The organism is Aquitalea sp. FG25 (assembly GCF_057809375.1).
Window position 1 is genome coordinate 1 of record NZ_JBMDJV010000028.1, and the last position, 57,251, is coordinate 57,251.

A 57,251-nucleotide genomic window follows, 5' to 3' on the forward strand; every position below is an offset into this window, starting at 1 on the left:
GCGCTACGTTCGGGACGTAGAGGCCGGAGGTTCGAATCCTCTCACTCCGACCAGAATTTCTGCAAAAAGTATTGCAAAAAACCGGAATTAAGGTTAAATTGCACCTCTCGCGATTTAAGACTGCGAGAAACAAATCGGAGTGTAGCTTAGCCTGGTAGAGCGCTACGTTCGGGACGTAGAGGCCGGAGGTTCGAATCCTCTCACTCCGACCAGATTCAAAAAAGCCTTGAATTTCTTCACAGAGACTCAAGGCTTTTTTACCAAGTTGGTTTGCCGGTATAGCTCAGTTGGTAGAGCAGCGCATTCGTAATGCGAAGGTCGGGGGTTCGACTCCTCTTACCGGCACCATTCAAATTAAGGGGTTAGCGCAAAGCTAGCCCCTTTTTTTTGCTGTGGCAGGATTTTTCTGCCACATTCTTACGCCTCCTGCCACAATCGTCACGTCCTCTAAGCAGGGCGAGCAGTATGGCGACTACGCAATCTTTCTCAGCCTGATCGCCAAGAGTAAGTCTGCGGACAGAAAAAAGCCCTCCCGGTCGGGGAGGGCTTTGTGGCATCTGGCGGGCAGTTGCCTTTAGTCAGTGCTGGTGTCCGTGTTCGCCATGCACATGCTGGTGGGCAATTTCTTCGGCTGTCGCCTCACGCACGTCCACGACTTTGAGTGCAAAACGTAGGGTTTTGCCGCATAGCGGATGATTGCCGTCCAGCAGGACGGTAGGGCCCTTGATCTTGGTGACAAAGAAATAACGCGGCTCGCCATCCGGGCCGGTGCGGCGGATCTGGCCACCTACCTTGATGCCGGGTGGGAATTCGGCCTTGGGCATGGTGGTGACCAGGGCTTCATCGCGTTCGCCAAAGGTGTCTTCCGTTGCGAGTTCCAGCGTGGTTTGAAAGCCGGCTTCCTGGCCTTCCAGTGCGGCTTCCAGCTTGGCAAACAGATTGTCGTAATCGCCGTGCAGGTAGGAGACCGGGTGCTTGCCGTCGTCGTAAACCTGGCCCTGGCTATCAGTCACTTTCATCAGCAGGGTAACTGCAGCGTTTTGGGTGATTTTCATGGTGGGGAAGGGCAAATAAATGGGAGCCGGAAGGTTGGCAGTTCGGCGGAAGAGTGTCAACTGGCGTACTGATTTTGTGCGTGATGCATCCTGGCCGCTGGTGTTTGCTGGCTATCCGGGGAACGACCGTCAGTTTGTGGCGTTGCTGCGCATGATTTCTGCTGTCCGCACCATCTTGTCAAATCGTACCCGCAAGGAAGTGAAGTCCAGCCCACGGTTGCCACTGCTGCGCTGAGCGCTGTCGAAATGGCTTGGGCTTAGTCGGGTATTGCTTTTGCCTGCGCGATCTGGGGTTGATCGGCATCCGTTTTATTGCGTATTGAAGCGGCCAGATCTAGCGTCAATGCGGCTTATTTTTACGTTGGCATTACATCATCTTATGCGAGCGGCGGATTGTGCAAGGTAAACACAGACCCGGAGTCGCAATGCATACAGCGTGCGCTGGCAGGCACGCGCTGTGTAGGAGGGAAAGCCAGCAGGCTCATGCTGCCTGGTTCTGGAATTTCTTGCTGGTGCTGCGCTTGATGCGCATTTCGGTTGGTGTCAGGCCGAATTCCAGTTTGAAGCGCCTGGAAAAATGGGAGCAATCGACAAAGCCACATTCAAACACGATGAAGGAGATGCGGTGGTCGGTATTCAGGATCAGGTGCCGGGCGTGATCGAGCCGTAGCTTGGCGGAGTAACTGCGTGGTGTCATGCCCAGTTCGGCATGAAACAGTCGTTCTAGATGGCGGATGCTGACATTCACTTTCTGGGCGATGTCGTCCACGGTTAGCGGGTTGCTGATATTGCGTTCAATCAGCTGCACGGCCTTGCGCACGCTGCGGTTGTTTACTTTGTCAGTAATCACCGCGTGCGGCTGGGGTGTGGAGGCGGGCAGTGGCATTTCCTCCAGCATGATGCGCAGTGCCTGCGCCGCTTCAAATTTGCCGCAGTGCTTTTCAATCAGGTGTGCGGCCAGATGCATCACCCCGGCACCACCGGCACAGGTCATGCGTTTGCCATCGATATTGAACAGCTCGTCCGAGCTGACCGGATGCTTGGGGAATTCCTGTTCAAAATGGTGGTAATGAAACCAGCTTACGCAGCTGTGGTAGCCATGCATCAACCCGGCGCGCGCCAGAATGAAGCTGCCGGTGCAGACACCAATCAGGGTGACACCCGCCTCGTCGGCCTGTTTCAGATAGGCAGCAAGCTGTGGAGAGATTTTTCTGCCGGCATGCAGCAAGCCGCCTACCACCACGATGTAGTCGAAATGTTGCGGGTCTTCCAGGCCTGCGGTCGGGATGACTTCCAGCCCGCTGCTGGACAGGATGGGCCGGCTGTCATGACTGAGTATTTTCCATTTGCAGCGGATTTGCCGGCTGAAATCGCCTTCATCGGCCGCCAGGCGCAACACGTCAACAAAATTGGAAAAGGCACTCAGGGTAAATTCCGGTGCCAGAATAAACCCGACTGACAAAGGACGTTGCACGGGCTGAAGATCGCGGTGGGCAGGCTGGTTCATTTTAATGTCCGTTTATAAGCGGGATCGCAGTTGAATGCCGGGTCAATTGCAAGGGCATTCAATTTATCATCACGTGAAAGTAATCATATTGCAGCGCCTTGTCTGTAGCTGCTTTTCAATTTATTACGGCATGGTTTTTATTTTGAATATGCAATAAATCCAGCACTGCGCAGCGCAGAGGATTCAGGCAGATCATTGCAATGCCGCCTTTGCCAGTCAAGTTGTGTGCAAGCGCCTTTCTGGTGCTTTTTCTTTTCCGCTAACGACATTGAACTAGGGCTTACACGACAGTTTATACGCCATGTGTTTTATTAACATGTTGTTTTTGAATGATTATTTATTTTGTCGTGTTGAAATGGTGCGCTGCGGCGGAATCTGCACATTACCGATGCATTACCAAAAGTAGGTGAAAGGGTACAGAAAATGTAACTGGAGGTGATGGACAGAATTGGTAGGCTTGTTGGCAAGCGTTACACACAGATGACGACGACCCGCTAGGTAAATCGGATGTGGTGCTAATGCGGCTGCGGATGTCGAATTATTTTGCCCTGCGATATTTGTTGCATTGCACGATAAACCGGCCTGCTAGCCGATGCTGAATGAAGCCCCGGATATACATGTTGTTGGCAGTGGGTAAGGCCTGGGGGCTTCGATTTCTTGAACTTGCAAGTTGGGATAAAGAATGACCCCAAATATGGCATACACACTGAAAGAAGCCGTTGCTCCTGGTGCGGTGACACAGCTGGCTCCACCGCAAAGCACCTATGGTAGCGATATCCTGACGGTTAAAAACCTGTCCAAGATTTTCGGCCCCAAGCCCGAGCGTGCTGCCGCATTGCTCAAGCAGGGCATGGGTCGCAACGAGGTGCTGGAACAAACCGGCAATATGGTGGCGGTCAACAACGTCAGTCTCAGTGTCCGGGCGGGTGAAATCTTCGTCATCATGGGGCTGTCCGGTTCTGGCAAGTCCACCCTGGTGCGCTTGCTCAACCGCCTGATCGAACCCACTTCGGGGCAGGTGATTCTGGAAGGGCGTGATATCGCGCCGATGTCCACGCTGGAACTGCGTGAAGTGCGCCGCAAGAAAATGGCCATGGTGTTCCAGTCCTTTGCCCTGCTGCCCAACCGCACGGTGCTGGACAACATCGCCTACGGTCTGGAAGTGGCCGGCATCCCCAAGGCCGAGCGTTATGAAGTAGCGCGCAAGGTGCTGGTGCGGGTGGGCTTGGGTTCCTACGAGAAGTTTCTGCCCAGCGAACTGTCCGGTGGCATGCAGCAGCGGGTGGGCCTGGCGCGCGCCCTGGCGGTGAACCCGTCGGTATTGCTGATGGATGAGGCTTTTTCCGCACTGGACCCGCTGATCCGCTCTGAAATGCAGAACGAGCTGCTGCGCCTGCAAAAAGAAGAGCAGCGCACCATCGTGTTTATCTCTCACGATATTGAAGAGGCCATCAAGATTGGTGGCCGTATCGGCATCATGAAAGATGGCAGCCTGATCCAGGTGGGCACACCTGCCGAGCTGATCCAGTCCCCTGCTGACGACTATGTGCGCGATTTCTTCCGCAATGTCGACATCTCCCGCTTCCTAAAGGCCTCCAGCATGCTCAGCCCGGCAGGCCCGGCCCAGACCCACTGTAGCTTGGCCAGTCCGGCCGCCAAGCAGCTTAACCGCCTGATCGACAGCGGTGCCGAGTGTGGCTATGTCTGCGATGAGGCGGGCCGTTATCTGGGCTGTGTCACCCCGGCCTCGCTGCATCAGGCTGGCGACGCAGCCGTAGCGGATGCCTTGCTGGGCAATGTGCGCACGGTGACGCTGGACGCCAACTTGAACCAGCTGGCCGCCATTGCGCTGGAGCAGGAACACGATGTGCCGGTGCTGGACGGCATGGGCAAGCTGGCGGGCGTGGTGTCCTGCCGCAACATTCTGAAACAAGTGATGGAGCGCAGACAGTCATGAACTCTTCCGGAATCGGCAAGTTTGCCGAAGATTTCGTCAATTATCTCTTCCTGCACTTTCGCGGTGTGTTCGATGCCTTTTCCGCCAGCCTGGGGGCGGTAGTCAAGTTGCTGGAAGACACGATGCTGGCGCTGCCCTTCATGCTGGTGCTGGTGGCACTGGTGGCGGTGGCCCTGTGGCGGCGTGGCGTGGTGTTTGCCATTTTCGTTGGCTGTGCCATGCAGGCCATCCACTTTATGGGCTTGTGGACGCAAACCGCCGCCACGCTGGCGCTGGTGATTGCCGCCACCTGTTTCAGTCTGGCACTGGGGGTACCGCTGGGCATCTGGGGCGCGCGCAACAACCGGGTGGAAATGGTGCTGCGCTCCTTGCTGGACTTCATGCAGACCATGCCGGCCTTCGTTTACCTGATCCCCGCAGTCATCCTGTTTGGCCTGGGGCGGGTGCCCGCCGTGATGGCCACCATCGTGTTCTCCATGCCGCCGGTGGTACGGCTGACCACGCTGGGCATCCGCCAGGTGCGTGAGGAGCTGATGGAAGCCGGGCGTGCCTTTGGCAGCACCGAGCTGCAACTGCTGTGGAAGATCCAGCTGCCCAATGCCCTGCCGTCCATCATGGCCGGGGTGAACCAAACCATCATGATGGCGCTGTCCATGGTGGTGGTGGCCTCGATGATTGGTGCCGGTGGGCTGGGCGAATACGTACTCAGCGGCATCCAGCGGCTGGATATCGGCATCGGCTTTGAAGGTGGCCTGGGTGTGGTGCTGCTGGCCATCGTGCTGGACCGTCTGACCGAGAGCTTTGGCATGAAAGCCAAAAAGAAACCCAAAACCGTGCGTGCCAGTAAACCGGCAAGCAGCAAGGCAGTACAGGGCTGATGAAGCGCGGCTCCAAGTGGTGCAAGCAGGATGTGGCCATCTGGCTGGCCTGCGGGGTGGTAAACGCGCGGTATAGAGGCCAGCGCGATTCAAAAAACCAAAGCGGTGACAAAGGAGAAACACGATGAAAAAGCATTTTTCCCAATCGATGGCAGGCAAGTTGCTGGTATCCATGGTGGTGGCCGTTGGTGTCAGTGCTGCGCCTGTGGCATCTGCTGCCGAGCCGGTCAAGATTGCCGTAACCAACTGGGCCGACGTGCTGGCAGTGGCCAATGTGGCCAAGTACGTGATGGAAGCCAAGCTCAAGCAGCCGGTGGAGTTTGTCCAGGCGGCCATCGGCATCCAGTACCAGGGCGTGGCGCGTGGCGACCTTGACCTGATGGTGGGCGGCTGGCTGCCGGTAACCCACGGCACTTACTACGCCAAGTACAAGGACAATCTGGACGACGTGGGCATCATCTACACCGGCGGCAAGAATGGCTGGGTAGTGCCTGCCTATGTGCCGGAATCCGAAGTATCCAGCATTGCCGACCTCAACAAGCCTGCGGTCAAGAGCAAGCTTAACGGCATCATCCAGGGCATTGAGCCGGGTGGTGGCCTGATGCAGGCATCGGAAAAAACTATCAAGGACTACAACCTGGCCGGTTACAACCTGCAGTCTTCCAGCGAGGCCGGCATGCTGGCCGGGGTATCGCGTGCCTATCAGAGCAAGCAGTGGATTGTGGCTACGGTATGGAGCCCGCACTGGTTGTTCCAGAAATGGAAAGTCCGCTACCTGAAAGACCCGAAAGGCACGTTGGGTGGCGAGGAGCAGATTCACGCCTTTGCTTCCAAAGCCTTCGCTGGCAAGTTCCCGCGTGCCAATGTGTTCATGAAGCACTTCAAGCTGACGCTGGCTGACGTGGAAGCCATTGAGCTGGAAGGCAACAGCACCAATGACTACGCCACCGCTGCGATGAAATTTGTCGACAGCCATCCGGAAAAACTGAAAGTCTGGCTGCAACAGTAAGCCAGGACGGGCAACGCCTGCTGTCAGCGGCAGGCCGCCACGTGATGTGAGGACGGGCGCGGTTGGCGTCACCCTGTGGAGTGTGTCCATGAATGAAATTTCGCGCTTCTTTGCCGAACCGCTGCTGAGTCGAGACCCGGTCATCGCCTCGGAAGTGGCGCTGGAACTGCGCCGCCAGCAAATGCAGGTGGAAATGCTGGCATCGGAAAACCTGGTCTCCGCCGCCGTGCTGGAAGTGCAGGGCACAGTGTTGGCCAGCCGGGGCAGCGAAAGCCATGCCATGCCGCGTGACTATCCGGGGTGCGAACATCTGGACCGGGTGGTGTCGCTGGCCGAGGACCGGGTAAAAGCCCTGTTTGATGCCAACTACGCCAATGTGCTGCCGCATTCTGGCTCGCATGCCAGTCATGCCGCCATGCTGGCGCATGTACAGCCTGGCCAGACCGTGCTGCGCATGCTGCCAGACAAGGGCGAGGCGGCCATTCTGCCGGGCAAGTGGCATGACACCGTGCATTACGGCTGTGCACCTGGCACTGGCCTGCTCAATTACGCCGCCATCCGCACACTGGCCTTGCAGCACCAGCCTGCGGTGCTGGTGGCGGGTGGGTCGGCCTATCCCCGTCAGTTGGACTTGCCGCGCTTTCGCGAGATTGCCGATGAAGCTGGTGCCATGCTGGTGGTGGACATGACCCATATCGCCGGTCTAGCCGCTGCGGGTGTGCATCCCAATCCGCTGCCGCAGGCTGATCTGGTCATTCTGCCCACCCACCGTACCCTGCGCGGGCCGCGTGGCGGCGTCATCCTGAGCAACCGGGCCGAGCTGGCGGCCAAGACCGATGCCGCCGTGTTTCCTAGCCGCCAAAGCAGCCCGTTGATGCACGTGATTGCGGGCAAGGCGGTGGCATTTGGCGAGGCGCTGCGGCCAGAGTTTTCCCGTTACATCCAGCAAATGCTGCGCAATGCCCAGGCGCTGGCGCGGGTATTGCAGGCGGGCGGTGCCACCCTGCTCAGCGGCGGCAGCGACAATCATCTGCTGCTGTTGTTGCTGTCTGGCAAGGACAGCCGTGTGCTGGCCGCCGAGCGTTCGCTGGTGCGTGCCGGAATTTCCTGCAGCTTGTTCGGCATGGATGCCAGTGGGCAGCCGGCGGCAGAGGCCGGTATTTGCCTGTCTACGGCGGCCGGTACCAGCCGTGGTTTTGGCACAGCCCAGTTTGAGCTGTTGGGCGAGTTGATTCTGGAGGTTCTGCACAGCCTGCCAGCGTGTCCGGATGGGGACGAGCAGGTCGAGCGGCTGGTGCGCAGCAAGCTGCGCGCGCTGTGTTGCCAGTTTCCCATCTACCCCATGAGTGAAATCCATATCTGACTGATGCGCCGGGCCTGCCGGTCCGGACGCAGCTACCTCCCTTCATCTGCATGGCGGGCAGGGCTGCTGTTGTCTTTTGCATGCCTCCACCGTACTGCCGGCCTTGCTGTAAGGCCCGGCTCAGGTGGAATCACAAGGAGAAATGAAATGCGTTTTGAAGGCGTACACACCCCCCTGGTTACCCCTTTTCTGCCGGATGGCGAAATCAACCACGGCCTGCTGGCCGAGCACGCAACTGACCTGGCCTCCAAGGTGGACGGTCTGGGCGTGGGCGGTACCACCGGCGAATACTATGCACTGCGCTTTGACGAGCGGGTGCGCACCTTCAACACCGTGGCCGAGGCAGTTGGCGGCAAGAGCTGGCTGACGGCGGGCATCAATGCCACCACCACCAGCGAAGTCATCCGTCTGGGGCAGGCCGCCAAGGCCGCTGGCATGTCGGCCCTGCTGGTGGCGGCACCGTACTATGCCCAACCCACGCAGGAAGAACTGCTGCAGCACCTGTTGCGGGTGGATGATGCGCTGGACCTGCCCATCATGCTGTACAACTTCCCGGCCCGTACCGGCACCGCCATTGGCGATGAAATCCTGGAAACCCTGCTGCAACGGCCAAATTTCCAGGCCATGAAAGAAAGCACTGGCGATATCGGCCATCTGCATCACCTGTCCACCCATTTCAAGGACACGCTGGTACTGAGCTGCGGCATGGACGATCAGGCGCTGGAATTCTTTGCCTGGGGTTGCCGCAGCTGGGTGTGCGGTGCCTCCAACTTCCTGCCTGAAGCCCACGTGGCATTGCTGGACGCCTGCGTCAAACAGGGCGATTTCCAGCGTGGCCGCCAGCTGATGGCGCAATTGCTGCCGGTGCTGGAACTGTTGGAGCGTAGTGGCAAGTTCATCCAGTACGTGCGCTATGGCTGCGAACTGGCTGGCAAGGCAGTCGGCGTAGCACGTGCGCCGCTGGGCACGCTCAACCAGGCCGAGCGCGAGGCCTTTGCCGCCCTGGTTACCCCGATGATTCAGCAGAGATAAGCATCATGGCGGAAAAACTGGAATTCGCCCGTTTCCCCACGCCGGATGGTGAGAATGGCTGGTGGGAAAGCCTGCCACCTGCCGCCCCAGTGCGGCAGGTGGTCAGCGGCACGCAGTACGATTGGGTGGTGATTGGTGGTGGCATTACCGGGCTGTGTGCGGCGCGCCGTCTGGCCGAACTGGCACCGGATGCTGCGATCGCCTTGCTGGAGGCCGACCGGATCGGACGTTCCACTGCCGGGCGCAACTCCGGTTTCTTTGTCGACCTGCCACATGACATCAGCAGTGAAAGCTATTCGCGCAGCGTGGAGGCAGACCAGGCGGACGTCCGCTTCCAGCGCCACGGCATCGATTATGTACGCAGCGTGGTGCAGCAACATGGCATCGCCTGCGACTGGCGTGATGACGGCAAGTTTCATGCCGCCGTCAGCCGCAAGGGCGAGGCCGCGCTCAAGCATTTTGCCGATGGGCTGGCACGCATCAGCGAGCGTTTTGAATGGCTGGATGCGGCAGCCATTGGCCGGGTAACTGGCTCCGGTTTTTACCTGCAGGCCATTTTTACCCCCGGTTGCAGCACCGTACAGCCGGCCGCATTGATGCGCGGGCTGGCGGCCAGCATGCCAGCCAATGTGCAGGTGTACGAACTCAGCCCGGTACGCGATATCAGCAGCCAGGCCGATGGCCATGTGCTGCGGCTGGATGGCGGGCAGATTCGTGCCCGTCGCATCATCCTGTGTACCAATGCCTACGCTGCCAGCTTCGGCCTGCAGCATAACGGCCTGCTGCCGGTGTACACCTTTGCCTCGCTGTCGCGGGTGATGACGCCACAGGAAGTACAGCAACTGGGTGGGCAAGCCTCCTGGGCGCTGATTCCGGCCGACCCGATGGGCACGACGGTACGCAGGCTGAGCACCAACCGCATCTGCGTGCGCAATCATTTTGCCTTCCGGCCCGGCGTCAGTGTCAGTGCGGCCGACCTGGCGCGGGCCAAGCGGCTGCACCAGCGCTCTTTTGCCCGGCGCTTTCCCATGCTGCCGGAGGTGGAGCTGCAATACACCTGGGGCGGGGCGCTGTGTTTGTCGGCCAATAACGGCGTGTTGTTTGGTCTGCGGGAAAAGGGCATTTACCAGGCCATCGGCTGCAACGGGCTGGGGCTAAGCCGGGGTTCCACCTCTGGCAAGCTGATTGCCGAATTTGCCCTGGGCCAGGACAGCAGCCTGCTGCGCCAGGTGCAGGCCATACCGCTGCCGCGCCCCTTGCCGCCACGCCCATTGATGGACATTGCTGTTTCCAGCGCGATCTGGGCCAAGGAACTGGCCGCCGGCACCGAACTTTGACACACCCAATAAAAGGATAAACAGAGATGAAGAGCTATCAGGAATGGCAACAACAGGCTGCGGCACTGACGCTGGACGGCCGCGCCTTTATCGACGGTCAGCGCAGCGCGGCGGAATCCGGCGCAACCTTTAATACCTTGAATCCGGCTACCGGTCAGCTGCTGACCCGTGTGGCCTGCTGCGATGCCGCCGATGTGGACCGGGCGGTCAAGGCGGCACGCGCGGCGTTTTACAGCGGTGTGTGGGCCAAGGCCGCACCCGCCCAGCGCAAGGCGGTGCTGCTGCGGCTGGCGCAGCTGATTGATGAGCATGCCGAAGAACTGGCGCTGCTGGAGGCGCTGGAAGCAGGCAAGCCGATTGCCGAGTGCATGGGACTGGATATCCCGGAATCCGCCGCCTGCATCCGCTGGCATGCCGAAGTGACCGACAAGCGCTACGACGCGCTGTCGCCATCCGGCTCCGGCGTGGTGTCGATGATTACCCGCGAGGCTATTGGCGTGGTGGGCGCGGTACTGCCGTGGAACTTCCCGGCGCTGATGCTGGCGTGGAAAATCGGCCCGGCACTGTCGGTGGGCAATAGCGTGGTGGTCAAACCGGCTGAGCAAACCTCCTTGTCCACGCTGCGCATGGCCGAACTGGCGCTGGAAGCTGGTGTGCCTGCCGGGGTGCTCAGCGTGGTGACGGGCTTTGGCAGCGGTGCTGGCCAGGCGCTGGGCTGCCACCCGGATGTGGACCTGATTGCCTTTACCGGCTCCACCGAAACCGGAAAGCGCTTTTTGCGCTACTCCGCCGATACCAATCTCAAGCGCGTGGTGCTGGAGTGCGGTGGCAAGAACCCGCAACTGGTGCTGCCGGATGTCAGCAATCTGGATGCGGTGGCCGAGAGCTCCGTGGCTGCGGCGTTCTGGAATATGGGTGAAAACTGTAGTGCCGGGTCGCGGCTGCTGGTGCCATCTGGCCTCAAGCAAGCGCTGCTGGACAAGATCCAGTCAGTACTGGCCACCTGGAAAACCGGCAATCCGCTGGACCCCGAAGTCAAGCTGGGCGCGCTGATCGAACAGAAGCATTACCAGAAAGTGCTGGATCATATCGCCGTGGCCCAGGCCGAAGGCGCGCATCTGGTGTGCGGCGGCCATGCCATCCTGACCGAAAGCGGTGGCTGGTTTGTCGAACCCACCATTTTTGATGGGGTCAGTCCGGCCATGCGCATTGCCCGCGAAGAAGTATTCGGCCCGGTGCTCTGCGTGATCGAATATCAGGACGTGGAAGAAGCCATCCGCATTGCCAACGATACCTGCTACGGCCTGGCGGCATCGCTGTGGACTGACAATGTCAACAGCACACATAAAGTGGCCGCACGCATCCGCGCCGGTACGGTGACGGTTAACTGCTTTGGCGAGGGTGATCTGAGTACTCCGTTTGGCGGTTTCGGCCAAAGCGGATTTGGTGGCCGCGACAAATCCGTCTATGCTCACGACCAGTATTGTGAACTGAAAACAACCTGGCTCAAGCTGGATTGATTCCGCGCACTCGCAGACAGGGTCGGGCATGTTTGCCCGGCCTTGCCTGCTGTGTACCTGCGGCCTTCCGCTTGTCGGCAGCGGTCACCGACGGGTGATGCTGCTGCAAGAACGAGCCGGGCCGGGTATGAAAAGCAGGCAGAGGTTGCATCCATGCAGAAAAGGCAGTTGTTTACCGACCGTTTACTGGCGCAGATGCCCTCCTTGCGAGCCTTGCGTTGTTTTGTCACTGCTGCACGCTATGAAAGCTTCACCCAGGCAGCTGAAGTGCTGTGCGTCACTCAGGCGGCCATCAGCAAGCAGATCAAGGAACTGGAAGACTCGCTGGACGTGGCACTGTTCCAGCGCACCGGTCGGCATATCGCCCTGACCGATGCCGGACGCATTCTCTACAATGCCTCCTACCTGTCCATCATGAATATCGCCGAGGCGGCTGAAGCGGTACGGCGTACAGAAAAGCATGCCTTGACCCTCTGCGTATCGCACACCTTCTCGGCGCTGTGGTTATCACCACGGCTGGCAGCGTTTCGCCGCCTGCATCCGGGCATCCGGCTGCACGTGACGGTGACCGACCAGTTTATGGAGCTGGACGACCTGATGGAGCCGGATGTCATCATCACCAAGAACCCGCCGCGCGAACCGGAATACGAAGTGGAGCCGCTGTTCCACGATGTGGTGTACCCGGTATGCAGCCCGGCGTTTTTCGAGCAGCACTTTCATGGCAAGAAAATCAAGCCGCTGGATTTGCTGGCTCATCCTTCGCTGCATCTGTCGCCGCTGGGGCGTACGCAGGTATGCGAGCATGTGGACTGGCGCGTGTGGCGCAACTGGTTCCAGAAGGGCGACGATTCAGACCGGGTCAGCGAAGACAATTATCTGGAAAGCAATGACTACCGCCTGCTGGTGGCCCTGGCGGAAGCCGGGGAGGGGACCTTGCTGGGCTGGCACCATCTGGTGCACCGTCAGGTCAGCCAGGGGCAGCTGTTGCGCCCGGTAAATGAATCCATCGTGTTCAATGACCGGCATCATTACCTGATTACCCACCGCAATGCCCACCATCGTCAGGAATATCAGCAGCTGCGAGAGTGGCTGCTGGCCGAAGTGGGCCAGATGATGCAGGTTTTGGGCGGCCAGCCAGCCTGATACCCAGGGGGCAGCCATGAACAAAGGGTTACAGCCATCTGCGCTGTAACCCTTTTGTGTTGCTGGCTGTGTTGGTCCGGCACAAGCCGGCAGCGTCGGCTCAACCGATATCCAGGCGGCGGATCACCGTTTCCAGCAGCTGCGATTTGTCTGCACCCCATTGCGGGTGCAGCAGCTTTTCGGCACGTTCAATGGCCTGGCAGGCCGGGCAATCCTGCTGGCGGTCATCAGAGCCGTTTTCCGGGCAGTTGGCACGGCGGATATGCGGGGTTTCGCCGGTGGCGACACGCAGCAGGCCTTCCATGGCAGCCTTGATTGTCTTGTCCATAAGGTTATCTCCTGTTGGGGGATGTCTTGCAAAGATGGAATGACAGCATGCAGAACCAGATGCCCGGTGGGGCATCGCAGCTCAAAGCGGCAGATATTCGCTTGAGGCCATGTGCAGCATGGCCGGTTCTGCAGCTGCTGATGTCTGGATAATAGTGCATGGTTCCGGACATTCATTTTGCCTAGGTCAATAAAGCATCACTTTTCCTGATATCGGTATAAAAAAAGCCCGCACATGGCGGGCTTTCTGTCTGCAGCGATAGGCTATCAGGCGCTATCCGGCGTAGACGCTGCCGTTTTCTCTTGGCTGCGGTGTTCTGACGCCAGCGCCATATACATGGCAGGCACCACGAACAGGGTAAACAGCGTACCGATGGACAGACCGGTGAAAATTACCAGGCCCATGGCGTGACGACCGGCGGCACCGGCACCAGAGGCAATCACCAGCGGAATCACACCAAACACCATGGCAGCGGTGGTCATCAGGATGGGGCGCAGCCGGATTTCAGCCGCACCCACGATGGCATCCAGCTTGCTGGCACCTTTGTTGCGCAGGTCGTTGGCCACTTCCACAATCAGGATGCCGTGTTTGCTGATCAGCCCCATCAGGGTTACCAGTCCCACCTCGGTATAGATATTGATGGAGGAGAAGCCAAGGAAGATGAAGATCATCGCCCCAAACAACGCCAGCGGCACCGATACCAGAATCACCACCGGGTCGCGGAAGCTTTCAAACAGCGCGGCCAGCGTCAGGAACACGATGATGACGGCAAACAGCATGGTCAGCCCAAAGCCACCGGACTCCTGGCTGAACTGACGTGAAGGGCCGGCGTAATCCACGGTGTAACCGCTGGGTGCAATTTCCTTCAGGGTGTCTTCCAGGTACTGCAGCACCTCGCCCTGGGCCTGGCCGGACACGCCGGACAGGGTGGCCGAGTTTTGTTGCTGGAAGCGGGTAATCGATTCCGGCACCACTTCGGTTTTCAGTTTGGCGATGGTGGACAGGGCAATCACACCGGAATTCGGCGTGCGTACCTGGTAATCCAGCAGCTGCTCGGGGTTTTGTCTGTCCTTTTGCAGCAATTGCGGGATGACCTTGTAGGAGCGGCCATCAATCGAGAAGTAGTTGACATAACCGCCCCCCATCGCCGCACTCATGGCATTGGCCACGTCCTGTTGGGTCATGCCCATGGCGGTGGCTTTGTCCCGGTCGATCACCACGGTGGTTTGCGGTGCGTCGATTTTCAGGTCCACGTCGGCAAAGTAGAACTTACCGGCGCTGCGTGCCTTGTCCAGCAGCTGCTGGGCCACTTCATTCAGGTTTTCAAACGGCTCGGTGGTCTTGATGACAAACTGCACCGGCAAACCGGATGAGCCTGGCAGCGGTGGAAACTGGAAGGCCGCAACCCGTGCACCGGCAATCTTGTTCCAGCGCTCTTGCAGATCCTGCTGGATTTGCTTGGCACTGCGGGTCCGCTCTTCCCACGGTTTGAGCAGAATGCCGCCAATACCGGCATTGACGGTAGGCGTGCCGGTAATCTGGAACATCTGCGCGTATTCCGGTGTGGCCTTGCTGATGGCAAACATCTGCTGGGCATAGGTTTGCATCTGGTCGGCGGTGGCGGTGGGCGAACCGACGATCTGCCCCAGCACGATGCCCTGGTCTTCTTCCGGCGCCAGTTCGGACTGCGACATCTTGGTCATCACGCCCAGCAGCGCCAGCATGATGACGGCCATTACCACCAGTACCGGCCAGGTTTCCAGCAGGCTGTGCAGCAGGCGACGGTAGCCGTTTTGCACTCTGTCAAAGGTGTGGTCGATGGCTTTTACCAGTCGGCCTTCATCCTGTTCCGGACGGAAAAAGCGCGAGCACATCATGGGCGACAGGGTAAGCGCCACCACGCCGGACACCGTAACGGCAGAGGCCAGGGTAAAGGCAAACTCGGTGAACAGCGCGCCAGTTAACCCGCCCTGAAAACCGATGGGCACGTACACCGCCACCAGCACCACGGTCATGGCCAGGATGGGGCTGCCCAGCTCGCGTGCCGCGATGATGGACGCCTCAAAAGGCGTCTTGCCTTCCTTCATGTGGCGGTCGACGTTTTCCACCACAATGATGGCGTCGTCCACTACCAGGCCGATGGCCAGTACCAGCGCCAGCAGGGTAAGCAGATTGATGGAATAACCCAGCACCAGCATCATGAAGAAGGTGCCAATCAGCGACAGCGGCATGGCAATGACCGGTACCAGCACAGCGCGGAAGCTGCCCAGGAACAGGAAAATCACCACGGTGACGATGACCAGGGCTTCGAGCAGCGTCTTCACCACTTCGTGAATCGAGGTGTTGATGAAGTCGGTGGAGTCGTAGACGATCTGCCCGGTCAGGCCGGACGGCAGCTGTTTCTGGATGCCGGGGAAGGTTTCGCGCACGGCCTTGGCCACATCCAGGATGTTGGCCTCCGGTGCTACCTTGATACCGATGAATACCGAGCGCTCGCCACTGAAGGCAACGTTGAATTCGTAGTTTTCCGAACCCAGGGTGACATTGGCAATGTCTTCCAGTCGCACAATGGCGTCGCCGCTTTGTTTGACTGCCAGTTTCTTGAACTCTTCCACACTATGTAAATCGGTGGCTGCCGTCAGCGGAATGCTAACCATCTGCCCCTTGCTCTTGCCCACGGCCGCCAGTACGTTGTTGGCCGCCAGCGCATTGCTGACGTCGGTGGCGGTAACGCCGTGGGCGGCCATCTTGTCGGCATCCAGCCAGGCGCGCAGGGCAAACTGGCGCGCACCCAGCAATTCGGCAGTCTGCACGCCGGGAATGGCGTCCAGCTTGGGTTTGACCACCCGGTTCAGGAAGTCGGTGACCGAGTTGTTTGCCAGGGTCTTGCTGTAAAAGCCAAGATACATGGCGTCCGTAGTCTGGCCGGTTTGCACCGTCAGCACCGGCTGCTGCGCCTGGGCGGGCAGCTGGTTTTTCACCGAGTTGACCTGGGTGTTGATTTCGGTCAGCGCCCGGTTGGCATCGTAGTTCAGCCGCAGGTTGGCCGTAATGGTGGACACCCCGCTATTGCTGGAAGATGACATGTAGTCAATACCCTGTGCCTGGGCGATGGCACCTTCCAGTGGCTGGGTGATGAAGCCGGCAATGGTCTTGGCATCCGCCCCGTAATAGGTGGTGGAAATGGTGACCACGGCATTCTGGGTTTGCGGGTACTGGTTGACCGGCAAGCCAAACAGCGAGCGCAGGCCCAGCACCACCAGCAGCAGGCTGATGGTGGTAGCCAGCACCGGCCGCCGGATGAAGATATCGGTAAAGTTCATGGCGGGCCTTTACTGTTCCTGCGGAGTCGGATTGGGGTTGTTGGCCGGCTGTACGCTGTTGTTGATGGCAACTGCGGTTCCGTTTTTCAGCTTGACCTGACCCGAGCTGACAACCTGATCACCTTCTTTCACGCCACTGAGAATCGCCACCTGGTCGCCACGGGTGGCACCGGTCTGCACAAAGACTTGCTTGGCCACCTGGCTGCCTGCGGCTGCCGATGCATCCTTGCCTGCCGGAACCACCACAAACACGGTAGAGCCGTAAGCGTTATAGGTAATCGCAGTCTGCGGCAGGGTGAGGTAGGGCTGTTGCTTGCCGGTGTCCAGGCTGGCATTGGCAAACATGCCGGGCAGCAGTTTGCGGCCTGGATTGGCAATCAGGGCCTGCACCTGCACGTTACGGGTGCTGGTGTCTACCTTGGGGTTGATGGCGTTCACGCTGCCGACAAACTGCGTGTTGGCAGTGCCGTCGGTCTGGACCACCACTTTCTGGCCGGTACGAATGGCAGAGAGCTGGCTTTGCGGCAAGTTGAAGTCGATATGGATGGGGTCGATCTGCTGCAGGGTGACAATCTTGTCGCCGGCATTCAGGTACTGGCCCGGATTGACACTGGTGATGCCGACTCGTCCGGCAAACGGAGCGCGGATGGTTTTCTTGGCCACCAGCGCAGCCTGTTGAGCCACTTGTGCCTTCTTGCTTTTCAGGTCGGCAGCGTCGTTGTCCACCTGGGCCTGGGATACCCCTTGCACCGCCAGTTGAGCCTGATCGCGCTTCAGGGTGATGGCGGCCAGTTCTGCTGCCGCTTCCAGTGCATGCAGCTGGGCGATGTCGGAGTCGGCATTCAACTGGATCAGCAGATCACCGGATTTCACGTCCTGGCCAGACTGAAAATGCACGCTGCGTACCTGTCCTGCCACTTCGCTGCTGATATCGACCCCATGCTGGGCGCTGAGGGTGCCAACAGATTTGAGCTGTGGCTGCCATTGGCTGATGCGGGCTGTTACGGTGCTGACTATCTGCGGGGCAGGTTTGGGCGCGGCGGCCATCAGGCTGCGGATGTGCATGAAAAAGCCCAGCCCCAATACCACCACCAGCAACACTATGCCTCCCAGCATGATGAACATTCGCTTGGTCATATTGCCTTCCTTTTTATCTCTAGATTGCGTGTTGTTAGCGGGCCGTGCTCAGGGACGGGCCTGGGCAGACTGATCGGCGTTGCCGGGCGTGGTGTTGCGGTTCCACCAGCCACCGCCCAGTGCCAGGAATAGTGCGGCGGAGTCGGCATGGCGGCTGGCGCTGGCGCTGATCAGATTGATCCGAGCCTGCTGCCAGGTGCGCTGGGCATCCAGCAGGGCCAACTGGCTGACCGCACCCAGGCGGAAGCGCTTTTCCGTCAGCTGCAGGGTTTCACGCGCCTGGGCTTCCGCTTCGGTCTGTGCCTGCAGCGTGCTGGCATCGGCACTGACTGCCCGCAGGCTGTCGGCCACGTTCTGGAAGCCCTTGAGTACGGTTTCCCGGTACTGGGCCTGGGCTTGTTCGAATGCCGCCTCTGCGCCACGCTTCTTGGCGCGCAGAGAGCCGCCGTCAAACAGCGACTGGCTGACACTGGCACCCAGACTCCACAGGCTTAATCCGGTGGTGGCTGGTCCCAAAAACAGTCGCTCGCGGGTAAAGCTGCCGGTGAGGTTGATTTGCGGATACTGGTTGGCCGTTGCCACGCCCACGGCGGCACCGGCCTGTTGCAACAGTGCCTCGCTGGCGCGGATGTCCGGCCGCTGGCGTACCAGTTCGGAGGGCAGGGAAACCGGCAGTTCGGCAGGCAGTTGCAGGCTGTCCAGGGTGAATTCCGGCAGGCCGCCATCGGATGGCAACTTGCCAACATAGACCGCCAGCTGATGCCGGGTGAGATCCAGTGCCTTTTCCAGTGGCGACAGCTGGGCACGGGTTTGTGCCACCAGCGTGGCTTGTGACAGCACGCTGCTGCGGGATACTGCCCCCAGCTTGGCCTGCTGTTCCACGATGCGCAGCTGCTGCTCGCTGGCGGCCAGCATGTCCTGGGTCGCTTGCAACTGGGCGCGTTGCGATGCTTCCTGAATGGCCGTGGTGACCACATTGAAAATCAGGGTCTGGTAAGTGGCTTCCAGCTGATAGCGCTGATAGTCGGTAGCGGCGATCAGTCCCAGTAGCTGCTGACGGTTGGCACCAAACAGGTCCAGCGTGTAGGACACGTTCAGGCCGGCGCTCAACACGTTATAGCTGTCCGGCGTACTGCCCGATAACAGCTGGTGTTGTCGGCTGGCCCCCAGCTGGCCGCTGACCGATGGGTATTGCAGCGAGCCGGATGCGGCATTGTAGTTTTCCTCTGCCTGCTTCAGGGCGGCACGGGCTGCCCCCAGGGTGGGATTGTTCTGCAAGGCTTCGCGTACCAGCTTGTCCAGTGCATCCGAGCGGAACAACTGCCACCATTCGGCGGGTAATTGCTGCCCATAGGCCAAGTGTTGGGAAATGCCACTATTGCCAATGCCGGTGGCGCTGGCCACGGTGTGCTGCTCGGCCTGTTTGCTGTCGTAGCCGTGAACCTGCGTATCGACGATTTGCGGTGTACGGGTGGGCGGTGTCAGCGTGCAGCCAGCCAGGCCAAGGCTCAGCAGCAGGGGCAGCAAGGCCCGTTGCGCGGTCAGAACCCGCTGATGCGGTTGCCGGCCGGGGGAGTACGTGGGATGCATCATGATGCTCCTGTTTCATTTCATGCCATGCCCGGATGAAGGGTCTCGGCATTGTCCTGCCTTATAGGCGAGTTGATTCTTGAGATTCTTCTGATCTTTGTACCGGATGTGACGCAAGGATCAGTCGGTCAAAGGCGAGTAAAAAGCGATGGCGCGCTTCGGCGTGATCTTCCGGGGTGCAGCTGTTCAGATTGCGCAGCGCAATACCGGCAATGGTGCTGTGAAACAGTGCCAGTTCATCCGTACTGCAGGTGATGCCGTACTGCAGGAATGCTTCTTTCTTGTTGTTCAGCATGCGGCGGTCAAAATCGCTGATCCATTGTTTGAGCCGCGGGTCGGTTTCTGCTGCCACGGTAACCGCCACCATCAGGCGGGCAATGCGGCTGTCGCAGACGTTGTTGCACATCTGCAGGCGAAAGTTGCCAAGACTGAGTTCCGCTGCCTGCCCGGTACACCCCTGCGCATTGATGACCAACTGGCAGCCATGTTCCACCACCACGGTTAACAGATCGTTGCGGGTGGGAAAGTAATAGGTCAGATGGCTTTGCCGCAGGCCTGCCTGCCGGGCAACCTTGCTTTGGCTGAATCCCATGATGCCGTCACGCAGCAGCACTTCCAGTGCCGCCTCAATCAAGCGGCTGCGACTGTCTTTGTCAGCCGGGACCGGGCTGGCATCATCGAATGGTAGGGTTGCTGACATGGTATTTGGTTGGTTTACCAAAACCAGTAAAAGCTAACAATGTTTGATCATGAAAGCCAGCATCCGTGGTCGAAATTTCTGCTGTGACGGCAAAATATTGCTGCTTGATGCAAATTTGATACAAAACAAGAGGGAAGGATTGCTGCTGATGGCATTGCCGTAGCAGTTGGCGCTGGCGGAAGGCTGCGAGATGACGTATATGACAATGAATTTAATTTTACAGGCAAATAAATTCAAATGACATTTTTATGAGGCGAAAAACTAAGGGCTACCCTATATCACGCTGCGTCAAACAGGTTTTGATCTGGATCATGTTTTGTCTGATTTGTTTTCCGGTGCAGGGCGGAAACTGCTTTAGTAGCAGGCTTGGTCTGCTGACGTGAACGTAAATACAAAGTCGGCAACTACAGACAAGCCGGCCGAGCAAGACCGGCGCAACGCTCAATAAAACAACCGGCAAGCAAGCCGGCCATTGCAAGGGAACAACAAGTGGAACAACGCATTCACCATGCCGGACTGGCAGGGAAAATCATGTCAGCCGAGCAGGCTGCAACACACATCCAGCCGGGCATGACCGTGGGCATGAGCGGATTTACCGGCTCGGGCTACCCCAAGGCAGTACCGTTGGCGCTGGCAAGCCGCATGGAAGCGGCCCAAGGCCGGGGCGAAAAATTTGCCCTGCGCGTGCTGACCGGTGCTTCCACCGCGCCGGAACTGGATGGTGCCTTGGCCAAGGCTGGCGGTATCGACTTCCGCCTGCCGTATCAGTCCGACCCGGAGCTGCGCGCCCGTATCAACCATGGCGAAATCGACTATATGGATGTGCATCTGGGCCAGGTGGCGCAGTACACCTGGTTTGGCTTTCTGGGCAAGATCGACCTGGCGGTGGTGGAAGTAGCCGGTATTCTGCCGGATGGTCGGCTGATTCCGTCCACCTCCATCGGCAATAACAAAACCTGGCTGGACCTGGCCGACAAGGTGATTCTGGAAGTCAACAGCACCCAGCCCTTGGGGCTGGATGGCATGCATGACATCTATTACGGTACCGCGCTGCCGCCCAATCGCCAGCCTATTCCGTTGACCCAGGCAGGCGATCGCATTGGCGAGCCGTATTTGCGCGTGGACCCGGCCAAGGTGGTGGCGGTGGTGGAAACCCATGCGCCGGATCGGCTGGGGCGTTTTAGCGCGCCAGATGAAACCAGCCAGCGCATTGCCGGCCATCTGGTTGAATTTCTCAAGCACGAAATCAAGATGGGCCGTCTGCCGGAAAACCTGCTGCCCTTGCAGTCTGGCGTGGGCAATATTGCCAATGCGGTGCTGGGCGGCCTGCGTGATGGCGGCTTTACCAATCTGACCGCGTTTACCGAAGTGATTCAGGACGGCATGCTGGATTTGATCCGTACCGACACCATCTGCATGGCCTCGGCCACCGCCTTGTCGCTCAGCCCGGAAGGGGTAGAAGAGTTCGCGCGCAATATCGACCACTACCGTGAACGCATCGTGCTGCGGCCGCAGGAAATCTCCAATCATGCCGAACTGGTACGCCGCCTGGGCTGTATCGGCATCAACGGCATGGTGGAGGCCGACCTGTACGGCAACGTCAACTCCACTCATGTGGCAGGCACGTCCATCATCAACGGCATTGGCGGCTCCGGCGACTTTGCCCGTAACGGCTTCCTGTCCTGCTTTGTCACCCCCAGCACCGCCAAGAACGGCGCGATTTCCTGCATCGTGCCCATGGTCAGCCATGTCGACCACACCGAGCACGATGTCTGCATCGTCGTTACCGAGCAGGGCCTGGCCGACTTGCGCGGCCTGTCGCCCAAGCAGCGTGCGCGCAGCGTGATTGCCAATTGCGCCCACCCAGACTACCGCCCGCTGTTGCAGGATTACTTCGACCGCGCCTGCCGCGACAGCAAGGGCAAGCACACGCCGCATTTGCTGGGCGAGGCATTGTCCTGGCATCAGCGCCTGCTGGAACAGGGCAGCATGCAGCCCTGAGTTGGCCGGTACTTGCTATCTTCCGTACTTACTATCCGATGAAAGCAAAAAGCCCTTGCCATATGGCAAGGGCTTTTTATTGGCAGCGGAGTGTACGTTACAGTTCCACCACCTGTTTGCTACGCAAGGCCTGGGTGATGGCAAGCCCAATGCGGGTGGCCTCGGTGGCATCGGCCAGACTCAGTGCCAGCGGCTGATCGTGCAACACGGCATCGACAAAATGCTGGGCTTCGCTGACAAAGGCTTCGGCAAAGCGCTGGTAGAAATCCTGTACACATTCATTGCGCACGCCGTGGGCATCGCTGATGTCCACCCGGTTGGCGCGCGGGTTGGCACCCACCGTCAGCCGACCGGCGGTGGCAAAGATTTCGGTCAGGGTTTCATGGCCATGCGCCTGGGTGCGCGAGGCATAAAAGCAGGCCAGCTTGCCATCAGCAAACTCCAGCATGGCCACGCCATTGTCCACGTCACCGCAATCGGCCAGGGCCGGATGCAAGGCATTGGTGCCGGTGGCCCAGACACGCACCGGCTTGGGCGAACCCAATAGCCAGCGCGCCAGGTCAATATCGTGAATGCTGCAGTCCATGAAAATGCCGCCGCTGGTAGGGGCAAACTTCACAAAAAAGCCGTTTTCATCGTTAAGATCGCAGGTTTGCGAACGCAGCAGATAGGGCTGGCCCACCGCACCTTGCTGCAGCTTGTCCGCTGCGTCCTGGTAGCTGGCATCAAAGCGGCGCACAAAACCCACCATGGCCTTGAGCTGTGGATAGTCAGCGGCCACGGCTTCCACTTTCTGACAATCCTCCACATTCAAAGCCAGCGGCTTTTCGCAGAACACATGCTTGCCCGCGCGCAGGCAGGCGATGATCTGCTCGGCATGCAGTGCAGTGGGGGTGACCAAAAACACCGCTTGTACATCAGGCTCGGCCAGCATGGCATCCAGCGTGTGGTGGCGGTGTACGCCGGGCAGGTGTTCTGCCGCCCAGCCCAGTTCATCATCCAGCGGGGAGCAGGCCGCCACCAGTTTGGCACCACGAATGCGATCACGCAGATTGAGCGCATGACGACGGCCCAGCCTACCCAGGCCGACAATGCCGATATTCAGTACGGACATGACTTCTCCCTGCCCACCGGCAGCTTTGGCGGCGGGCATGTAATAGAGGGCGGGGCGGTTTACAGGCTGATCAGGCGGTTTTCCTGCCAGGAACGGGTGGCGGCATCGGCCAGTTCCAGCGCCTTGACGCCATCTTCCACCGTGGTGCGCGGGGTAGCGCCGCGCTGCACCACGTCAAAGAAATGGGCCATTTCCAGTGCGTAAGCGGCACGGTAGCGTTCCAGGAAAAAGTGTTCCGGCAGATCGGTGCTGACCTGCTGGCTACCATAGGCAGTGACTTCGGTAGGGCGGTGGTTGCCTGCCTGCAACATGCCCAGGCTGCCCAGCACTTCAAAGCGCTGGTCATAACCATAGGCAGCGCGGCGGCTGGTGTTGATCTGGCACAGGCGACCGGAGCGGGTGCGGATGGTGACGGCGGTGGTATCGGCGTCACCGGCCTCGCCAATGGCCGGGTCGGTAAGCACGCTGGCGGCGGCCTGCACACTGACGGCTTCGTCGGCCAGTATCCAGCGGCAAATGTCGAAGTCGTGAATCAGCATGTCCTTGAAAATGCCGCCGGAACGCTTGATGTAGTCCACCGGCGGCGCACCCGGGTCGCGGCTGGTCACCACCAGCACTTCCGGCTGGCCGATCTCTCCGGCCTCGATACGGGCTTTTACCGCAGCAAATGTCGGGTCGTAACGGCGCTGGAAACCGATCAGGCAGGCCACACCGGCTTCTTTTACCGCAGCGGCGCACTGGCGCGCACGTTCCAGCGTCAGGTCAACGGGTTTCTCGCAGAAGATGGCCTTGCCACGTGCAGCTGCGCGCAGGATGAGGTCGGCATGGGTATCGGTACTGGAGGCAATGACAACTGCGCCCACTTCCGGGTCGGCCAGCGCACTGTCGATGTCGCTGACGCTGGCACCGTACTGCGCGGCCAGTTCCTGCGCCGAAGGCTGGTGAGTATCGACGACATACTTCAGGCGTGCGCCGGGCTGAGCGGCCAGATTGGCGGCGTGAATCTTGCCGATACGGCCGGCACCGAACAGGGCTACTGCGGTCATTGCTGTCTCCTTATGCGTGTTGTTGGCCAACCGTACAGCAGGTTGGTGTGCTTGCAGAGCAGTATATGTTGGAAAATAATTTCTGAAAAATATTTATTTGGAAAATTTGTTTTCTGTGGTGTGCAATGAAAAAAACCACAGCAGCTGCTAAGCCGCTGTGGCAAGTCCGAGGAAGTGTGCTGCTGAGAACGCGGGGAAAATCAGTAGAAATCAGGACGGTCCGGCATGTTGATGTCCACCACTGCGCCATTTTGTTGTGCCAGCACGCAGGCATCTGCAGCCACGGCGGCGGCATAGCCATCCCAGGCTGAGGGGCCGGTGAGGACTCCGGCCTGCACACCGTCGATGAAGGCTTGCAGCTCCACGTCGTAGGCGGCGATAAAGCGTTGCTTCCAGTCGGTGAGGATGGCGGTGGAATAGTTGGCCGCGCTGCGCAGCGGTACGCTGGATGGCTCTGGCAGGCTGGCAATGCCGGTTTCGCCGACAATCTGACATTGGATGTCATAGCCGTACTGGCAGTTGACGAAGATTTCCACGTCGATGCGCACGCCGCTGCGGGTTTCCAGCAGCACGATCTGCGGGTCGGCCAGATGGGGCTGGGCGTGGCTGCTTTTGCGCGGGAATACCACCTGGGCCGACACATAGTCTTCCTCCAACAGCCAGCGCAGTACGTCCAGCTCGTGTATCAGCGTGTCGGTAATGGCCATCGGCGTGGTGTAGCTTTCTCCTACGGATGGGTTGCGGTGAGCGCAGTGCAGCATCAGCGGCGCACCGATACGGCCTTCCTGCAGTACTTGCTTGAGCGCGCGGTAACCGGCGTCGTAAGGACGCATGAAGCCCACTTGTACCAGCCGTTTGCCATGGGCGCGTTCGGCTTCGACGATGCGCATGCAGCCTGCGGCGCTGACCGCCAGTGGCTTTTCGCAGAATACCGGCTTGCCAGCGGCAATGGCCACCAGTACGAATTCTTCATGGCTGGGGCCCCAGGAGGTGACCAGCACGGCCTCCACCGCCGGGTCGTGGATCAGCGCCAGGGCGCTGTCGTGCACAGTGGCGGCCAGCAGGTATTGATCCACCGTGGCCTTGGCCTGCAGCGGGTTGATGTCGTTAACGGCTACCACGCGGGCGCCGGACAGGGTCTGGCTGATGCGGCGGATGTGGTCCTGCCCGATGGCTCCGGTGCCGATGACGCCAATGGCTAAACTCATGTTTGTCTCCTTGCTCTTGCTTGTTGTGTGATGTGCGGGTTTAGCTGGCGAGTTGCTGGCGGATGTAATCCATGCTGTTACGCAGCAGGGTTTCGCTGTCCGGCGCTTGCATGATGTCGTTGGCAAAGGGCTCAAACGACACCAGACCCTGATAGCCGCGTGCCAGCAGTTCTTTCAGTTGCGGGATATTGCCCAGCCGGTCGGCACTGCCCACCAGCACGCGGTGGCCGTCGCGCATGTCTGTGCTGGCCAGGGTGGTGGATTCCACCCCCGAGATATGCACCAGTCCGGTCAGCTCCGGAAAGAAAATGTCCTCGCCTGCCAAATGGTGGTGGAAGGTGTCGTGTACCAGGCGGAAATGGCGCTCACCAGCGGCGGCGTAAATGGCGGTGACCGCTTCGGACTTGCGGCGCAGTGCGCATTCCTCGAAACCCAGCGGTTCCACCAGGCCGGTAATGCCGTGGTCGTCCAGAATCGGCTTCAGCTGTTTGAGGGCATGAGTCAGATCCTGCTGGCGCTGGCTGGCGCTACGGGCATCGTCCCGGCTGTTGAGTGGACACATCACCAGCGCCTGAGCACCACAGTCGCGGGCATAGGCGGCCAGTTGCAGCGCGCGCTGTTGCAGGTCGGCATCGAACACATCAAACGGGTAGAGCGCATTGATGCTGCGGATGGTGATACCGGCTTCTGTCACGGCATTGCGCAGCTGGGTGGCCGGGGTGCCATTGCTGATTTCCACGCCATTCAGATCGTTGCGGATTTCGATATCGGTCACACCCAGTCGGCGGCACATGGCCAGATAGTCGGGAAAGGACAGGCGCGGTGCGCTGATGCGGTTGATGGCAAAACGGATGGGGTGGTTCATGACGGGCTTTCGGTGGGGGATAGGGGCTTACTTCGGTTGCCAGTGGCGGTAGTGCTGATCCAGATAGCGCTGCATCTTGCTCAGCATGAAGCGCGACGACTCATCGGCGCGTTCCTCCCAGGCAAACACACAGGAGGACAGCACACCGTCGAAACCGATGTCGGCCAGGGTGGCAAAAAACACATCCCAGTCGATTTCACCCTGGCCGATGTCCAGATGCTGATGCACCCGTACATTGGAGCCCGGCGGGTTAACGATATAGCGCAGGCCGGATGAGGCCTTGTGGTTGAAGGTGTCGGCCACGCGCACATGGGCCAGCACCGGCGCGGCGGCGCGCAGCATGGCGGCCATGTCGTCGCCGTAATAGAAGGTGTGCGGCGCGATATAGGACAGCTTGATATTGGGCGAGCCAATCACCTGCACAATGTCCAGTGCGGGCTGGAAGGTTTCCACCCAGTCTTCCGGATGCGGCTCGATGGACAGTTGCAGACCTTCACGCTCGATAATCGGCAGCAGTTCTTCCATGGAACGCCAGAATGCAGCTTCGCATTGCTCTGGCGTATTGATGCCAGCCCCCACTCCCACCGAGCGCTCTGGTGAGGCGCCACGGCCAAACTCGGAAATTAGGGTGTCGCATTCCAGCTCTACCGCAATCTCGATGGCGCGCTTCCAGTATTTCATCGCCGCCTGACGTTCATCTTCAAACGGGCTGGACCAGCGGTACATCGGTTGCAGCGTGGCCAGGCTGACGCCGTGTTGGCGCATGGCCTGCTTGAAACCGGCCAGCCGTTCTCCATTGGCCCGTGGCATGGCCCACCATTGCAGCAGGTCGGCGCGCGGGGAAAGTTCGAGGTGGCGGTAACCCAGCTCCGCCGTCTTGCGGCATAGCTCCGGCAGGCTGAGGTGCCGGTGCATGTACGGGTCCAGCGCAAGCTTCATATCGTCCTCCATTGTTTGTGGTGTTGGCTGCTACTCATGTTGCAGCGCACACCATGTCAAGTGACTAGGGCCCTGTGGTAAAAGGGCTGCAGCATGGTGGTGCTGGAGGCAATCTAGGGTAAGCAAGGCAGGGTTTCAGTTGCTGAATTGACGATAAATCGTCAATGTGGGCCGATTGCCACGGTGATGGAAGCCAGAGGAAATGCGCATGAGCCAGCCGCCACGCCGCAAGAAAACGGCCCGCTTTGTTGAAATTGCCGCTCAGGCCGGGGTCAGCGTGGCCACGGTGGATCGGGTACTAAACGAGCGTGGCAGCGTATCAGCCCAGTCGCGCGCCAAGGTGGTGGCCGCCGCGCGCGAGCTGGCGGTGCCACGGCTGTTGCCGGATACCCGCCACGGGCTGATCCATCTCGATATCCTGTTGCCAGATAACCCCTCGCCCTTTTTCCGCCGACTGCGCCAAGCTTTGCAACAGGCGCTGCCGCTGCTGGACCGCCGGGTGGTGGTGCATCAACAAACGCTGGGTGAAAAAGATGAAGCCGCCATGGTGCGCGCCTTGCGTCCCCGGCCATACCCACGGCAAGGCCTGATTGTGGCGGCACCGGATACCCCGGCTGTACGGGAGGCATTACAGCAAGCCATGCAGCGCGGCGAGCAGGTGGCCTTGGTGGTCAGCAATGTGGCTGGGCTGCCGCAGGCGCGCTATGTCGGCATCGACAATCATGCCGCCGGGCGCACGGCAGGCTGGCTGCTGGGCCGCCTGTGTCGTCAGCCGGGCAGGGTGCTGCTGCTGTCCAGCCGTCCGGACTACCGTGGCCATCTGGAGCGGGCCAGTGGTTGTGCCGAGGTGCTGGCACAGGGCTTTCCCCATTTGCAATGTGATCAGGTGGCCACCGCCACCCATGACGATGCCGACCGCTGCTATGCCGCTGTCAGCCATGCTTTCAAACAAGGCCAGCCGATTGCCGGTATCTACAACAGCGGGGCGGGCTCACCCGGCATTGAAGCCGCGCTGCGCCGCTATGCCATTCACGACAAGGTGTGCTGGGTAACGCACGAGCTGTCGGACGACCATCGCCATTATCTGCAGCAAGGGCTGCTGGACGTGGTAATCGACCAGGACCCGGATGGCCAGGCCATCAAGGCCCTGCAACATGTACTGGCGGCGTTGGAAGTGTTGCCGCAGGGCAGGGAAGTCGGACCGGCAGAATTCCGCCTGTATCTGGCAGAGAACATGTCAGCTTCGCCCTATCTGTCCCCCTAAGCAGGCGTGGCTTGTTTTGCGGAAATTGTTTTTCAAAATAAAATTAAAATGAAAAATAATTTGCAATAGTTCGGAAATCTTATATCGTAGTGGCAAGCTGTTCCTTATTCTCGATCACGCCCTGCTGGCACCGCCCGGTCAGCTGGCGTCATCGCCCCCTGGAGAATGGATGTGAAAACCGTACGTCTCACCGTGGCCCAGGCGCTGGTGCGCTATCTGGCTGCGCAGTTTGTCACCCTGCCGGACGGCAGCCGCGAGCGGCTGTTCGGTGGGGTATGGGCCATCTTCGGCCATGGCAATGTGGCCGGTCTGGGCGAAGCCTTACAGGCCGCGCAAGATGTGCTGCCCACCTTGCGCGCCCACAACGAGCAAGGCATGGCGCTGGCCGCCACGGCTTACGCCAAGGCGCATTTTCGCCGCCGCATGATGGCGGTCAGTACCTCCATCGGCCCCGGTTGTACCAATCTGGTGACAGCGGCGGCGGTGGCCCATGTCAATCGCCTGCCCATGCTGTTGCTGCCGGGTGATGTATTCATCTCGCGTGCGCCGGACCCGGTATTGCAGCAAGTGGAAGATTTTCAGGATGGCGGTGTGTCGGCGGTGGATTGCCTGCGGCCGGTATCGCGCTATTTCGACCGCATCGTGGTGCCGTCCCAGCTGCTGACCGCCTTGCCGCGCGCCATTGCCACCCTCACCGACCTGGCGCAGTGCGGCCCGGTGACGCTGGCCTTGCCGCAAGACGTGCAGGCGCAAGCCTTTGACTGGCCGGAAGCCTTTTTTGCCGAACGCGACATCCATTTCCGCCAGCCTCAGCCCGAACCTGTCGAACTGGCGGCGCTGGCCAGTCTGTTGCGCCAGGCCAAGCGCCCGCTCATCGTCTGCGGTGGCGGGGTGCTGTATAGCGCGGGCGGGGCAGCCGCATTGCAGCAGTTTGTCGAACGGCACGGCATTCCGGTGGGCGAAAGCCAGGCGGGCAAGGGCGCGCTGAGCTGGAATCACCCGCTGCAGGCCGGTTCCATCGGCGTCACCGGCTCTCCGGCCGCCAATGAACTGGCCGAGCAGGCAGATTTGGTGCTGGCCGTGGGCAGCCGCTTGCAGGACTTCACCACTGGCTCGCACACGCTGTATGCCCAAGCCACGCTGTTGTCCATCAATGTAAATGGTTTTGATGCCATCAAATGGGGTGGCCACAGCCTGCAATGCGATGCCGCCGTCGGGCTGACCGCGCTGAGTGCAGTGCTGGAAGGCTGGCAGGCGGATGCCGACTGGACTGCCCACAGCCAGCGCCTGTGCAATGGCTGGCGTCGGCAGGTGGACGAGATTGTGCGCAGCCCGCGTGCCAGCCTTCCCACCTATGCCGAGGCTATCGGTGCGGTGCAGGCCTCCGCAGCGGACTCCGCCGAACGCGACATCGTGGTGTGCGCTGCCGGTACGCTGCCAGCCGAGCTGCACAAGTTGTGGCGCACCAGTACGCCCGGTGGTTATCACATGGAGTACGGCTTTTCCTGCATGGGTTATGAAGTGGCCGGTGGCCTGGGCGTGAAAATGGCCCGGCCAGAGCGCGAAGTTATCGTGATGGTGGGCGATGGCAGCTATTTGATGCTGAACAATGAGCTGGCCACTTCGGTGATGCTGGGTCACAAGCTCATCGTGGTGCTGCTGGACAATGCTGGCTACGCCTGTATCAACCGCTTGCAGCAAGCCTGCGGCGGTGCGCCTTTCAACAATATGCTGGCCGACTGCCTGCACGGCGAACACGGCATCCCGCAAATCGACTTCGCCCAGAATGCCCGCTCGCTGGGGGCTGAGGCCGAAACCGTCGGTTCGGTGGCCGAGCTGCTGGCGGCCATGGTCCGTGCCCGCGCCGCCAGCCGCAGCTATCTGATCCAGCTGCGGATTGATGGCCCGCAATGCACCCCGGAAGGCGGCAGCTGGTGGGAAGTGGGCATTCCGGAGGTGTCCGAGCGTGAGGCCGTACGCAGCGCCCGTGCCGATTATGAGCAAGCCCGCTTGCGTCAGCGGCTGTAGCACAGCAATTACACATATATAAGGAGTGAGACAGTGCAGCAATTTGACGTGCGTATCGGCATCAACCCCATTTCCTGGAGCAACGACGACTTGCCGCAGCTGGGCGGGCATATTCCGCTGGAAACCTGCCTGCAAGAAGGCGCAGAAATCGGCTATGCCGGTTTCGAGCTGGGCAACAAGTTTCCCAAGGACCCGCAGGCGCTGCGGGACAAGATGGCTGAATACGATGTGGCAGTTGTATCCGGCTGGCACTCCGGCCATCTGGCCGAGGGCTCGGTGGAGGATGAAATCGCGGCAGCTACTGCCCATGTGGACAAGCTGGTGTTCAACGGTTGCCAGGTGCTGGTGTATGGCGAGGTGGCCGGTTCGGTGCAGGTCCAGCAGCAAACGCCCTTGTCAGCGCGCCCGCGCTTTACCAGTCAACAGCAATGGCAGGATTACGCCGCGCGGCTGGACGCGTTTGGCGCCTGGCTGAAGGGCAAGGGCATCACTCTCGCTTATCACCACCACATGGGGGCGTATTGCGAAACCAGTGCCGACCTGGACTTGCTGATGTCCCTCACCGGGCCGGATGTGGGCCTGCTGTTTGATACCGGCCACATCACCTTTGCCGGGGGCGATGCCTATGTCGAGCTGCTCAAGCATGTGGACCGGGTGGTGCATGTGCATTGCAAGGATGTGCGACGGGCGGTAATGCAACAGGCGAAGGCGGAAAACTGGAGTTTTCTGGATGCAGTGCTCAAGGGCGTGTTTACCGTACCGGGCGACGGCATGATCGACTTTGCCCCCATCCTGGCCACCTTGCAGCGCCATGGTTACCGTGGCTGGCTGGTGGTGGAAGCCGAACAGGACCCGGCGCTGGCGCCCAGCTATGAATATGCCAAGAAAGGTTACGACTACCTGGCGGCCCTGTGTACGGCCCTGCGCCAGCCGGTGCTGGCCTGAGCCGGATTGACATCACCACCACAGTTACTACTGCCAGCAGCCATGCCTTTGCGCATGGCTGTTTTCATTTCTCTGTGCTGTTTTTGCCAGAAATGCCTTTTTTATCATGATCTTGTTGCATGTTTTATCCGGTATGGCATGGTGGATTGGCAGTAGGTATCAAATCAAAATATAGAAATAAATTTCTACATGCATTGCAGCATGAAATTTTATTTGCAATATTGAACACGCTCACTTATCTTAGCTGCACGACAACACGATATGCGCTTCGCATTGCACTGCAACATAAGCGGGCGGCGGCATGTCGGGATCGAACCCACACCATAAGGACAGGAGACGCACCAATGAAACGCATCACCAAGCTTGCCGGTTCCGCAGTGTTCTTTTCCCTCACCATGCTGGCCATGCCGGCATCCGCCGCCAAACTGGGCGTGACCATGTCCGCCTTTGACGACAATTTCCTTACCGTGCTGCGCAATAACATGAAAACCTATGCCGGCAGCCAGAAGGGCGTGGACATCCAGTTTGAAGATGCGCAAAACGATGTAGGCCGTCAGCTTAGCCAGGTACAAAACTTCATTGCCCAGAAAGTGGACGCCATCATCGTCAACGTGGTGGATACCGATGCCACCCCGAAAATCACCAAGCTGGCCCAGAGCGCTGGCATCCCGCTGGTGTATGTAAACCGTATGCCGGCTGACAAGACCCTGCCCGCCAAGGTGGCCTTTGTCGGCTCCAACGAGGCCGAATCCGGCACCGTGCAGATGAAAGAGGTGTGCCGCCTGATGAAGGGCAAGGGCAATATCGTGGTGATGATGGGTGATCTGGCCAACCAGGCCGCACGCCAGCGCACCAAGGATGTGGAAGACGTGATTGCCAAGGCCCCGTGTAACGGCATCAAGATTGTGGAAAAACAAACCGCCAAATGGTCCCGCACCGATGGCCGCGACCTGATGATGAACTGGCTGAGCGCCGGCGTACAGTTTGATGCCGTGGTATCCAATAACGACGAAATGGCCCTGGGTGCCATTCAGGCACTCAAATCCGCCAAGCGTCTGGACAAAACCATTGTATCCGGCGTGGATGCCACCCAGGATGCCCTCACCGCAATGAAGAACGGTGAGCTGAAAGTGACCGTGTTCCAGAATGCCGCCGGTCAGGGCAAGGGTGCGGTGGATACCGCCCTCAAGCTGGCACGCGGTGAAAAGCTGCCGTCGATGATCTGGGTGCCGTTCGAACTGGTGACCCCGGCCAATCTGAAGAACTACCAGACACGCAACTGAAGCTGATGCTGACGGAGCAGGCCAGCCCTGCTCCGCACAAGACCAGGAGGAGAGCAAGCCATGTTGAGTCTGGCCCCGGAAAAACCGCTAGCCGTTCGCCCGCAGCCTGTGGAGGCGGAACAGCTGCTGATCGAAGTGGAAGGTGTACGCAAGGCCTTTCCCGGTGTGGTGGCGCTGGATGATGTGTCCTTTCGCCTGCGTGCCGGTACCGTGCATGCGCTGATGGGTGAAAACGGCGCGGGCAAGTCCACGCTGATGAAGATTCTGGCTGGGGTGTATACCCCGGACCAGGGCAGCTACCAGCTGCATGGCCGCGAAATCGCGCTGACTTCGCCGCTGGACGCGCTGGAAAACGGCATTGCCATGATTCATCAGGAACTCAACCTGATGCCCTTCATGAGCATTGCGGAAAACATCTGGATCCGCCGCGAACCGCTAAACCGCTTTGGCCTGATCGACCACGCCAAGATGTACCAGATGACCCGCGAGCTGTTTGCCCGGCTGTCCATCGAGCTGGACCCGGAAGCCAAGGTGGCCAGCCTGAGCATCTCCAGCCGCCAGATGGTGGAGATTGCCCGCGCGGTGTCGTACAACTCCGACGTGCTGATCATGGACGAACCCACCTCGGCGCTGACCGAGCACGAAGTCGCCCATCTGTTTCGCATCGTGCGCATGCTGCGCGAGCAGGGCAAGGGCATCATCTACATCACCCACAAGATGAACGAGCTGTTTGAAATTGCCGACGAGGTGTCGGTATTCCGTGACGGCCATTTCATCGGCTGCAAGCGGGTGGAACAGCTGACTCATGATGAAGTGATCCGCATGATGGTGGGGCGCGAAATCACCGAGATGTTCCCCAAAACCGTCGTCCCGATTGGCGAGGTGGCGCTGGAGGTGGAAAACCTCACCCTGGATGGCGTGTTCCACGATGTGTCCTTTTCCGTGCGCCAGGGGGAAATCCTCGGCGTGGCAGGCTTGATCGGCTCTGGCCGCAGCAATGTGGCGGAAACCCTGTTTGGCGTCAGCCCGGCCAGTAGCGGCCAGATCCGCATCAATGGCCAGGCGGTGACGGTGGATTCGCCGCGCACCGCCATGCAGCACGGCATGGCTTTTCTCACTGAAGACCGCAAGGACACCGGCTGTTTTCTTAATCTGAGCATTCAGGAAAACATGCAGATTTCGGTGCTGGGCGGCGACAACCTCAAAGCCGGCTTTGTGCGCCAGCAAGCGCTGGACGCCATGTGCAGCACCATGTCCGGCACCTTGCGGGTGAAAACCCCCAATCTGGACGAGCGCATTGAAAATCTGTCCGGCGGCAACCAGCAAAAAGTGCTGATTGGCCGCTGGCTGCTGACCAACCCGAAAATCCTCATCCTGGATGAACCCACCCGTGGTATCGACGTGGGCGCCAAGGCCGAAATCCACAAGCTGATCTGCAAACTGGCAGGGCAGGGCGTGGCGGTGATCATGATTTCGTCGGAGCTGCCCGAGGTACTGGGCATGAGCGACCGCATCATGGTGATGCACGAGGGCAGGGTAACCGGCATTGTCGACCGCGCCGATGCCACCCAGGTCAGCATCATGACACTGGCTGCCGGCTGACACTGCCGCCAACCAAGCAAAGCACAATAACAGCAGGAGAAGACAAGATGGCTATCAGCAATACGCAGCCGCTGGGCAAATCCACCAAGTCCGGTGCATTCAGGTTCAAGATCCCCGCCGAAGCACGCATCTTCATGGTGCTGCTGGGCGTGGCCCTGATATTCGAACTGTTGGGCTGGCTGTTTGTCGGCCAAAGCTTCATCGCCAACAAGGAAAGACTGATCGTGATGGTGCTGCAGGTGTCGGTGATCGGCATCATCGCGGTGGGTGTCACCCAGATCATCATCATGGGCGGCATTGATTTGTCCTCCGGCTCGGTGGTGGCGCTCACCGCCATGGTGTCGGCCAGCCTGGCGCAAACTTCGGACTTTGCCCGCGCGGTGTTCCCTTCGCTGACTGATCTGCCGGTGATTGCACCGCTGGCGGCCGGTTTGCTGGTGGGGCTGGTGTGCGGGCTGATCAACGGTGCCGTGATTGCCAAAACGGCCATTCCGCCCTTCATCGCCACGCTGGGGATGATGGTGACGGCGCGTGGTCTGGCCAAGTGGTACACCCAGGGTGAACCCATCAGCATGCTGTCGGACAACTATGCCGCCATCGGTGCCGGGATCAACCCCATCATCATCTTCCTGGTGACGGCACTGGTGTTCCACATCGTGCTGAGTTATACCCGTTACGGCAAATACACCTACGCCATTGGTGCCAACCGTGCCGCCGCCCGTGTGGCAGGTATCAATGTCAATCGTCATCTGATTCTGGTGTACACCGTGGCAGGCTTGTTGTCTGGCCTGGCCGGGGTGGTTACCTCGGCGCGGGCGGTGTCCGGTCAGGCTGGCATGGGCATGATGTACGAGCTGGATGCCATTGCCGCCGCCGTGATTGGCGGCACCTCGCTCAATGGCGGCCTGGGCAAGATTACCGGCACGGTGATTGGCGCGCTGATTCTGGGCACCATGACGTCCGGCTTCACCTTCCTGCGTATCGACGCCTATTACCAGGAAATCGTCAAAGGCATCATCATTGTGGTGGCCGTGGTGGCGGACCAATACCGCCAGCGTAATCGCCGCAGCTAATCGCCCGGCATCACACAGCGGGTGTGGCAACAGTTAAACTGTCGCTGGAGTCACACCCGGCTGTCCGCATGCGGCATGGCAATGCAGCAAGAATCTCTCAGCAGGGTGTTGATCGGGAAGGCTAGCCTTCCCGTTTTTTGTTCTTGTGAGAGGTGTCGTGCTTTTGAATCGTGCTGTACGTCCTGGTCTGGCGGAAGCCTCCCTGCTACTGGTTACCCTGATTGCCGGCTTTGGCTGGCTGTGTTCCAAGGAAGTGTTGCGCGGCATGCCGCCGCTGCTGTTTCTGGGGGTGCGCTTTACCAGCGCCGGAGTGGTGCTGGCGGTACTGGCACGCTTGCGTGCTCAGCCCTTGCCGTGGCGCTTGCACTCCACCAGTTGGTGGAGCGCGGCCATGTTGGCGCTGGCCATGGTGCTGTGGATGCTGGCCCTGCAATTGAGTAACAACCTGGGGGTTGGCGCTTTCATCGGTAGTCTGGGAGTGGTGCTGGCACCGGTATTGGCCCGGTTGATGTTTGGCACCGTGCTGCTGGCGCAGACGCTGTGGGCCATGCCGCTGGCGGCGCTGGGCGTGGCGGCCATGGCACTGCATGGTGGCTGGCAGCTGGAGGCGGCGGATTGCCTGTTTCTGGCCTCGGCCCTGGCCATGTCGGTGTTTCTCAATCTGAATGGCCGGGCGGGTGCCAAGGCCCCGGCACTATCGCTGACTGCCTTGCAACTGCTGCTGGCGGGGCTGGCCGGTTTTGCTGGCAGCCTGTTTTATGAACACTGGCCAACCCGGTTAAGCGCCGGGGTGGTGGCCTGGCTGCTGGTGAGCATCCTGCTGGCCACCTGTGGGCGTTTCTTTCTGCAGGGCTGGGCGCAGGCACGGGTGCCGATGCAGCGTTCGGCTTTCATCCTGCTGCTGGAGCCGGTATGGACAGCCCTGATGGCCTGGTGGTGGTTTGGCAGCGGCATGAGCGCCAGCCAGTTGGCGGGTGCCATGCTGATTATGTCGTCCTTGCTGGTCAGTCGTCGTAAGCCCCGGCGTCGCGGGTCTCTTCAATCACCAGCTCCAGGCGGTAAGACAGGGCAATGAACAGCGCCTGGCACAGGCTGATGGTGCTGGTGAGCGAGCGGAAGGAAAACGCGGTGCCTTCCTTCACCGTCAGCACTGCGTCGGCATTGCGCGATAGCGGGCTGAGCTGGCTGTCGGTAATCACCAACTGGCTGGCCTTGTTTTGCGCCGCCACCCGGGCACAGTAGCGGGTTTCCTTGCCGTAAGGCTGAAAGCTGATGGCAATCAGCAGGTCGTTTTCGCGAATGCTGCGGATCTGGTCGTGGTACATGCCGCCCAGGCCAGAGACCAGATGCACCCGTTTGGCAGTATGTTGCAGCGCATAGCTGATATAGCTGGCAATCGGAAACATGCGCCGCACGGCAACAACATAGATGTTGTCGGCTTTCACCAGTAGCTCCACTGCCTTGTCGATGGCCACCGGGTCCAGCGCTTGCGACAACTCATCCAGCCCCTGCTGACAGGCGGTGATGAAGTTCTGCGTTACCTGGGTATTGCTCAGCGGCGTGTCCTGCGTGGCAATTACGCTGCGGATACGCTTTTGGTAATTGTTGACATTGCCACCTGCCGGGGCAAAAGAATCGCGAAACACCGTCTGCATGTCGGAAAAACCGCTGAAGCCAAAGCGCTGGGCAAAGCGCACGATGGCGGAGGGCTGTACCTCGCAGGCTTGGGCGATGTCGGTAATGCGTTCCAGTACCAGGGTCTGGCGGTGCTCTTCTATATATTTGGCAATCACCTTCAGCTGCTTGCTGAGGTCTTCGTATTCCTCGGCAATGCGCTGCATGAGCTGATCGGCGCTCATTTCCTTGGTCATGGTAAGAATTTCCGGCAGTCTGAATGGCGTCATTTTAGAGTGAAACAGCGGCACAACAAAAACATTTTTCGGAAAATAATTTCTAATAGAAAATAAATACGAAAAAAAAGTTGCATTCGTAATGCCACCGTTTTATGCTGGACTTCACCGATAAGGCTGACGGCACACTTCCCCGGGCGGGTGGAGGCGGGCCGCAGCGGCGGACAGCCACTCAACGAGACATAGAATGCACACCATGCAAAACACCACACATTTTGCTGCCGACCGACCGCTGGACCTGATCTGCCTTGGCAGGCTGGCCATCGACCTGTATGCCCGCCAACTGGGAGCCCGGCTGGAAGACGCCAGCAGCTTTGCCCGCTATCTGGGCGGCTCCTCTGCCAATATTGCTTTCGGCACCGCCCGGCTGGGGGTGAAGTCCGCCATGCTGTCCCGCGTGGGCGACGAACACATGGGCCGCTTCCTGCTGGAAACCCTGTCTGCCGAGGGCTGCGATGTCAGCCAGGTGAAGGTGGACCCGGAACGCCTCACCGCGCTGGTGCTGTTGGGCATCAAGGACCGCGATACCTTCCCGCTGCTGTTCTACCGCGAAAACTGTGCCGATATGGCGCTGGAAGAAGCCGATATCAATGAAGATTTCATTGCCTCCAGCAAGGCGCTGCTGATTACCGGCACCCACTTTTCCACCGCCAAGGTGAATGCTGCCAGCCGCAAGGCCTTGGCGCTGGCGCGGCAGCATGATGTGCGCACCGTGCTGGATATCGACTATCGCCCGGTGCTGTGGGGCATTACCGGCAAGGGCAATGGTGAAGAGCGCTATATCGCCAGCGACGGGGTGACCGCGCATTTGCAGTCGGTATTGCCGCTATTTGACCTGATTGTCGGCACGGAAGAAGAAATCAATATCGCCGGTGGCTCGGATGATTTGCTCACCAGCCTGGCCTCCGTGCGCCAGTTGGCCCCGCAGGCCACCCTGGTGGTGAAGCGTGGCCCGCTGGGCTGCGCGGTTATTCCGGCGGCCATTCCGGCGCGCATCGAGGATGCGTTCTCGGTCAAGGGTGCGCAGGTTGAGGTGATGAATGTGCTGGGGGCGGGCGATGCCTTCCTGTCCGGCTTCTTGTCCGGCTGGCTACAGGGCCGCGATTACGGCTGGTGCTGCACCCGCGCCAATGCCTGCGGCGCGCTGGTGGTGTCGCGCCACGGTTGCTCGCCAGCCATGCCCACCACGGCGGAACTGGATTATTTCCTCGGCCTGGAAAAAACATCGCTGCGTCCGGGTGACGATGCCACCCTCAGCCGCTTGCATCGGGTCAGCATCAAGCGCAAGCAGTGGGATGACCTGTGCGTGTTTGCCTTCGATCACCGCAACCAGTTTTTCGAGCTGGCGCGACAAAGCGGGGCGGACGAGGCGCGCATTTCCACCCTGAAAAGCTTGCTGGTTAAGGCCGTTGCCGAAACCGAAAGCGCACTGCAATTGCAAGGTCATATCGGCATCCTGGTGGACGACCGCTACGGCGAGGACGCCATGTATGCGGCCACCGGGCGTGGCTGGTGGATAGGCCGCCCGGTGGAGCTGCCGGGCTCCAATCCGCTGGAGTTCGATCGTGGCCGCACTGCCACCGCGCGGCTGGAAAGCTGGCCGCAGGAACACATCATCAAATGTCTGGTGCAGTACCACCCGGACGACACCCTGGAAAACCGGCTGGAGCAGGAAGCCCAGGTGCGTGCCATTTACGAGGCGGCGCAACTGAGCGGCCACGAACTGCTGCTGGAAGTCATTCCATCGAAAAAGCTGCCGCAACAGCCAGATACCGTGCTGCGCGCGCTCAAGCGCTTTTACAACCTGGGCATCTACCCGGAGTGGTGGAAACTGGAATCCATGTCGGCCACGCAATGGCTGGCGGTAGATGCACTGCTGGCCGAACGCGACCCCTACTGCCGTGGCGTGGTGTTGCTGGGCCTGCATGCCGCTGTCGACGTATTGCGTCAGGGCTTTGCCGATGCCGCCGCCAGCCGCAGCTGCCGTGGTTTCATGGTGGGACGTACGCTGTTCCACGAACCGTCGCAGCGTTGGCTGGCCGGTGAACTGGACGATGCCGGGCTGATTGCCGCCGCCCGCAGCAACTTCGAAACCCTGATCGACATCTGGCGTAGCCGCCGCCAACCGCGCTAAGCCGCCGGGAGAACAGCATGAACAAGCCATTTCAGGTAAAAATCGGCATCAACCCCATTTCCTGGTGCAATGACGATTTGCCCTCGCTGGGCGGTGAGGTGACGCTGGACACCATTCTGCGCGAAGGCGCGCGCATCGGTTATCAAGGCTTCGAGCTGGGCAACAAGTTTCCACGCGATCCGCAGGCACTGGCCGCCGTGTTGCAGCCCTATGGCGTGGAGTGCGTATCCGGCTGGCATTCCGGCTTGCTGGCCGAGGGCAGCGTGGAAGACGAGATCCGCCGCGTGGAGCCACACCTGCAACTGCTGGTGCACAACGGCTGCAAGGTGATGGTGTATGGCGAGGTGGCCAGCGCCATCCAGGGCCAGCCGCAGCCCTTGTACAAGCGCCCGCGCTTTAACAGCCAGCAGCAATGGCTGGCTTATGGCGCGCGGCTGAACGAGTTTGCCCGCCATTTGCAGTCGCGTGGTATCACGCTGGCCTACCACCACCACATGGGAGCCTATGTCGAAACCGCACAGGACATCGACCAATTGATGGCCGTCACCGGCCCGGAAGTCGGCCTGCTGTTTGATACCGGCCACATTACCTTCGCCGGTGGCGATGCACTGGCCGTACTGAACAAGCACATCCGCCGCGTGGTGCATGTGCATTGCAAGGATGTGCGCCCGCAAGTGGTGAAGCAGGCCTGGAACGGCAACTGGAGCTTTTTGCAGGCAGTGATCAACGGTGCGTTTACCGTGCCGGGCGATGGCTGCATCGATTTTGCCGCCATCCTGCACACGCTGGCCGCGCACGATTACCGTGGCTGGCTGGTGGTGGAGGCCGAGCAGGACCCGGTGGTGGCACCCAGCTACGAATATGCCGACAAGGGCTATCGCACCCTGTCCGGCCTGGTGGCGGCCATCAATCAGCAAGAAAGGAATGTGGCATGAGCTTGTTGGTCAAGGCAGGCAAGGGGCGCGAAATTGCCGACATCACCCCGGCCAGTGCCGGGTGGGAGCATGTCGGTTTCCGCGCCGTGCGGCTGGAGGTAGGCGAACAGGAAAGCTGGCAGGACGCCGGGCGCGAATGCTGCCTGGTGGTGCTGACTGGCAAAGTCGCCGTCCAAGCGGGTGCCCAATACTGGGACAGCCTGGGCGAGCGCAGCAGCGTGTTTGACGATCTGGCCCCGTGGGCGGTGTATGTCCCGGCGGGAGAACCCCTTACCATCACCGCACTGACCCCGGCAGAAGTGGCCTTGTGCTCGGCACCCGGCCAGCCGGGGCGCGAAGTGCGGCTGATTGCGCCTGCCAGCATGCAGCGCAGTGTCCGTGGCAAGGGTGCCAACACCCGTTACGTCACCGACATCCTGCCGCAAACCGAGCCAGCCGACGGCCTGTTGGTGGTGGAAGTGATCACCCCGTCCGGCCATTCTTCCAGCTACCCGCCGCACAAGCACGACATGGACAGCCTGCCGACAGAAAGCGTGCTGGAAGAAACCTACTACCACCGTATCGACCCGCCGCAGGGCTTTGCCTTTCAGCGCGTGTATACCGATGACCGCAGCCTGGATGAATCCCACGCGGTGGAAAACCACGACGTGATGATGGTGCCGCGTGGCTATCATCCGGTATGTGTGCCCTATGGCTACCAATCCTATTACCTGAACGTGATGGCCGGGCCCAAGCGCCAATGGTGTTTCCGCAACGACCCACAGCACGAATGGCTGTTGCAACTGCCTGACTGACGCATAGCGGCCCGGCCTGCCTGTGCAAGCGGGCCGCAGCAAATCCATCCACCACCTGATTCCATTTTGATGCCGACCGACGACAGGCAGGCCCCCGGCTTGCCCGCGCAAGGAGAAACCATGTTGCAGATTCCGCATTTCATTAATGGCCAGCGTAGCGCTGGTGCCGCCCAGCGCCGTAGCGTCGTGTTCAATCCGGCCTTGGGCCGACCGCAGGCCGAAGTGATCCTGGCTGAAACCACCGACGTTGAGGCTGCGGTAGCTGCGGCTCATGCCGCCTTCCCGGCCTGGGCTGCGCTGTCGCCACTCAAGCGCTCGCGCATTCTGTTCCGCTTCAAAAGCATTCTGGAAGAGCGTCAGCGCGAGCTGGCGGCGGTGATTTCCAGCGAGCATGGCAAGGTGGAATCCGATGCCCAGGGCGAAGTACAGCGCGGGCTGGAAGTGGTGGAATTTGCCTGCGGCATTCCGCAGCTGCTCAAGGGCGAATACACCGAGCAGGTAGCCACCGGCGTGGATGCCTGGACCATGCGCCAGCCGCTGGGTGTGGTGGCGGGCATCACGCCGTTCAACTTCCCGGCCATGGTGCCGATGTGGATGTTTCCGGTGGCGCTGGCTTGTGGCAATACCTTCATCCTCAAGCCTTCCGAGCGCGACCCGTCCGCTGCGCTGCTGCTGGCCGAATGGCTGAAAGAGGCGGGCTTGCCTGATGGTGTGTTCAATGTCTTACAAGGCGACAAGCTGGCAGTGGACGGCCTGCTCACCCATCCTGATGTGGCCGCAGTCAGCTTTGTCGGCTCCACCCCGATTGCCCGTTACATCTATGAAACCGGTGCCGCGCATGGCAAGCGCGTGCAGGCACTGGGCGGTGCCAAGAACCACATGGTGGTGATGCCGGATGCCGATCTGGACATGACCATCGAAGCGCTGATGGGTGCAGCCTACGGCTCGGCGGGCGAACGCTGCATGGCTATTTCCGTGGCGGTGGCGGTGGGTGACATCGCCGACGCTCTGGTGGCACGGCTGGCCGAACGCACCCGCCAGCTGCGTATCAATATCGGCACCGACCCCAAGGCTGAAATGGGCCCGCTGGTGACGCGCCAGCATCTGGACAAGGTAAGCGGCTATATTGCCCAGGGCGAGGCCGAAGGGGCCACGCTGGTGGTGGATGGCCGTGGCTTGGTAGTGCCGGGCTGCGAGGAAGGTTTCTTCATCGGCGGCACGCTGTTCGATCACGTCACGCCGGGCATGACCATTTATCAGGAAGAAATCTTCGGCCCGGTGCTGGCCGTGGTGCGGGTGGATAGTTTTGATGCTGCGGTGCGGCTGATCAATCAGCATGCCTATGGTAACGGCACTGCCATCTTCACCCGTAACGGTGGTGCCGCCCGCGAATTTAGCCAGCGCATCCAGGTGGGCATGGTGGGCATCAATATCCCGATTCCGGTGCCGATGGCCTTCCACAGCTTTGGTGGCTGGAAAGCCTCCTTGTTTGGCGACCATCACATGCATGGCCCGGAAGGGGTACGTTTTTATACCCGCATGAAGGCCATTACCAGTCGCTGGCCGGCGGGTGGTGTGCAGGCGGCGGAGTTTGCCATGCCGACACTAGGCTAGTTGCTCGCCCGGCTGTGCCAGTCCTAGTCAAGTAGTGGTTTCTCGCATCCGCTGAGCGACGCTCCCGGGCAGCCTTGGCTGCCCATTTTTCTTGCTGGCAGACAAGTAAAAGCCCGCCATCTTGCGATGGCGGGCCTGTATTGTGCTGAAGAAAGACCTATTGCCCGGCGGGTGCCAGCAGCGGGGTGTAGCCAAGGTTGCGCAGCTTGACCATGGCTTCGTCGGCTTCGGCGCGGTTCTTGAACGGGCCAAGCTGTACGCGGGTTTCGGTATGTGCCTCAATGCCCTTGGCTTTCAGCTCTTTCACTAGTTTTTCCGCATTGCTGGTGCTGGAGAACAGCCCCAGCTGCAGCTTGTAGCCCAGCGAACTGCCTTCTGGCTTGGCCTTGACCGGCGACACGCTCTGGGCCAGCGGTGTGGTTTCGGCAGTGGCTACCGTGGTGGCAGCGGGTTGTGGTGCGGCAACTGCCGGAGCCGACTTGCTGGCAGCACCATGGGGCGCAGCTGCCAGAGGGGCGGCGGCTGGGCTGGTAGTGCCCGTACCGGTGGCCGTTTTGCTTGCAGGCTTGCTGGCGGGCAGGTGGGAAACCGGCGGTGATACCGGCTTGGCACTGGCCACTGCCGGTGTTTTGCTGACATCCGGGGTTTGCGGGGGGGCGGCAAGGGGCGCGGCCGGCGATGGTGATATCCCGGCATCCGTCAGCGGTGCACTGGCCTCCACCACCGGGGCGCTGGCTGGGGCCGCTTCCGCGACGGGAGCCTCTGCCGCTGGTGCAGAACTTGGATTGACAATCTTGCCCGAGCTGCCTGCCGGTGTGCTGGCAGTCATTTCAACCTTGGGCTTTTTCATGCCATCCAGTACCGGAATGGCTGCCAGTGCCACGGCAACCAGACCGCCGGCAATCGCCAGGCGCTTTTTCAGCTTGCTGTTGAGGTCTTTTTCATCCGGCCCGGTGCCGGGGTCCTGCCCTTGATTTTGTTCTGTCATGGCCTTGAATTTTTATGCAGCAGAGGCTTGAAAAGGCTGGTAAAATATCGGGTTCCTCAGAATTGCGTAACCCGAGTGGATAAACTAAAGCCTAGTTTAGCCACTTGTTCTGTTATTTGGGAGTATTTGGGAGATTTTTATGGCAATTGAACGTACCCTGTCCATCGTTAAGCCGGATGCCGTCGCCAAGAACGTGATTGGCAAGATCTACGACCGTTTCGAATCCGCCGGTCTGAAAGTGGTTGCAGCCAAGCTGAAGCAACTGTCCCGCGCTGAAGCCGAAGGCTTCTACGCTGTGCACAAAGAACGTCCTTTCTTCAAGGACCTGGTTGATTTCATGGTTTCCGGCCCGGTGATGATCCAGGCTCTGGAAGGCGAAAACGCCGTCGCCAAAAACCGCGAACTGATGGGCGCTACCGATCCGAAAAAAGCTGACGCCGGCACCATCCGCGCCGACTTCGCCGAATCGATCGACGCTAACGCCGTACACGGCTCCGACAGCGCAGAAAACGCTGCCATCGAAGTGGCTTACTTCTTTGCCGCTTCCGAGATTTACTCCCGTTAATCTCGATTTGCCGTAATGGATGTATCTGGCGGCAGCCCTGTGGCTGCCGCTGTTTTACCGAGGACTGCATGAAAACCAACCTGCTCGACTTCAATCTGGACCAGCTGACCGAACACTTTGCCGCCATGGGTGAAAAACCCTTCCGCGCCAAGCAGGTGATGCGCTGGATGCACCAGATGGGCGAAGACGATTTCGACGCGATGACCGACCTGGCCAAGAGCCTGCGTGCCAAGCTGCACGAGCGGGCCGAGGTACGCGTGCCATCGCTGATGACCGGGCAGGCGTCCAGTGATGGTACCCGCAAGTGGCTGCTCGACGTCGGCACCGGCAACGGTGTGGAAACCGTGTTCATTCCGGAAGACGACCGTGGCACCTTGTGCGTGTCATCTCAGGTGGGCTGTGCGCTGGAGTGTACCTTCTGCTCCACCGGCCGCCAGGGTTTCAACCGCAACCTCAGCACCGCCGAAATCATCGGCCAGCTGTGGTGGGCCAACAAGGCCATGGGGATTACCCCGAAAAACGAACGCGTAGTGTCCAATGTGGTGATGATGGGCATGGGCGAGCCATTGGCCAACTTCGACAATGTGGTCAGTGCGCTGCAAATCATGCTGGACGACCACGGCTACGGCCTCAGCCGCCGCCGCGTGACGCTGTCCACCTCCGGCCTGGTGCCGCAAATGGACCGTCTGCGTGAAGCCTGTCCGGTGGCGCTGGCCGTCAGCCTGCACGCTCCCAACGATGCCATTCGGGATGAAATCGTCCCCATCAACAAAAAATATCCGCTCAAGGAGTTGATGGCCGCCTGCCAGCGTTATCTGGAAAAGGCTCCGCGCGATTTCATTACCTTTGAATACGTGATGCTGGACGGCATCAACGACCGCCCCGAGCACGCCCGCCAGCTGCTGGAGCTGGTGCGGGATGTGCCGTGCAAGTTCAACCTGATTCCGTTTAACCCTTTCCCGAATTCGGGGTACGATCGCTCCAGCAATAATGCAATCCGGATTTTCCGGGAAATGTTGCAGGAGCAGGGCTACGTGGTTACCGTAAGAAAGACCCGTGGTGACGATATTGATGCCGCTTGCGGGCAACTGGCAGGGCAGGTGATGGACAAGACCCGCCGTCAGGTCAAATGGATGCAGATCGCTCAGGAGAATGACGAATGATCACGTGGCGAATGTGGATGGCAGTGAGCCTGTTGGCGTATTCCTGTGTCTCATTCGCCGCGCCGGCCAACCGGAAACTGGCGGAAATCCGCAGCCAGCTGGCCGTTGAATATGCTTCACTCGGCAATTTGCCGGTTGCGCTGGAATCGGCTAACGAAGCCGTCGAAGCGGATGGCAGCTTTGTCGGCGCTTACCTGACGCGTGGCTATATCTTCAGTCTGATGCATCTGGATCCCGATGCGGAGCAGAACTTTCTGAAGGCATTGCAGGTCGATCCCTCCAGTCCGGAAGCCAATAACAACTATGGCCAGTTTCTGTGCGAGCATGATCGCCCGCGACAGGCAATGGACTATCTGGCCAAGGCAATCAGCAATCCGCTGTATCAGACACCACAAACGGCCTATCTGAACATGGGCCGTTGCAGCGTAAAGCTGGGTGAAACGACCCAGGCCAATGACTATCTGCTGACGGCTTTACGGCTTGTTCCCAATTATTTGCCTGCACTGCGTGAGCTGGCAGCCTTGCATCTGGAGCTGGGCAATGCCAAGCTGGCGTCCTTTTATTTCTCTCGCCTGCAGCAGGCGGCAGGCAACGCGCCATTGGAGGCCGATGTATTGTGGCTGGGCGTGCAGATTGCCAGAAAAGGGGGAGACCGGGCGCATGAGGCGGAGTATTCCGCCGTGCTGAAAAACCGATACCCGGACTCCAGAGAAACACAACTGTTGTTAAGCGGAAGCTGAAGATGGAACAGGACGCAAATGGCCAGCCTGCCGGCCTGGGTGTCGGCACTGCGTTGAAAGCAGCGCGCGAGCGTGCTGGCATGAGTCTGGGTGAAGTGGCAGACCGGCTGAAGCTCTCTATCCGGCAACTGGAAGCCATTGAACACGATGACTTCCAGCAATTGCCCGGTGCAACGTTTGTCCGTGGTTTTGTCAGGAATTATGCGCGGTTTCTCCGGCTGGATCCGGAGCCGTTGATGGCCAGGCTGGAGCAGCATTTTCCGTCGGCAGTCAATGACGTGGTCAACCTGGTCAAGCATGAACAACAGGCCGACCCTTCTGGCACGGCATCGCCCCTGTCGCGGGTTCCACCTCCGGCAGCCGCTGGTGGCAAGGCGGGGAAATGGCTGGGATTGTTGGCGGTGGCCGTGGTGGTTATCGCCGTGGCAGCCTGGTTTGCTGGCAGGCCGGACAAGCCGGTAGCTGCAAGCAGCCCGACGCTGCAACCCATGCTGACAGAACAAGCCGCATCGGCAGTTTCGGCATCAGCCGCCTCCAGCGCAGCCTTGCCGCAGAATGAGGCGGCTTCTGCGCCGCAAGCTGCGCCAACGGCCACGGTGCAGCCGGTCGCATCGGCCCCGGCGGTGGTGACGCAGCCAGCCCCGGCTATCAGCAAGCCACAGGCCAGTACGGCAAGTGCTGCGGATGCCGTATCGGCAGCCGCCTCGGGCAAGATCAGCCTCAGTGCCAAGCAGGCCGCGTGGATCTCGGTGATTGACGCCACCGGCAAGAAACTGCAATTTGGCACGCTGGAAGCAGGCGCCAGCAAGGAAATCAGTGGTACGCCGCCGTTCCAGCTGAAAATCGGCAATGCGGCGCAGGTGCAGTTGAGCTTTAACGGACAGGCCGTCGATCTGACGGACAAGATTCGCGGTACTACCGCCAAAATTGAACTCAAGTAAATGCGGATTGTTGCATGAATAGCGTGAATATCGCGCGACGCCCCACCCGTCAGGTACGTGTGGGGCATGTCTTGGTAGGCTCGGATGCGCCGGTTGTGGTGCAGTCCATGACCAATACCGACACGGCAGATGCCATCGCCACCGTAGAACAGGTTTATCAGTTGTCCCAGGCCGGCTCCGAGCTGGTACGCATCACGGTTAATTCACCGGAAGCGGCTGCGCGCGTGGCGGAAATCCGTCAGCGGCTGGATGACATGGGCTGCGATGTCCCACTGGTGGGTGACTTCCATTTCAATGGTGAGCGCCTGCTCAAGGAATATCCGGACTGCGCGCGTGCACTGGCCAAATACCGCATCAACCCCGGTAATGTCGGCAAGGGTGCCAAGGGGGATGACAAGTTTGCCTATATGATCCGCACAGCGGCGGAGCTGGATAAGCCGGTGCGCATCGGGGTCAACTGGGGCAGCCTGGATCAGGTGCTGCTGGCCCGCATGCTGGACGCAAACAATCGCAAACCCCAGCCTTTGCCGCTGGAACTGGTGATGCGCGAAGCGCTGATCGTGTCGGCGCTGGAATCGGCCGACAAGGCGATGGAGCTTGGCCTGCCGGCAGATAACATCCTGCTGTCGTGCAAGGTCAGCAATGTGCAGGACCTGATCACCGTTTATCGTGATCTGGGTAGTCGCTGTGACTTCCCCTTGCACCTGGGCCTGACTGAAGCCGGTATGGGCAGCAAGGGCATTGTGGCTTCATCGGCAGCGCTGGCCATTTTGTTGCAAGAAGGCATTGGCGACACCATTCGTATTTCGCTGACCCCGCAGCCGGGCGAAGCCCGTACCCGCGAAGTGGTGGTCGCGCAGGAATTGCTGCAAACCATGGGTTTGCGCAGCTTCACCCCGCTGGTGACGGCCTGTCCTGGCTGTGGTCGCACCACCAGCACCTTCTTCCAGGAGCTGGCCGACCAGATCCAAAGCTACCTGCGCGAGCAGATGCCTATCTGGCGCTTGCAGTATCCGGGTGTGGAAGACATGAAGGTGGCGGTGATGGGCTGTGTGGTGAATGGCCCGGGCGAAAGCAAGCTCGCCGACATCGGCATTTCCCTGCCCGGCACCGGAGAGGTGCCCGTGGCACCGGTGTATGTGGATGGCCAGAAGGATGTCACCCTGAAGGGCGACAGTATCGCGGCGGAATTCAAGGCTTTGGTGGACAACTATGTTCACAGCCGTTTTGGCGAGGGTGGCAGCAAGCGCCGTGAAGTAACGGCCAGCCGCACCATTCCGATCGTCGCGCAACGCTAAGGCCGCAAGCGGCCACGTAGCGACAAGATCAACCGAATAGCAAGAAAACGTAATCAAATGGCGCAAAAATTGCAGGCAATCAAGGGCATGAATGATGTGCTGCCCGCCGAGTCGTACCAGTGGGAATTTTTTGAAGGTGTATTGCGCAAGCTGCTGGCCGATTACGGCTATCAGAATATCCGTACGCCGATTGTAGAAACCACACCGTTGTTTGTCCGGGCCATTGGCGAAGTGACCGATGTGGTCGAAAAGGAAATGTATACCTTTGTCGACAGCCTCAACGGCGACAGCCTGACGCTGCGTCCTGAAGGGACGGCAGGCACCTTGCGTGCCGTGGTGGAACACACCCTGCTGTACAACACCACGCAGAAGCTGTGGTACATGGGCCCGATGTTCCGCCACGAAAAGCCGCAAAAAGGCCGCTACCGCCAGTTCCACCAGATGGGTATCGAAGCGCTGGGCTTTGCCGGCCCGGATATCGACGCCGAAATCATCGCCATGACGGCAGACCTGTGGCAGCGCCTTGGCCTGAGCCAGTATGTCCGTCTGGAAATCAACTCGCTGGGCAATGCCGAAGAACGCGCGGCCCATCGTCAGGCACTGATTGCCTATCTGGAAGGCTTTGTCGACATTCTGGATGAAGACGGCAAGCGCCGCCTGTATACCAACCCGCTGCGCGTGCTGGATACCAAAAATCCGGCATTGCAGGACATGGCCGACAATGCGCCGCGCCTGTCGGATTATCTGGGCGAGCAATCACGCGCCCATTACGAGGGCTGGAAGGCGATGATTGCCGCGCTGGGCATCGCCTATGTCGAGAATCCTCGCCTGGTACGTGGCCTGGATTATTACAACCAGTCCGTGTTCGAGTGGGTGACTACCGAGCTGGGCGCACAGGGTACGGTCTGTGCCGGTGGCCGTTACGATGGCCTGATTGAACAGCTGGGTGGCAAACCCGCCCCTGGCATTGGTTTTGGCATGGGCCTGGAGCGCGTACTGCTGCTGTTGCAGGACAAGGGTCTACTGCCGGCGGCACGCAGCGTGGATGTTTACATCGTGCAGCAGGGCGATGGTGCCGCTGTGTATGCCATGAAACTGGCACAGCAGCTACGGGGTGCCGGTTTGTCAGTCATCCAGCATTTGGGTGAAGGCAGTTTCAAATCGCAAATGAAAAAGGCCGATGGCAGCGGTGCAGAATTTGCCGTCATCATCGGTGAAAACGAAATGGCGGCAGGTCAGGCCGTGGTCAAGCCCATGCGTGCAGAAGCGGCACAGCAGACCGTGGCGCTGGATCAGATTGTTCCGACCATTACCGCGATCAAGGCTTGACATAAGGGGGGGTGCGCAATGGCGTACGACTTGCAGGAACAGGAACAGATCGACTCCATGAAAGCCTTCTGGCAACAATGGGGCAAACTGATTGGTGGTGCGGTACTGGCCGTCAGCGTGGCTTACCTGGGCTATAAGGGCTATGGCTACTATCAGGCAGCACAGGCCAGCAAGGCTGCCGTGGTATTTGCCGATGTGGAGCAAGCAGCCCAGACGCAGGATGTTGGCAAGGTGAAATCGGCGGCAGCACTGTTGCAGTCCGACTATGCCGGTACGGCTTATGCCGCAGATGCCGCCTTGCTGGCCGCCAAGCTTGCGTTTGAAAAGAACGATCTGGCCACAGCCCAGGCCCAGCTTGGCTGGGTAGTGCAGAATGTGAAGGATGAATCCATGGTGGCGGTGGCGCATCTGCGTCTGGCCACCATCCAGCTGGATCAGAAGCATTACGATGCCGCCATTGCAGAACTTGGTCAGGCCCACCCTAGCGCATTTGATGCATTGTTCCTTGATTTGAAGGGCGATGTGCAAGCTAGCAAGGGCGACAAGGCCGCTGCGCGTGATGCATACAAGGCCGCCTTGGCCAAGCTGGTGGGAGAATCGCCCAACCGCCAGTTCATTCAGACCAAACTCGACGCACTGGGAGGTTAATTGATGCGCCGCCAATTGCTGGTTACTGCTGTTCTTTCCTCGTTCCTGCTGGCCGGCTGCGCCAGCTGGTTTGAAAGTTCTTCCGCTGCAAAACCCACACCACTGGCGGCCATCAAGCCCATCCAGGCCCTGAATGTGAAGTGGAGCCTGTCGCAGGCCGCATCTGGTAATGCCTTCTCCCCGGTGTATGCCAACGGGAATGTGGTATCTGCCGATGCTTCCGGTCGCATCCGCACCGTGGATGCGCTGTCCGGCCGGGTCAGCGCCGAGGTTTCCCTCAAGCGTGATCTGTCCACTGGCGTCGCTGTTGCTGGCGACACCGTGATTGTTGGAACCCAGGATGGCAAGCTGCTGGCCGTTGAGCGCAGCAGCGGCAAGCAGCTGTGGGAGCAAACCCTCACCAGCGTGGCACTGGAAGCCCCGCAAGTGGCTGCCGGCATGGTGGTGGTCCGCAGCAATGATGGTCGCCTGACTGGCTTTAGCCTGGCCGATGGCAAGCAACAATGGTCGGTAGCCCACACGCAGCCGCAACTGCTGGTGCGTAATACCGGCTCCATGCAGGCCGTGGGTAATGAAGCAGTCATGGTGGGCCTGCCTGGCGGCAAGCTCGACATCATCAGCCCGGCCAATGGCAATACCCTGTGGGAAGGTGTGGTTGCCAACCCGCGCGGTGCCACCGAGCTGGAACGCATCACCGACATTACCAGCCGCCCGGTCTACGATGCCGGCCAGGTATGCAGCGTGGCCTACCAGGGCCGTGTCGCCTGCTTCGATGCCAAGAGCGGCAGCCTGATGTGGGCAAGAGAGCTGTCATCCAGCCGTGGTGTGGCACTGGATGCCGGCAAGCTGTATGTCACTGCAGAGGACGGTTCGGTGTGGGCTTATGATCGCACCACCGGTCGCAATCTGTGGAAAACCGACGCACTGAAATTCCGTAATGTATCTGGCCCCGCCATGCTCGGACGTTTTGTTCTGGTGATCGATGGCGAAGGCTATGGCCACCTGCTGTCCAACGAGAACGGCAGTCTGGTGGGCCGTGTGAAACTAGGCAGCGAAGGTACCGTCGCCCAGCCCGTCTCCCTGGGCTCTTCTGCCCTGGTGCAGGGGCAGAATGGTCGCCTGTCGCTGCTGTCGATTGAGTAAAAGCTGTAACCATGAAACCAACCGTAGCGCTGGTCGGCCGCCCCAATGTGGGCAAGTCGACCCTTTTCAACCGGCTCACCCGCAGCCGTGACGCCCTGGTCGCCGACCAGCCCGGCCTGACCCGCGATCGCCATTACGGCCATGGTCGTGTGGGGGAGAAACCGTATCTGGTGGTGGACACCGGTGGTTTTGAACCCGTGGTCGATGAAGGCATCCTGTTTGAAATGGCCAAGCAAACCCTGCAGGCTGTGGATGAAGCCGATGCCGTGGTGTTTCTGGTGGATGGTCGCACCGGGATCACCCCGCAGGACAAGATCATTGCCAACCGCCTGCGTCAGATCGACCGACCGGTCTTTCTGGTCGTCAACAAGGCCGAAGGCATCAGTCATGCCATTGCTGGCGCCGAATTCCACGAACTGGCACTGGGCCAGCCGCTGGTCATTTCCGCCGCACATGGTGATGGCGTCCGCGAGCTGATGGAGATGGTGCTGGAGGACTTCCCGGAGGAAGTGGAAGAAGAAGACCGCTATCATCCGAAATTCGCCGTCATCGGTCGCCCCAATGTGGGCAAGTCCACGCTGGTAAACGCCATTCTGGGCGAAGAGCGCGTCATTGCCTTCGACCAGGCCGGCACCACGCGTGACAGTATCTATATTGATTTCGAGCGCGAAGGCCATACCTACACCATTATCGATACCGCCGGTGTGCGGCGTCGTGGCAAGGTGAACGAGGCTATCGAAAAGTTTTCCGTCATCAAGACCATGAAGGCGATTGAAGACGCCAACGTCGCGGTACTGGTGCTGGATGCGCAGCTGGATATTTCCGAGCAGGATGCCACCATTGCCGGTTTTGCCCTTGAGGCAGGCCGGGCGCTGGTGGTGGCGGTTAACAAGTGGGACAACCTGGATTTCGAACAAAAGGAAACCATCAAGCGGGATATCGCCCGCAAGATCAGCTTCCTGGATTTCGCCAAGTTCCACTACATCTCCGCCATTGAAGGCCGTGGTGTGGCTGATCTGTTCAAGTCCATCGACGAAGCCTATCAGGCTGCCATGGTAAAACTGGCTACGCCTAAGCTGACTCGTGTGCTGAATGTTGCAGTTGAGCGTCAGGCTCCGCCGCGTTCGGGCCTGATGCGCCCCAAGATGCGTTATGCTCACCAGGGCGGGATGAATCCGCCTATTATCGTCATTCACGGCAATGCGCTGGATGCGATTCCGGCAAGTTATACACGATATCTGGAACATACCTTCCGTAAAGTGTTCAAACTGCAGGGCACACCATTGCGTGTACAGTACAAAACCTCGGAAAACCCCTTCGATACTGAAGATTCCAAGGAAAAGTCCAGAGCCAAGCCCAAACCGATGTCCAAGCTGCGTGGACGCGAGAAGGAAGTGCGCTGGGGCAAGAGTGGTAAAAAATAGTAGGCTGGGTTTTTTTCTGCTAAAAATAAGCATGCCAGCCGGGTTTAAAAGATTACTTAATACAACAATCAACGATTCGGAGAAAACGAATGAGCTCTAAAGGGCAAATGTTACAAGACCCGTTCCTGAATATTCTGCGCAAGGAACATGTGCCGGTTTCCATCTACCTGGTAAACGGCATCAAGCTGCAGGGTCAGGTCGAGTCTTTTGACCAATACGTCGTGCTGTTGAAAAACACGGTGACCCAGATGGTATACAAGCACGCCATCTCCACCGTGGTACCGGCCCGCCCGGTAAACATCCCGCACGAACATCCGGGTCAGAAGCCGGATCAGCAAGAAGCCTGATCAGGCTGAGCGCTGTATCCTCCACGGGCCGCCAGGCTGTGTCATTCTGACACGGTTTGTCGGCCTTTTTTCATGCCAGGTCCGGCTGCAACAGTGCTGATTTGCTGCAGCAGAACCTTCTTCTACGGTTTCGAATACTGTGTTTGATCGTCCCGATATTGGAGACCAGGCTGTACTGGTCTGTCTGGATTTTGGTGATCCGGATCATCAGGAAAATGTTGCCGAATGTGCCGAGCTGGTCCGCTCTGCTAATGTCACCGTCACCGGCATCATCCAGGGCAAGCGCCAACGGCCGGATGCCGCCTTGTTTGCTGGCAAGGGCAAGGTGGAAGAAGTCGGTGTGATGGTACGGGCAACCGGTGCCAATGTGGTGATTTTCAACCACCAGCTGTCACCGGCACAGGAACGTAATTTGGAGCGTGCCTTGCAATGTCGGGTCATCGACCGGACTAGCTTGATTCTGGACATCTTTGCCCAGCGCGCCCGCAGTCATGAAGGCAAGCTGCAGGTGGAACTGGCACAGCTCTCGCACATCGCCACCAGGCTGGTGCGCGGCTGGACTCACCTTGAACGTCAGAAAGGCGGTATCGGCCTGCGTGGTCCTGGTGAAAGCCAGCTGGAAACCGACCGCCGTTTGCTGGGTAACCGGGTCAAGGCACTGAAAGAACGTCTGGCCCAGGTACAAAAACAGCGCAACACCCAGCGTAGAGGACGGCAGCGTACCGGTATTGCTTCGGTATCCATTGTTGGTTACACCAACGCGGGTAAGTCCACCTTGTTCAATGCCTTGACCAAGGCACGTGCCTATGCAGCTGACCAGCTGTTTGCCACCCTGGATACTACTAGCCGCAAACTGTTCCTCAATACGGAAACCTCCATCATTGTTTCCGATACTGTCGGTTTTATCCGGGATTTGCCGCATACCCTGGTTGCTGCTTTCCGCGCCACACTAGAAGAAACCATTCAGGCCGATTTGCTGCTGCATGTGGTGGACTCATCCAATCCACTGCGTGATGTGCAAATCGAAGAGGTCAACAAGGTATTGGCAGAAATTGGTGCCGAGTCCGTGCCGCAGCTGATTGTGTGGAACAAGACCGATTTGCGCCAGTTGCCTGCAGCCATCGAGCGCGATGAACTGAATGAAATCCAGAGCGTTCGGTTGTCCGCGCTCACCGGAGAAGGGTTGGAACTCTTGCGTGAAGCCCTTGCCGAACGTCTGCAGTCACCTGATAACCAACACGAAGAACAAGACGAATATGTCGCAGAATGATCCAAACCGGGGGCGTCAGGGCAGTGATGGCCCGCCGGATCTAGACGAAGTTTTCCGCAACTTGAATCAGCGTCTGGCGCGATTGCTGGGCGCGCGACCTCCTGCTGGCGGCCAGCCAGGCCCAGAGCCAAAGGCCGCCTTCAAGGGAGGGGCTATTGCCGTTGTCGGTGTGCTGGCAGCCCTATGGCTGGGCAGCGGTTTTTATGTTGTGGATGCCAAAGAGCAGGGCGTGGTGTTGCGCATGGGCAGTTTTAGCCGCGTAACCGATCCTGGCTTGCAGTGGCATGCCCCTTATCCTTTTGAGAAGGTGGAAATCGTCAACCTGACCGAGCTGCGCAGCGTGGAAGTGGGTTATCGCAGCAATGCCAAGAACAAGGTGCCGGAAGAGTCGTTGATGCTGACGGCAGACCAGAACATCATTGATGTGCAATTGTCCGTGCAATACGACGTTAAAGACCCCAAGGCCTTCCTATTCAATAATGCAGCGGCAGACCGCAATGCCAACGATATCGTCAAGCAGGCAACCGAAACCGCAATTCGTGAAGTGGTCGGGCGCAACAAGGTGGATTTCGTGCTCAATGAAGGCCGGGCCCAGATTGCTGCTGACGCACAAAAAGTAATTCAGGACATTCTGGATCGCTACGGCCTGGGCGTACGCATTGCCAAGGTCAACATCAACGCGGTACAACCGCCAGAGCAAGTGCTGGCTGCTTTTGACGATGCGGTCAAGGCCGGTCAGGACAAGGACAAGCTACGCAACGAAGGTCTGGCTTACGCCAACGACGTGGTACCCAAGGCCAAGGGGATGGCTGCCCGGCTGGAGCAGGAAGCCGAAGCCTACCAGCAGAAAGTTGTCGCACAGGCTGAAGGCGATGCCTCACGTTTCAAGCAAGTGTTGTCGGAATACAACAAGGCACCCAAGGTCATGCGTGACCGCCTTTATCTGGACATGATGCAGCAAGTGATGAGTTCCACCAGCAAGGTAATTGTCGATCAGAAGGGCGGTAACAGTCTGCTTTATCTGCCGTTGGACAAATTGACTCAGGCCGCCACTTCTGCGGCATCCAATGGTGCTTCCGTTGCGGCTTCGACACCAAGTACTGCACCGGCTACCACCCCGCCGGCTCCGGCTGCACGCAACAACAAGAGTGGCCGTGACTTTGGTCGCAGCCGTGACATTCTCGGTGGGGAGCGCTGACATGCAAAAACTCATGCCAACCTTACTTGCCGTACTTGCCATCCTGTTTCTCGCCAGCCTGTCGCTGTTCACCGTCGATCAACGCCAGTACGCCATGGTGTTTCAATTTGGTGAGGTAGAACGTGTTATCAAGCAGCCAGGTATTCAGTTCAAGATCCCCCTGCTGCAGAATGTGCGCTATTTCGATAGTCGCGTACTGACCATCGATGCCGAAGCACCGGAGCTGTTCAACACCCGCGAGAAGAAAAACGTGCTGGTGGATAGCTATGTAAAATGGCGCATTGTCGATGTCGAACAGTTCTACAAGAGTGTGGGTTCGGAAGCCGCTGCGGTTGCCCGCCTGAAGCAAACCATCAATGACGGACTGCGCGCCGAGTTCGGCCAGAAGACGGTTGCTGATGTGATTTCCGGCAAGCGCGACGAGGTAATGGAGACAGTTCGCAAGCGCGCTGACGCAGATGCGCGTAAAATAGGCGTGGAAATTCTCGATGTGCGCTTAAAACGTGTCGATTTTCCGGATAAAATAAGCAGCTCTGTCTATGACCGCATGCAGTCTGAGCGCCGTACCGTCGCCAGCCAGTTGCGCAGCGAAGGTGCAGCAGACGCCGAACGCATCCGGGCTGAAGCAGAGAAGCAACGCGACGTCATCCTTGCCGAGGCCTACAACAAGGCACAGCAGCTGAAAGGCGCGGGCGATGCCAAGGCGGCGGCAATTTATGCTGAAGCGTATGGTCGCAGTCCGGAGTTCTATGCCTTCTGGCGCAGCATGGATGCCTACAAGGAATCGTTCAAGAACAAGAGCGATGTCATGGTGCTGGACCCGAACAGCGAGTTCTTCAAGTACTTCAAGAACCCGCAGGCTGCCAGCAAGGGCAAGTAAGCGTTGTCTTGATTCCACAATCAGTTTTCATGACTGGCCGGACACCCCGGCCAGTTTGCCGTAAACAGGGCGGGGTGATGAATCCCGCCTTTTATTTGTCGAAAACGGAATATGCGTAACTGGCTGTTACCCGAATACATTGCGGACATTCTGCCCGCCACTGCCCGCCAGGTAGAGTCTGCCAAGGCGGCAATGCTGGAACAATTCCGCTGTGCAGGCTATGAATTGGTCCTCCCGCCGCTGATCGAATACGTCGATTCGCTGATCGCTGAAGGCGATACCGCGCTGGATCTGAAAACCTTCAAGCTGGACGATCAACTCTCCGGTCATCAGCTTGGATTGCGTGCGGATATTACGCCGCAGGTGGCACGTATCGACGCCCATCTGCTGGGCCATCGCACTGGCGTGACCCGCCTGTGCTATGCCGGCAGCGTGGTGCATACCCGTCCAAATGGCTTGATGAGCTCGCGCCAGCCCATGCAGGTTGGTGCCGAACTGTACGGCTATGCCGGTATCGAGGCGGACATCGAAATCATCGAACTGATGCTGTCGACACTGGATCAGGTCAAGGTGCCGCAGCTGCGTTTGGATGTGGGCCATACCGCCATCTTCCGTGGCCTTGCCAATGCGGCTGGCCTGTCGCCACAGGCCACGCGTGAATTGTTTGCCGTGCTGCAAAATAA

At 59.6% G+C, this 57,251-nt stretch carries 49 protein-coding genes and 2 tRNA genes (1 of these 51 running past the window's edge); 37 read left to right on the forward strand and 14 right to left on the reverse strand.

Translation table 11 applies throughout. The annotated features are described in order from the left end of the window. The first annotated feature begins 135 nt into the window (after positions 1–135). A tRNA-Pro gene (locus tag ACODR9_RS20305) sits at positions 136–212 on the forward strand. 60 nt (positions 213–272) lie between these two features. Continuing rightward, positions 273–348 (forward strand) — tRNA-Thr (locus tag ACODR9_RS20310). A gap of 230 nt (positions 349–578) precedes the next feature. Here ACODR9_RS20310 and ACODR9_RS20315 read toward each other — a convergent pair. Then, the gene (locus ACODR9_RS20315; RefSeq protein ID WP_488811755.1) at positions 579–1,055 is read right to left on the reverse strand and encodes an FKBP-type peptidyl-prolyl cis-trans isomerase; all 477 of its coding nucleotides are present in this window, start codon (positions 1,053–1,055) and stop codon (positions 579–581) included. A gap of 34 nt (positions 1,056–1,089) precedes the next feature. Here ACODR9_RS20315 and ACODR9_RS20320 point away from each other — a divergent pair, with 34 nt between their 5' ends. Further along, on the forward strand, positions 1,090–1,290 hold the full coding sequence (locus ACODR9_RS20320; RefSeq protein ID WP_488811757.1) for a hypothetical protein: 201 nt from the start codon (positions 1,090–1,092) through the stop codon (positions 1,288–1,290). A 246-nt stretch (positions 1,291–1,536) separates the two neighbouring features. Here ACODR9_RS20320 and ACODR9_RS20325 read toward each other — a convergent pair whose 3' ends face one another. Next, positions 1,537–2,562 carry a GlxA family transcriptional regulator gene (locus ACODR9_RS20325; protein WP_488811759.1) on the reverse strand — a complete coding sequence of 342 codons (1,026 nt, stop codon included), beginning with the start codon at positions 2,560–2,562 and terminating at the stop codon, positions 1,537–1,539. Positions 2,563–3,256: 694 nt separating this feature from the next. On the opposite strand from ACODR9_RS20325, the gene ACODR9_RS20330 reads away from it, so the two are divergent. The 8 genes from ACODR9_RS20330 (at position 3,257) to ACODR9_RS20365 (ending at position 12,801) form a co-directional block, all read left to right on the forward strand. After that, on the forward strand, positions 3,257–4,519 hold the full coding sequence (locus ACODR9_RS20330; protein ID WP_488811761.1) for a quaternary amine ABC transporter ATP-binding protein: 1,263 nt from the start codon (positions 3,257–3,259) through the stop codon (positions 4,517–4,519). After that, positions 4,516–5,397, forward strand: a complete 882-nt coding sequence (locus ACODR9_RS20335; protein WP_488811763.1) for an ABC transporter permease — start codon at positions 4,516–4,518, stop codon at positions 5,395–5,397. Before ACODR9_RS20330 ends, ACODR9_RS20335 begins: the two co-directional genes overlap by 4 nt. 124 nt (positions 5,398–5,521) lie before the next feature. After that, positions 5,522–6,406, forward strand: a complete 885-nt coding sequence (locus tag ACODR9_RS20340; RefSeq protein ID WP_488811765.1) for a glycine betaine ABC transporter substrate-binding protein — start codon at positions 5,522–5,524, stop codon at positions 6,404–6,406. 88 nt (positions 6,407–6,494) lie between these two features. Next, a complete protein-coding gene (locus ACODR9_RS20345) occupies positions 6,495–7,769 on the forward strand; it encodes a serine hydroxymethyltransferase (RefSeq protein WP_488811767.1) in 1,275 nt (424 codons plus the stop codon). Between the two features lie 147 nt (positions 7,770–7,916). Next, positions 7,917–8,801, forward strand: a complete 885-nt coding sequence (locus ACODR9_RS20350) for a dihydrodipicolinate synthase family protein (RefSeq protein ID WP_488811769.1) — start codon at positions 7,917–7,919, stop codon at positions 8,799–8,801. Between the two features lie 5 nt (positions 8,802–8,806). Continuing rightward, the gene (locus ACODR9_RS20355) at positions 8,807–10,138 is read left to right on the forward strand and encodes an NAD(P)/FAD-dependent oxidoreductase (RefSeq protein WP_488811771.1); all 1,332 of its coding nucleotides are present in this window, start codon (positions 8,807–8,809) and stop codon (positions 10,136–10,138) included. Between the two features lie 26 nt (positions 10,139–10,164). Further along, the gene (locus ACODR9_RS20360) at positions 10,165–11,658 is read left to right on the forward strand and encodes an aldehyde dehydrogenase (RefSeq protein WP_488811773.1); all 1,494 of its coding nucleotides are present in this window, start codon (positions 10,165–10,167) and stop codon (positions 11,656–11,658) included. Between the two features lie 153 nt (positions 11,659–11,811). Further along, the gene (locus tag ACODR9_RS20365) at positions 11,812–12,801 is read left to right on the forward strand and encodes a LysR substrate-binding domain-containing protein (protein WP_488811775.1); all 990 of its coding nucleotides are present in this window, start codon (positions 11,812–11,814) and stop codon (positions 12,799–12,801) included. Between the two features lie 100 nt (positions 12,802–12,901). Here ACODR9_RS20365 and ACODR9_RS20370 read toward each other — a convergent pair whose 3' ends face one another. The 5 genes from ACODR9_RS20370 to ACODR9_RS20390 all read right to left on the reverse strand — a co-directional run bounded on the left by ACODR9_RS20370 (position 12,902) and on the right by ACODR9_RS20390 (position 19,879). After that, positions 12,902–13,129 carry a hypothetical protein gene (locus ACODR9_RS20370; protein WP_488811777.1) on the reverse strand — a complete coding sequence of 76 codons (228 nt, stop codon included), beginning with the start codon at positions 13,127–13,129 and terminating at the stop codon, positions 12,902–12,904. Positions 13,130–13,395: 266 nt separating this feature from the next. Beyond that, complete coding sequence (locus ACODR9_RS20375) at positions 13,396–16,452, reverse strand: efflux RND transporter permease subunit (protein WP_488811779.1); 3,057 nt, start codon at positions 16,450–16,452, stop codon at positions 13,396–13,398. A gap of 9 nt (positions 16,453–16,461) precedes the next feature. Then, positions 16,462–17,589: an efflux RND transporter periplasmic adaptor subunit gene (locus ACODR9_RS20380; protein WP_488811781.1), complete on the reverse strand. Its 1,128-nt coding sequence runs from the start codon at positions 17,587–17,589 to the stop codon at positions 16,462–16,464. 48 nt (positions 17,590–17,637) lie between these two features. Next, a complete protein-coding gene (locus ACODR9_RS20385) occupies positions 17,638–19,182 on the reverse strand; it encodes an efflux transporter outer membrane subunit (protein ID WP_488811783.1) in 1,545 nt (514 codons plus the stop codon). Positions 19,183–19,240: 58 nt separating this feature from the next. Continuing rightward, positions 19,241–19,879, reverse strand: coding sequence for a TetR/AcrR family transcriptional regulator (locus ACODR9_RS20390; protein WP_488811785.1), 639 nt, complete (start codon positions 19,877–19,879; stop codon positions 19,241–19,243). Positions 19,880–20,368: 489 nt separating this feature from the next. Here ACODR9_RS20390 and scpC point away from each other — a divergent pair, with 489 nt between their 5' ends. After that, on the forward strand, positions 20,369–21,880 hold the full coding sequence (gene scpC / locus ACODR9_RS20395) for a succinyl-CoA:acetate CoA-transferase ScpC (RefSeq protein WP_488811787.1): 1,512 nt from the start codon (positions 20,369–20,371) through the stop codon (positions 21,878–21,880). 97 nt (positions 21,881–21,977) lie between these two features. Here scpC and ACODR9_RS20400 read toward each other — a convergent pair whose 3' ends face one another. The 5 genes from ACODR9_RS20400 to ACODR9_RS20420 form a co-directional block, all read right to left on the reverse strand. Further along, the gene (locus ACODR9_RS20400) at positions 21,978–22,994 is read right to left on the reverse strand and encodes a Gfo/Idh/MocA family oxidoreductase (RefSeq protein WP_488811789.1); all 1,017 of its coding nucleotides are present in this window, start codon (positions 22,992–22,994) and stop codon (positions 21,978–21,980) included. A 59-nt stretch (positions 22,995–23,053) separates the two neighbouring features. Beyond that, positions 23,054–24,040, reverse strand: coding sequence for an inositol 2-dehydrogenase (gene iolG / locus ACODR9_RS20405; protein WP_488811791.1), 987 nt, complete (start codon positions 24,038–24,040; stop codon positions 23,054–23,056). A 200-nt stretch (positions 24,041–24,240) separates the two neighbouring features. After that, positions 24,241–25,248 carry a bifunctional inositol 2-dehydrogenase/D-chiro-inositol 1-dehydrogenase gene (gene iolG / locus ACODR9_RS20410; protein WP_488811793.1) on the reverse strand — a complete coding sequence of 336 codons (1,008 nt, stop codon included), beginning with the start codon at positions 25,246–25,248 and terminating at the stop codon, positions 24,241–24,243. 40 nt (positions 25,249–25,288) lie between these two features. Further along, positions 25,289–26,113: a TIM barrel protein gene (locus ACODR9_RS20415; protein ID WP_488811795.1), complete on the reverse strand. Its 825-nt coding sequence runs from the start codon at positions 26,111–26,113 to the stop codon at positions 25,289–25,291. Between the two features lie 27 nt (positions 26,114–26,140). Beyond that, entirely contained in the window at positions 26,141–27,052 is a 912-nt protein-coding gene (locus tag ACODR9_RS20420; protein ID WP_488811797.1) for a sugar phosphate isomerase/epimerase family protein, read from the reverse strand. Positions 27,053–27,260: 208 nt separating this feature from the next. Here ACODR9_RS20420 and ACODR9_RS20425 point away from each other — a divergent pair, with 208 nt between their 5' ends. The 7 genes from ACODR9_RS20425 (at position 27,261) to ACODR9_RS20455 (ending at position 36,322) form a co-directional block, all read left to right on the forward strand. Continuing rightward, positions 27,261–28,316, forward strand: coding sequence for a LacI family DNA-binding transcriptional regulator (locus ACODR9_RS20425; protein ID WP_488811799.1), 1,056 nt, complete (start codon positions 27,261–27,263; stop codon positions 28,314–28,316). A 171-nt stretch (positions 28,317–28,487) separates the two neighbouring features. Then, positions 28,488–30,344 carry a 3D-(3,5/4)-trihydroxycyclohexane-1,2-dione acylhydrolase (decyclizing) gene (iolD, locus tag ACODR9_RS20430; protein WP_488811801.1) on the forward strand — a complete coding sequence of 619 codons (1,857 nt, stop codon included), beginning with the start codon at positions 28,488–28,490 and terminating at the stop codon, positions 30,342–30,344. A 33-nt stretch (positions 30,345–30,377) separates the two neighbouring features. Further along, positions 30,378–31,289: a myo-inosose-2 dehydratase gene (gene iolE, locus ACODR9_RS20435; protein ID WP_488811803.1), complete on the forward strand. Its 912-nt coding sequence runs from the start codon at positions 30,378–30,380 to the stop codon at positions 31,287–31,289. A 344-nt stretch (positions 31,290–31,633) separates the two neighbouring features. Then, complete coding sequence (locus tag ACODR9_RS20440) at positions 31,634–32,572, forward strand: sugar ABC transporter substrate-binding protein (protein ID WP_488811805.1); 939 nt, start codon at positions 31,634–31,636, stop codon at positions 32,570–32,572. Positions 32,573–32,632: 60 nt separating this feature from the next. Continuing rightward, entirely contained in the window at positions 32,633–34,174 is a 1,542-nt protein-coding gene (locus ACODR9_RS20445; RefSeq protein WP_488811807.1) for a sugar ABC transporter ATP-binding protein, read from the forward strand. A 47-nt stretch (positions 34,175–34,221) separates the two neighbouring features. Then, entirely contained in the window at positions 34,222–35,247 is a 1,026-nt protein-coding gene (locus tag ACODR9_RS20450; RefSeq protein ID WP_488811809.1) for an ABC transporter permease, read from the forward strand. Between the two features lie 163 nt (positions 35,248–35,410). Beyond that, the gene (locus ACODR9_RS20455) at positions 35,411–36,322 is read left to right on the forward strand and encodes a DMT family transporter (RefSeq protein WP_488811811.1); all 912 of its coding nucleotides are present in this window, start codon (positions 35,411–35,413) and stop codon (positions 36,320–36,322) included. Here the strand turns inward: ACODR9_RS20455 and ACODR9_RS20460 are convergent. Beyond that, positions 36,252–37,118: a MurR/RpiR family transcriptional regulator gene (locus ACODR9_RS20460; RefSeq protein WP_488811813.1), complete on the reverse strand. Its 867-nt coding sequence runs from the start codon at positions 37,116–37,118 to the stop codon at positions 36,252–36,254. The two genes, ACODR9_RS20455 and ACODR9_RS20460, sit on opposite strands and share 71 nt — an antisense overlap. 226 nt (positions 37,119–37,344) lie before the next feature. Between ACODR9_RS20460 and ACODR9_RS20465 the strand changes: the two genes are divergently transcribed. From ACODR9_RS20465 to ACODR9_RS20480, 4 genes are all read left to right on the forward strand, one after another. Next, on the forward strand, positions 37,345–39,291 hold the full coding sequence (locus tag ACODR9_RS20465) for a bifunctional 5-dehydro-2-deoxygluconokinase/5-dehydro-2-deoxyphosphogluconate aldolase (protein ID WP_488811815.1): 1,947 nt from the start codon (positions 37,345–37,347) through the stop codon (positions 39,289–39,291). 17 nt (positions 39,292–39,308) lie between these two features. Then, positions 39,309–40,226, forward strand: a complete 918-nt coding sequence (gene iolE, locus ACODR9_RS20470; RefSeq protein ID WP_488811817.1) for a myo-inosose-2 dehydratase — start codon at positions 39,309–39,311, stop codon at positions 40,224–40,226. Next, positions 40,223–41,020, forward strand: a complete 798-nt coding sequence (iolB, locus tag ACODR9_RS20475) for a 5-deoxy-glucuronate isomerase (protein WP_488811819.1) — start codon at positions 40,223–40,225, stop codon at positions 41,018–41,020. Before iolE (ACODR9_RS20470) ends, iolB begins: the two co-directional genes overlap by 4 nt. A 120-nt stretch (positions 41,021–41,140) precedes the next feature. Then, positions 41,141–42,634 carry a CoA-acylating methylmalonate-semialdehyde dehydrogenase gene (locus tag ACODR9_RS20480; protein WP_488811821.1) on the forward strand — a complete coding sequence of 498 codons (1,494 nt, stop codon included), beginning with the start codon at positions 41,141–41,143 and terminating at the stop codon, positions 42,632–42,634. Positions 42,635–42,791: 157 nt separating this feature from the next. Here the strand turns inward: ACODR9_RS20480 and ACODR9_RS20485 are convergent, their stop codons facing one another. After that, positions 42,792–43,622, reverse strand: a complete 831-nt coding sequence (locus ACODR9_RS20485) for an SPOR domain-containing protein (protein WP_488811823.1) — start codon at positions 43,620–43,622, stop codon at positions 42,792–42,794. A gap of 139 nt (positions 43,623–43,761) precedes the next feature. On the opposite strand from ACODR9_RS20485, the gene ndk reads away from it, so the two are divergent. From ndk to ACODR9_RS20555, 14 genes are all read left to right on the forward strand, one after another. After that, positions 43,762–44,187: a nucleoside-diphosphate kinase gene (gene ndk / locus ACODR9_RS20490; RefSeq protein WP_159878740.1), complete on the forward strand. Its 426-nt coding sequence runs from the start codon at positions 43,762–43,764 to the stop codon at positions 44,185–44,187. A 68-nt stretch (positions 44,188–44,255) separates the two neighbouring features. Further along, complete coding sequence (gene rlmN, locus ACODR9_RS20495; RefSeq protein WP_287877177.1) at positions 44,256–45,350, forward strand: dual-specificity RNA methyltransferase RlmN; 1,095 nt, start codon at positions 44,256–44,258, stop codon at positions 45,348–45,350. After that, positions 45,347–46,090: a type IV pilus biogenesis/stability protein PilW gene (gene pilW, locus ACODR9_RS20500; protein ID WP_488811826.1), complete on the forward strand. Its 744-nt coding sequence runs from the start codon at positions 45,347–45,349 to the stop codon at positions 46,088–46,090. Before rlmN ends, pilW begins: the two co-directional genes overlap by 4 nt. 2 nt (positions 46,091–46,092) lie before the next feature. Next, positions 46,093–47,031 (forward strand): RodZ domain-containing protein, encoded by a 939-nt coding sequence (locus ACODR9_RS20505; protein ID WP_488811828.1) that lies wholly within the window; start codon positions 46,093–46,095, stop codon positions 47,029–47,031. Between the two features lie 14 nt (positions 47,032–47,045). Continuing rightward, entirely contained in the window at positions 47,046–48,329 is a 1,284-nt protein-coding gene (gene ispG / locus ACODR9_RS20510) for a flavodoxin-dependent (E)-4-hydroxy-3-methylbut-2-enyl-diphosphate synthase (RefSeq protein ID WP_488811830.1), read from the forward strand. Between the two features lie 57 nt (positions 48,330–48,386). Beyond that, positions 48,387–49,658, forward strand: coding sequence for a histidine--tRNA ligase (gene hisS / locus ACODR9_RS20515; protein WP_488811832.1), 1,272 nt, complete (start codon positions 48,387–48,389; stop codon positions 49,656–49,658). Between the two features lie 18 nt (positions 49,659–49,676). Next, positions 49,677–50,306, forward strand: coding sequence for a YfgM family protein (locus tag ACODR9_RS20520; protein ID WP_488811834.1), 630 nt, complete (start codon positions 49,677–49,679; stop codon positions 50,304–50,306). Positions 50,307–50,309: 3 nt separating this feature from the next. Beyond that, entirely contained in the window at positions 50,310–51,449 is a 1,140-nt protein-coding gene (bamB, locus tag ACODR9_RS20525; protein ID WP_488811836.1) for an outer membrane protein assembly factor BamB, read from the forward strand. An 11-nt stretch (positions 51,450–51,460) separates the two neighbouring features. Beyond that, the gene (der, locus tag ACODR9_RS20530; RefSeq protein ID WP_488811838.1) at positions 51,461–52,873 is read left to right on the forward strand and encodes a ribosome biogenesis GTPase Der; all 1,413 of its coding nucleotides are present in this window, start codon (positions 51,461–51,463) and stop codon (positions 52,871–52,873) included. Positions 52,874–52,962: 89 nt separating this feature from the next. After that, complete coding sequence (hfq, locus tag ACODR9_RS20535; RefSeq protein ID WP_488811840.1) at positions 52,963–53,220, forward strand: RNA chaperone Hfq; 258 nt, start codon at positions 52,963–52,965, stop codon at positions 53,218–53,220. Between the two features lie 139 nt (positions 53,221–53,359). Beyond that, on the forward strand, positions 53,360–54,490 hold the full coding sequence (gene hflX, locus ACODR9_RS20540) for a ribosome rescue GTPase HflX (RefSeq protein WP_488811842.1): 1,131 nt from the start codon (positions 53,360–53,362) through the stop codon (positions 54,488–54,490). After that, entirely contained in the window at positions 54,477–55,688 is a 1,212-nt protein-coding gene (hflK, locus tag ACODR9_RS20545) for an FtsH protease activity modulator HflK (RefSeq protein WP_488811844.1), read from the forward strand. The genes hflX and hflK overlap by 14 nt, the downstream gene beginning before the upstream one ends. A gap of 13 nt (positions 55,689–55,701) precedes the next feature. Continuing rightward, positions 55,702–56,568 carry a protease modulator HflC gene (gene hflC / locus ACODR9_RS20550; RefSeq protein WP_488811846.1) on the forward strand — a complete coding sequence of 289 codons (867 nt, stop codon included), beginning with the start codon at positions 55,702–55,704 and terminating at the stop codon, positions 56,566–56,568. Between the two features lie 111 nt (positions 56,569–56,679). Next, on the forward strand, positions 56,680–57,251 hold the start of the coding sequence (locus ACODR9_RS20555; RefSeq protein WP_488811848.1) for an ATP phosphoribosyltransferase regulatory subunit. 580 nt of this gene lie beyond the right edge of the window; the window shows 572 of its 1,152 coding nt (coding positions 1–572); its start codon is at positions 56,680–56,682; its stop codon lies off the right edge, out of view.

What these genes read in the sequence shown, in the direction of transcription:
- ACODR9_RS20440 (WP_488811805.1), top strand. Translation starts at nt 31,634, where the DNA reads ATGAAACGCATCACCAAGCTTGCCGGTTCCGCAGTGTTCTTTTCCCTC.
- ACODR9_RS20340 (WP_488811765.1), top strand. Translation starts at nt 5,522, where the DNA reads ATGAAAAAGCATTTTTCCCAATCGATGGCAGGCAAGTTGCTGGTATCC.
- ACODR9_RS20355 (WP_488811771.1), top strand. Translation starts at nt 8,807, where the DNA reads ATGGCGGAAAAACTGGAATTCGCCCGTTTCCCCACGCCGGATGGTGAG.
- ACODR9_RS20450 (WP_488811809.1), top strand. Translation starts at nt 34,222, where the DNA reads ATGGCTATCAGCAATACGCAGCCGCTGGGCAAATCCACCAAGTCCGGT.
- ACODR9_RS20335 (WP_488811763.1), top strand. Translation starts at nt 4,516, where the DNA reads ATGAACTCTTCCGGAATCGGCAAGTTTGCCGAAGATTTCGTCAATTAT.
- ACODR9_RS20365 (WP_488811775.1), top strand. Translation starts at nt 11,812, where the DNA reads ATGCAGAAAAGGCAGTTGTTTACCGACCGTTTACTGGCGCAGATGCCC.
- hfq (WP_488811840.1), top strand. Translation starts at nt 52,963, where the DNA reads ATGAGCTCTAAAGGGCAAATGTTACAAGACCCGTTCCTGAATATTCTG.
- ACODR9_RS20380 (WP_488811781.1), bottom strand. Translation starts at nt 17,589, where the DNA reads ATGACCAAGCGAATGTTCATCATGCTGGGAGGCATAGTGTTGCTGGTG.
- ACODR9_RS20325 (WP_488811759.1), bottom strand. Translation starts at nt 2,562, where the DNA reads ATGAACCAGCCTGCCCACCGCGATCTTCAGCCCGTGCAACGTCCTTTG.
- iolB (WP_488811819.1), top strand. Translation starts at nt 40,223, where the DNA reads ATGAGCTTGTTGGTCAAGGCAGGCAAGGGGCGCGAAATTGCCGACATC.
- pilW (WP_488811826.1), top strand. Translation starts at nt 45,347, where the DNA reads ATGATCACGTGGCGAATGTGGATGGCAGTGAGCCTGTTGGCGTATTCC.
- ACODR9_RS20465 (WP_488811815.1), top strand. Translation starts at nt 37,345, where the DNA reads ATGCACACCATGCAAAACACCACACATTTTGCTGCCGACCGACCGCTG.
- ACODR9_RS20345 (WP_488811767.1), top strand. Translation starts at nt 6,495, where the DNA reads ATGAATGAAATTTCGCGCTTCTTTGCCGAACCGCTGCTGAGTCGAGAC.
- bamB (WP_488811836.1), top strand. Translation starts at nt 50,310, where the DNA reads ATGCGCCGCCAATTGCTGGTTACTGCTGTTCTTTCCTCGTTCCTGCTG.
- ACODR9_RS20460 (WP_488811813.1), bottom strand. Translation starts at nt 37,118, where the DNA reads ATGACCAAGGAAATGAGCGCCGATCAGCTCATGCAGCGCATTGCCGAG.
- ispG (WP_488811830.1), top strand. Translation starts at nt 47,046, where the DNA reads ATGAATAGCGTGAATATCGCGCGACGCCCCACCCGTCAGGTACGTGTG.
- hflK (WP_488811844.1), top strand. Translation starts at nt 54,477, where the DNA reads ATGTCGCAGAATGATCCAAACCGGGGGCGTCAGGGCAGTGATGGCCCG.
- ACODR9_RS20520 (WP_488811834.1), top strand. Translation starts at nt 49,677, where the DNA reads ATGGCGTACGACTTGCAGGAACAGGAACAGATCGACTCCATGAAAGCC.
- ACODR9_RS20445 (WP_488811807.1), top strand. Translation starts at nt 32,633, where the DNA reads ATGTTGAGTCTGGCCCCGGAAAAACCGCTAGCCGTTCGCCCGCAGCCT.
- ACODR9_RS20385 (WP_488811783.1), bottom strand. Translation starts at nt 19,182, where the DNA reads ATGATGCATCCCACGTACTCCCCCGGCCGGCAACCGCATCAGCGGGTT.
- iolE (WP_488811817.1), top strand. Translation starts at nt 39,309, where the DNA reads ATGAACAAGCCATTTCAGGTAAAAATCGGCATCAACCCCATTTCCTGG.
- ACODR9_RS20420 (WP_488811797.1), bottom strand. Translation starts at nt 27,052, where the DNA reads ATGAAGCTTGCGCTGGACCCGTACATGCACCGGCACCTCAGCCTGCCG.
- ACODR9_RS20425 (WP_488811799.1), top strand. Translation starts at nt 27,261, where the DNA reads ATGAGCCAGCCGCCACGCCGCAAGAAAACGGCCCGCTTTGTTGAAATT.
- ACODR9_RS20375 (WP_488811779.1), bottom strand. Translation starts at nt 16,452, where the DNA reads ATGAACTTTACCGATATCTTCATCCGGCGGCCGGTGCTGGCTACCACC.
- ACODR9_RS20415 (WP_488811795.1), bottom strand. Translation starts at nt 26,113, where the DNA reads ATGAACCACCCCATCCGTTTTGCCATCAACCGCATCAGCGCACCGCGC.
- ACODR9_RS20485 (WP_488811823.1), bottom strand. Translation starts at nt 43,622, where the DNA reads ATGACAGAACAAAATCAAGGGCAGGACCCCGGCACCGGGCCGGATGAA.
- ACODR9_RS20315 (WP_488811755.1), bottom strand. Translation starts at nt 1,055, where the DNA reads ATGAAAATCACCCAAAACGCTGCAGTTACCCTGCTGATGAAAGTGACT.
- iolG (WP_488811791.1), bottom strand. Translation starts at nt 24,040, where the DNA reads ATGACCGCAGTAGCCCTGTTCGGTGCCGGCCGTATCGGCAAGATTCAC.
- ACODR9_RS20370 (WP_488811777.1), bottom strand. Translation starts at nt 13,129, where the DNA reads ATGGACAAGACAATCAAGGCTGCCATGGAAGGCCTGCTGCGTGTCGCC.
- ACODR9_RS20390 (WP_488811785.1), bottom strand. Translation starts at nt 19,879, where the DNA reads ATGTCAGCAACCCTACCATTCGATGATGCCAGCCCGGTCCCGGCTGAC.
- hisS (WP_488811832.1), top strand. Translation starts at nt 48,387, where the DNA reads ATGGCGCAAAAATTGCAGGCAATCAAGGGCATGAATGATGTGCTGCCC.
- ACODR9_RS20360 (WP_488811773.1), top strand. Translation starts at nt 10,165, where the DNA reads ATGAAGAGCTATCAGGAATGGCAACAACAGGCTGCGGCACTGACGCTG.
- ACODR9_RS20350 (WP_488811769.1), top strand. Translation starts at nt 7,917, where the DNA reads ATGCGTTTTGAAGGCGTACACACCCCCCTGGTTACCCCTTTTCTGCCG.
- ndk (WP_159878740.1), top strand. Translation starts at nt 43,762, where the DNA reads ATGGCAATTGAACGTACCCTGTCCATCGTTAAGCCGGATGCCGTCGCC.
- der (WP_488811838.1), top strand. Translation starts at nt 51,461, where the DNA reads ATGAAACCAACCGTAGCGCTGGTCGGCCGCCCCAATGTGGGCAAGTCG.
- iolG (WP_488811793.1), bottom strand. Translation starts at nt 25,248, where the DNA reads ATGAGTTTAGCCATTGGCGTCATCGGCACCGGAGCCATCGGGCAGGAC.
- ACODR9_RS20505 (WP_488811828.1), top strand. Translation starts at nt 46,093, where the DNA reads ATGGAACAGGACGCAAATGGCCAGCCTGCCGGCCTGGGTGTCGGCACT.
- ACODR9_RS20480 (WP_488811821.1), top strand. Translation starts at nt 41,141, where the DNA reads ATGTTGCAGATTCCGCATTTCATTAATGGCCAGCGTAGCGCTGGTGCC.
- rlmN (WP_287877177.1), top strand. Translation starts at nt 44,256, where the DNA reads ATGAAAACCAACCTGCTCGACTTCAATCTGGACCAGCTGACCGAACAC.
- ACODR9_RS20400 (WP_488811789.1), bottom strand. Translation starts at nt 22,994, where the DNA reads ATGTCCGTACTGAATATCGGCATTGTCGGCCTGGGTAGGCTGGGCCGT.
- hflC (WP_488811846.1), top strand. Translation starts at nt 55,702, where the DNA reads ATGCCAACCTTACTTGCCGTACTTGCCATCCTGTTTCTCGCCAGCCTG.
- ACODR9_RS20330 (WP_488811761.1), top strand. Translation starts at nt 3,257, where the DNA reads ATGGCATACACACTGAAAGAAGCCGTTGCTCCTGGTGCGGTGACACAG.